At 48.4% G+C, this 41,453-nt stretch carries 39 protein-coding genes and 9 pseudogenes; 37 read left to right on the top strand and 11 right to left on the bottom strand.

From position 1 onward, the window contains the following. Positions 1-299 (top strand): IS3 family transposase (locus tag XI25_RS26870; protein ID WP_046681027.1); only part of this gene is annotated, 299 nt, incomplete at its 5' end. 141 nt (positions 300-440) lie between these two features. Here XI25_RS26870 and XI25_RS26865 read toward each other — a convergent pair. Next, a complete protein-coding gene (locus XI25_RS26865) occupies positions 441-1,208 on the bottom strand; it encodes an HAD family hydrolase (RefSeq protein ID WP_046681022.1) in 768 nt (255 codons plus the stop codon). 52 nt (positions 1,209-1,260) lie between these two features. Then, positions 1,261-2,182: pseudogene (locus tag XI25_RS26860) on the bottom strand (ArsR/SmtB family transcription factor). 358 nt (positions 2,183-2,540) lie between these two features. Here XI25_RS26860 and XI25_RS26855 point away from each other — a divergent pair. From XI25_RS26855 to XI25_RS26830, 7 genes are all read left to right on the top strand, one after another. Further along, positions 2,541-3,713, top strand: coding sequence for an MFS transporter (locus XI25_RS26855; protein ID WP_046681021.1), 1,173 nt, complete (start codon positions 2,541-2,543; stop codon positions 3,711-3,713). A gap of 90 nt (positions 3,714-3,803) precedes the next feature. Next, a complete protein-coding gene (locus tag XI25_RS26850) occupies positions 3,804-4,523 on the top strand; it encodes a phosphonate ABC transporter ATP-binding protein (RefSeq protein ID WP_046681020.1) in 720 nt (239 codons plus the stop codon). A gap of 125 nt (positions 4,524-4,648) precedes the next feature. After that, complete coding sequence (locus XI25_RS36585; RefSeq protein ID WP_327204866.1) at positions 4,649-4,930, top strand: hypothetical protein; 282 nt, start codon at positions 4,649-4,651, stop codon at positions 4,928-4,930. Between the two features lie 52 nt (positions 4,931-4,982). After that, entirely contained in the window at positions 4,983-5,969 is a 987-nt protein-coding gene (locus tag XI25_RS26845; RefSeq protein ID WP_327204865.1) for a hypothetical protein, read from the top strand. 3 nt (positions 5,970-5,972) lie between these two features. Continuing rightward, positions 5,973-6,671, top strand: a complete 699-nt coding sequence (locus tag XI25_RS26840; protein WP_046681019.1) for a response regulator transcription factor — start codon at positions 5,973-5,975, stop codon at positions 6,669-6,671. After that, the gene (locus tag XI25_RS26835) at positions 6,668-8,125 is read left to right on the top strand and encodes a sensor histidine kinase (RefSeq protein WP_046681018.1); all 1,458 of its coding nucleotides are present in this window, start codon (positions 6,668-6,670) and stop codon (positions 8,123-8,125) included. The genes XI25_RS26840 and XI25_RS26835 overlap by 4 nt, the downstream gene beginning before the upstream one ends. A gap of 35 nt (positions 8,126-8,160) precedes the next feature. After that, positions 8,161-8,703, top strand: a complete 543-nt coding sequence (locus XI25_RS26830) for a GNAT family N-acetyltransferase (protein WP_046681017.1) — start codon at positions 8,161-8,163, stop codon at positions 8,701-8,703. 103 nt (positions 8,704-8,806) lie between these two features. Here the strand turns inward: XI25_RS26830 and XI25_RS26825 are convergent, their stop codons facing one another. Next, positions 8,807-10,021, bottom strand: a complete 1,215-nt coding sequence (locus tag XI25_RS26825) for a glucose-1-phosphate adenylyltransferase (RefSeq protein WP_046681016.1) — start codon at positions 10,019-10,021, stop codon at positions 8,807-8,809. Positions 10,022-10,208: 187 nt separating this feature from the next. Here XI25_RS26825 and glgB point away from each other — a divergent pair. Together glgB and glgA are read left to right on the top strand one after the other, a co-directional pair. Next, a pseudogene (gene glgB / locus XI25_RS26820) lies at positions 10,209-12,153 on the top strand (1,4-alpha-glucan branching protein GlgB). 39 nt (positions 12,154-12,192) lie between these two features. Next, positions 12,193-13,649, top strand: a pseudogene (gene glgA / locus XI25_RS26815) (glycogen synthase GlgA). A 164-nt stretch (positions 13,650-13,813) separates the two neighbouring features. On the opposite strand, the gene XI25_RS26810 reads toward glgA, so the two are convergent. Both XI25_RS26810 and XI25_RS26805 read right to left on the bottom strand, forming a co-directional pair. Further along, entirely contained in the window at positions 13,814-14,236 is a 423-nt protein-coding gene (locus XI25_RS26810) for a VOC family protein (RefSeq protein WP_046681015.1), read from the bottom strand. A 150-nt stretch (positions 14,237-14,386) separates the two neighbouring features. Next, positions 14,387-16,132 (bottom strand): alpha-glycosidase, encoded by a 1,746-nt coding sequence (locus XI25_RS26805; RefSeq protein WP_046681014.1) that lies wholly within the window; start codon positions 16,130-16,132, stop codon positions 14,387-14,389. A gap of 295 nt (positions 16,133-16,427) precedes the next feature. Here XI25_RS26805 and XI25_RS36580 point away from each other — a divergent pair. The 5 genes and pseudogenes from XI25_RS36580 to XI25_RS26780 all read left to right on the top strand — a co-directional run bounded on the left by XI25_RS36580 (position 16,428) and on the right by XI25_RS26780 (position 20,413). Continuing rightward, a pseudogene (locus XI25_RS36580) lies at positions 16,428-17,877 on the top strand (ABC transporter substrate-binding protein/permease). Continuing rightward, positions 17,864-18,605 (top strand): annotated as a pseudogene (locus XI25_RS26790) (amino acid ABC transporter ATP-binding protein). Before XI25_RS36580 ends, XI25_RS26790 begins: the two co-directional pseudogenes overlap by 14 nt. Positions 18,606-18,754: 149 nt before the next feature. After that, positions 18,755-19,378 carry a TetR/AcrR family transcriptional regulator gene (locus tag XI25_RS26785; RefSeq protein WP_046681013.1) on the top strand — a complete coding sequence of 208 codons (624 nt, stop codon included), beginning with the start codon at positions 18,755-18,757 and terminating at the stop codon, positions 19,376-19,378. A 25-nt stretch (positions 19,379-19,403) separates the two neighbouring features. Then, the gene (locus XI25_RS32585; RefSeq protein WP_082112514.1) at positions 19,404-19,562 is read left to right on the top strand and encodes a DUF2197 domain-containing protein; all 159 of its coding nucleotides are present in this window, start codon (positions 19,404-19,406) and stop codon (positions 19,560-19,562) included. A gap of 154 nt (positions 19,563-19,716) precedes the next feature. Continuing rightward, a pseudogene (locus tag XI25_RS26780) lies at positions 19,717-20,413 on the top strand (3D domain-containing protein). Positions 20,414-20,483: 70 nt separating this feature from the next. Here the strand turns inward: XI25_RS26780 and XI25_RS26775 are convergent. Continuing rightward, positions 20,484-21,332 carry a polysaccharide deacetylase family protein gene (locus XI25_RS26775; RefSeq protein ID WP_235440448.1) on the bottom strand — a complete coding sequence of 283 codons (849 nt, stop codon included), beginning with the start codon at positions 21,330-21,332 and terminating at the stop codon, positions 20,484-20,486. 225 nt (positions 21,333-21,557) lie between these two features. On the opposite strand from XI25_RS26775, the gene XI25_RS26770 reads away from it, so the two are divergent. The 9 genes and pseudogenes from XI25_RS26770 (at position 21,558) to XI25_RS26735 (ending at position 27,378) form a co-directional block, all read left to right on the top strand. Then, the gene (locus tag XI25_RS26770) at positions 21,558-22,592 is read left to right on the top strand and encodes an NADH:flavin oxidoreductase/NADH oxidase (RefSeq protein WP_046681012.1); all 1,035 of its coding nucleotides are present in this window, start codon (positions 21,558-21,560) and stop codon (positions 22,590-22,592) included. Between the two features lie 178 nt (positions 22,593-22,770). Beyond that, complete coding sequence (locus XI25_RS35450; protein WP_235440447.1) at positions 22,771-22,920, top strand: hypothetical protein; 150 nt, start codon at positions 22,771-22,773, stop codon at positions 22,918-22,920. Beyond that, positions 22,865-23,470: an iron-sulfur cluster-binding protein gene (locus tag XI25_RS26765; RefSeq protein ID WP_235440446.1), complete on the top strand. Its 606-nt coding sequence runs from the start codon at positions 22,865-22,867 to the stop codon at positions 23,468-23,470. The genes XI25_RS35450 and XI25_RS26765 overlap by 56 nt, the downstream gene beginning before the upstream one ends. Beyond that, a complete protein-coding gene (locus XI25_RS26760) occupies positions 23,463-24,395 on the top strand; it encodes a dihydroorotate dehydrogenase (RefSeq protein WP_046681011.1) in 933 nt (310 codons plus the stop codon). Before XI25_RS26765 ends, XI25_RS26760 begins: the two co-directional genes overlap by 8 nt. A 33-nt stretch (positions 24,396-24,428) precedes the next feature. Beyond that, on the top strand, positions 24,429-24,794 hold the full coding sequence (locus XI25_RS26755; protein ID WP_046681010.1) for a prenylated flavin chaperone LpdD: 366 nt from the start codon (positions 24,429-24,431) through the stop codon (positions 24,792-24,794). 90 nt (positions 24,795-24,884) lie between these two features. Then, positions 24,885-25,559 (top strand): PspA/IM30 family protein, encoded by a 675-nt coding sequence (locus XI25_RS26750; RefSeq protein WP_046681009.1) that lies wholly within the window; start codon positions 24,885-24,887, stop codon positions 25,557-25,559. A 113-nt stretch (positions 25,560-25,672) separates the two neighbouring features. Next, a complete protein-coding gene (locus tag XI25_RS26745; RefSeq protein WP_046681008.1) occupies positions 25,673-26,077 on the top strand; it encodes a DUF350 domain-containing protein in 405 nt (134 codons plus the stop codon). Between the two features lie 33 nt (positions 26,078-26,110). Next, the gene (locus XI25_RS26740; RefSeq protein WP_046681007.1) at positions 26,111-26,617 is read left to right on the top strand and encodes a DUF4178 domain-containing protein; all 507 of its coding nucleotides are present in this window, start codon (positions 26,111-26,113) and stop codon (positions 26,615-26,617) included. Positions 26,618-26,627: 10 nt separating this feature from the next. Then, a pseudogene (locus XI25_RS26735) lies at positions 26,628-27,378 on the top strand (DUF4247 domain-containing protein). A 255-nt stretch (positions 27,379-27,633) separates the two neighbouring features. Here XI25_RS26735 and xerS read toward each other — a convergent pair. Next, positions 27,634-28,721: pseudogene (gene xerS, locus XI25_RS26730) on the bottom strand (tyrosine recombinase XerS). Positions 28,722-28,913: 192 nt separating this feature from the next. Here xerS and XI25_RS26725 point away from each other — a divergent pair. The 6 genes from XI25_RS26725 (at position 28,914) to XI25_RS26705 (ending at position 33,466) form a co-directional block, all read left to right on the top strand. Continuing rightward, positions 28,914-29,432: a GNAT family N-acetyltransferase gene (locus tag XI25_RS26725; RefSeq protein WP_046681006.1), complete on the top strand. Its 519-nt coding sequence runs from the start codon at positions 28,914-28,916 to the stop codon at positions 29,430-29,432. Between the two features lie 100 nt (positions 29,433-29,532). Beyond that, positions 29,533-29,865: a hypothetical protein gene (locus XI25_RS26720; protein ID WP_052759777.1), complete on the top strand. Its 333-nt coding sequence runs from the start codon at positions 29,533-29,535 to the stop codon at positions 29,863-29,865. Between the two features lie 393 nt (positions 29,866-30,258). Beyond that, a complete protein-coding gene (locus tag XI25_RS35445) occupies positions 30,259-30,864 on the top strand; it encodes an ABC transporter substrate-binding protein (protein ID WP_235440445.1) in 606 nt (201 codons plus the stop codon). Positions 30,865-30,922: 58 nt separating this feature from the next. Then, the gene (locus XI25_RS35440; protein WP_235440444.1) at positions 30,923-31,594 is read left to right on the top strand and encodes a hypothetical protein; all 672 of its coding nucleotides are present in this window, start codon (positions 30,923-30,925) and stop codon (positions 31,592-31,594) included. Positions 31,595-32,109: 515 nt separating this feature from the next. After that, positions 32,110-32,571, top strand: a complete 462-nt coding sequence (locus XI25_RS35435) for a carbohydrate ABC transporter permease (RefSeq protein ID WP_235440443.1) — start codon at positions 32,110-32,112, stop codon at positions 32,569-32,571. 109 nt (positions 32,572-32,680) lie between these two features. Next, positions 32,681-33,466 (top strand): carbohydrate ABC transporter permease, encoded by a 786-nt coding sequence (locus XI25_RS26705; RefSeq protein ID WP_235440442.1) that lies wholly within the window; start codon positions 32,681-32,683, stop codon positions 33,464-33,466. Between the two features lie 543 nt (positions 33,467-34,009). Here XI25_RS26705 and XI25_RS26700 read toward each other — a convergent pair. Beyond that, entirely contained in the window at positions 34,010-34,462 is a 453-nt protein-coding gene (locus XI25_RS26700; RefSeq protein ID WP_235440441.1) for an Hsp20/alpha crystallin family protein, read from the bottom strand. Positions 34,463-34,569: 107 nt separating this feature from the next. Between XI25_RS26700 and XI25_RS26695 the strand changes: the two genes are divergently transcribed. From XI25_RS26695 to XI25_RS26675, 5 genes are all read left to right on the top strand, one after another. Continuing rightward, positions 34,570-34,800, top strand: a complete 231-nt coding sequence (locus XI25_RS26695; RefSeq protein WP_046681004.1) for a spore germination protein — start codon at positions 34,570-34,572, stop codon at positions 34,798-34,800. A 14-nt stretch (positions 34,801-34,814) separates the two neighbouring features. Then, the gene (locus XI25_RS37075) at positions 34,815-35,075 is read left to right on the top strand and encodes a spore germination protein GerPB (RefSeq protein WP_046681003.1); all 261 of its coding nucleotides are present in this window, start codon (positions 34,815-34,817) and stop codon (positions 35,073-35,075) included. A gap of 11 nt (positions 35,076-35,086) precedes the next feature. Beyond that, the gene (gene gerPC / locus XI25_RS26685; RefSeq protein WP_046681002.1) at positions 35,087-35,701 is read left to right on the top strand and encodes a spore germination protein GerPC; all 615 of its coding nucleotides are present in this window, start codon (positions 35,087-35,089) and stop codon (positions 35,699-35,701) included. A gap of 191 nt (positions 35,702-35,892) precedes the next feature. Further along, positions 35,893-36,249: a spore germination protein GerPE gene (locus tag XI25_RS33140; RefSeq protein WP_152669231.1), complete on the top strand. Its 357-nt coding sequence runs from the start codon at positions 35,893-35,895 to the stop codon at positions 36,247-36,249. Between the two features lie 127 nt (positions 36,250-36,376). Beyond that, on the top strand, positions 36,377-37,294 hold the full coding sequence (locus XI25_RS26675; protein WP_046681000.1) for a tyrosine-type recombinase/integrase: 918 nt from the start codon (positions 36,377-36,379) through the stop codon (positions 37,292-37,294). A 235-nt stretch (positions 37,295-37,529) separates the two neighbouring features. On the opposite strand, the pseudogene XI25_RS26670 reads toward XI25_RS26675, so the two are convergent. Both XI25_RS26670 and tlp read right to left on the bottom strand, forming a co-directional pair. After that, positions 37,530-38,460, bottom strand: a pseudogene (locus tag XI25_RS26670) (L-lactate dehydrogenase). A gap of 388 nt (positions 38,461-38,848) precedes the next feature. Next, entirely contained in the window at positions 38,849-39,076 is a 228-nt protein-coding gene (tlp, locus tag XI25_RS26665; RefSeq protein ID WP_046680999.1) for a small acid-soluble spore protein Tlp, read from the bottom strand. Between the two features lie 364 nt (positions 39,077-39,440). On the opposite strand from tlp, the gene XI25_RS26660 reads away from it, so the two are divergent. Both XI25_RS26660 and XI25_RS26655 read left to right on the top strand, forming a co-directional pair. Continuing rightward, the gene (locus XI25_RS26660) at positions 39,441-40,586 is read left to right on the top strand and encodes a WD40/YVTN/BNR-like repeat-containing protein (RefSeq protein ID WP_152669230.1); all 1,146 of its coding nucleotides are present in this window, start codon (positions 39,441-39,443) and stop codon (positions 40,584-40,586) included. 191 nt (positions 40,587-40,777) lie between these two features. Further along, the gene (locus tag XI25_RS26655) at positions 40,778-40,966 is read left to right on the top strand and encodes a hypothetical protein (protein ID WP_442950440.1); all 189 of its coding nucleotides are present in this window, start codon (positions 40,778-40,780) and stop codon (positions 40,964-40,966) included. 207 nt (positions 40,967-41,173) lie between these two features. Here XI25_RS26655 and XI25_RS26650 read toward each other — a convergent pair. Then, positions 41,174-41,453 (bottom strand): IS3 family transposase (locus XI25_RS26650; RefSeq protein ID WP_046680998.1); only part of this gene is annotated, 280 nt, incomplete at its 5' end.

Raw genomic sequence — 41,453 nt, 5'->3', positions numbered from 1 at the left:
TTCTTCTTCATTCAGATCAAGGATGGCATTACCAAATGAAGCCGTATCGCCATGCGCTTAAGTCGAGAGGCATTCTCCAAAGCATGTCACGAAAAGGGAATTGTTACGACAACGCCGTCATAGAGAGTTTCTTTGGCATTCTCAAGTCGGAGTTTCTTTACTACAACGAGTTTGAAAATGTGGAACACTTCAAAGAAGAATTGAAAAAGTATATTGAATACTACAATACCAAACGGTTGAAAACAAAATTAAAAATGAGTCCGGTACAGTACCGAACTCATTTTGAGAAAGCTGCCTGATGAAATTACCGTGTCTAACTTTTGGGGGTCACTTCAGGTCGGGAGATTGCCTTTTATCGTACAAGGGATCAGTTACGGATAAGCTGCGGTAGCTTCCATATTCTGACTTTAAAAGTACCGGTCTTCCGCAAAAGCGTTCCGTTATCTTTGAGGTACGACGATATCCGATGCTGCGGCCGTGTTTTCAGCGATGATTTCCGGCACTTCCGTTAGTGCGGAGACGGTGTACAGCACGTTATGCGGCTCCTGCTTCAATTCAACCAAGTTGTAATGCCATTCCCTCCGCTGCTTGATGTAGATGCTGTTGATGCCGGCTGTGAGAGCAGGGATGACGTCGGTCCGAAGCGAGTTACCGACCATCCAGGTGAGCTGCCGACTGAAGTTTCCAGCCGACAGGATTTCTTCCAGGGCTTTTACGTTTTTATGCTGCCGAATGTAGATCCGATCCTCAAAAAAATCGGCAAGTTTCATCTGTTCGATTTTCCGTTTTTGGATTTTCGTTTCACCGCCCGTATACAGGTAGAGCCGGTGTCCTTCGTTTTGCAGCGTATCAAGCGTTTCCACCATGCCCGGATAGGGTTCAACTTCTTGATCGTACACGCTGAGTCCCAGTTTAAAGAGCTGCTCTTCCTCGCTTAGCTTGATCTCCCTGGAATGAAGATCGCAAAAATAACGGTAAGTATCAATCAGCGATTGGGGAAAGTTAGCACTTGCAAATCCGAGCTTGTCCACACCGGCAACATCGATTTCCATTTGCTTAGAGCGGATTTGTTCGACGGTTACTCCATGATCCTGAAACCAGCCTTCAAGAAGATCGAAAAACTCGTCAAGAATCAAATCAAAATATTTGTTGCAGTGAATGAGCGTATCGTCCATGTCAAAAATGATATGCTGTCTCTCGATCGTCATCTTTCACACTCCTTTGAAAACTCTCTCTATATATGATTCGGGTATTGTCCGCTTAAGATAACCGGATGTAGGATTCCAGAAACATTTGCAGCTCCGAGGCGCCGTCCGGCCGCAGGCTGAAACGCTCGTTATGATCTCCGGCATTCACGTGGGAGCGCAGCAATCCGGCTGCCCTTAATATAACCAGGTGATGCATGAGCTTATCATAAGACTGGTTCAAGTCGGCCGCCATTTCATTAACTGTCTTGGGCTCATCCGCCACGTAACGGAGCAGTCGCAGCCGTTCGGGATCGGCCAGGGCCTCGGTCATGCGGAGAAGCACGACAGGCGGTTCGTCCTCGTTCTCCTCCGGCACGTCGACGGGGTACTGGATCAGCAGAACATTCTCGTAGAAGCAGTAGGTGTTAATCGGGCGGAAATGCACGCCGGGAAATAAAATAATGGCGTCTACGGGAATATCGTCCAGCACAACGCCGCCGGTTGCGTATTCGATCAGTCCTTCGGGCTCCATTTTATGAAGCAAAACGTTTTTTTTCCTGGGCGTCCTCGGTTATCAGCGTGCACAATTCCGGCTCGACCGCTGAGAAATAATGTTCGTTCCACAGCCGAAGCAGCGGGGGATAGTCGGTAACGATGCGTTTTAGATCGTTCAAGGTCAGCGCAGGAACAAAGTCCTGCAGTTTCTTATGCAGATCTTCCGGGTTCGATTCCTCGATCCAGTCGATAAAGGACGGGACATCGGCATATTTCTTTCGAAGAATGACGAGCGCGTACAGTATATCATAATCCAAAAAAGGCCAGGCATACGCCTTGCCGAACTCCGTTCGGACAGAATGGGGGAGACGCGCATCCATATCCGAAATAAACCTGGAGCCGATATCCAGATTATCGGTCCATTTTCTCGTTACATAGATCATAAAGCTGCCGAGCAGCTCGTAAACCACCGAAACGTCGACGCTCACTTTGTACTTCATGAAACGAGTACCCTCCCGATCAATGACATTGTTATGAAGATTACAGCATTTATAAGTTTTCAGCGAAGCTGAATAAATGTTAGACGGTAAGAAAAACAAGATTTAAAAGCGGTCTGTCTTCTTTGAATTACGACGACGGATAGATGTTTTTCTTTAGATTAAAGAATGCCTAAGTTTTCAGCGAAGCCTGAATAATTCTTTAATCGCAAGAAAAACAACATATAAAAGCGGTCTGTCTTCCTTGAATTACAACGATAGATGTTTTTCTTATTATGGCTTGTATGGAACAGGCTTGTCTACTATAATGTTCATTTGGCGTTTTATTTGTTGCTCAATTGTTGGAGGAGGAAGTTTTATCGTGTCAGGTTCAGCTAAGGCCCGGGATGGGCGAATTCATTATCTCATACTTATTTCTGTCGTGGTCGCGGCGGGGCTCAGTCAAGGACTGCTGCTGCCCGTGCTTGCCATTTTCCTGGAGCGGATGGGCGTTTCATCGTCCATGAACGGAATGAACGCGGCTGCTCTATATGTTGGTTCGTTTGCTATGACGTTGATCGCGGAAAGGGTGCTCGGTCTCGTCGGTTTTAAAAAGCTCATTGTCGCGGGACTTGTGCTTGTCATGGTCTCATTGGTTGCTTTTCCGCTGTTTCCAAGCATCGCGTTATGGTTTGTGCTGCGGATTCTGGTTGGCATTGGAGACAGCGCGCTGCATTATGCGGCACAGTTATGGGTGCTTATGATGTCGACCCCCCAAAACCGGGGGCGTAGCATCTCTTTTTACGGGATGTCGTACGGGCTTGGGTTCAGTATCGGTCCGCTTGGAATGGTGCTGCTGAAGTACGGAGAAGCCGTACCCTTTATGGTTTTGGCAGGCCTGTTCCTGATCATGCTGCTGATCGTCCTCATCAAACTTCCGGATTTGAAGCCGGAGCGGCAGTCGTTTGGCGAGACCGCCCCGAAAGGCCGTTTCCGTCGGAGCTATGCTTTAGCCTGGTACGCGCTGCTCCCGGCCTTTTTGTATGGTTATATGGAAGCGGGAATCAACAGCAACTTCCCGGTATACGGGCTGCGTAGCGGTTTTACGATTGAGCAGATCTCGTCGCTGCTTCCGTTTGTAGGCATCGGCGGTCTTATTCTGCAGCTGCCGCTCGGCATTCTGAGCGACCGGTTCGGTCGTAAACGAGTGCTTACGTTTGCGGGGATTTTGGGAGGACTGTGTTTTGTTCTGATTCCTTTTGCCGGGACAAACTATTGGAGCGTGCTCGTGCTCTTGACGGTTGCGGGCGGAATGGTCGGTTCTTTCTTTTCGCTCGGTCTGGCTTACGCAGCGGATATTCTGCCGAAGCTTTTGCTTCCTGCTGCGAACGTTGTGGCTTCCTTTCACTTTAATGCAGGCAGCATCATCGGTCCGAATATCGGCGGAAGCCTGATGGAAACCGGCTGGACGGCAGGCATGTTTGTTATGTTAGGTTCCCTGTATGTTGCATTTGCATGTTCGGGGCTGTTGTTTAAGCATAAGCAAACTCAATAAACGAGAACGTTTGTTCTCATGGCATTTGCTTTCGCTTTCTTCTAAACTAGAGTGTAGAGGAAAAGACACTCGACGGGAGAGAGACGAAATATGATTAAAGTGGATCGCCTGAAGAAGAAAGTAATCACCGAGAAAAATCCGGTGTTGAATGACATAAGCTTTCAAATGGAAAAAGGGGAAATGATCGGTCTAATCGGCGGCAGCGGGAGCGGAAAAAGTTTGCTGCTCAGCTGCCTGGCTCTTCGCGAAAAATGGGACGGCGGACGGTTTTTGATCGACGGGGAGGATATGCTGAAGCCGGGCGGGAAAAAGAAGATCCGTCGTGAATGGGCCTATCTCGAACAAAATCCCGTACTGAACGTGAACCGGACCGCTTTGAAAAACGTACTGATCGGACAGGCCAGCCAAACGCCCTGGTGGCGGATGCTTACCGGTATGGTACGCTCCGATGATTACATGGGCGCCATGGACACCATCGAGCATCTGGGTCTGCTTGATAAGGCCCACCGTAAAGCAAGCGAGCTTAGCGGCGGCGAACGGCAGAGAATCGCGATTGCCAGAGCGTTGGTTCATGGCGCGAATGTCATTTTGGCGGACGAGCCGACCATGGGACTTGATCCCAAATCCGCCGAGCATGTTCTTCAAACCTTGAAAAATTTGTGCGCGGAAGAACGACTTACGGTAATTGCGGTTATTCCGCTGGAGCTGGCCGAACGGTACTGCACGCGGATTATCGGATTATCCGGCGGACAAATTGCGGTCGATGTGACCGGCAGACGATTGACGCACGGCGAAAAGAGCAGACTATAATTTAGGTAGTAAGTTTCATCCCACCTTCCCTGTGCCGAAATCGACATGTTGAACCCGTACCATAAATTACAAACCGGCATACCTGAAGGTGCGTCGGCGATTGGAATAGAAAAGAGATGATGCTGTTGAAATCAAGAATCATGAAAGCGGCCGCCTCCGGGCTCCTGGTGCTGCTTCTTGGCGGCTGCAGCTTTATTAGCGATCCGGTCTCGTTGATGACGACTCCGGATCTGCCGGCGGATAAAGCCACGCTGATGGGGGCGGTCATGTCGGCCATCAATGCTAGCGGTGCCGAGAAGGGAGAAATTATCCGTCCGCGCAGCGATTCCGATCCCAGCTCCATCCGTATCGAAGACCTTAATAATGATGGTACGATGGAAGCCGTCGTTTTTTTACAGAACTCCTAATGAAGAAGTTCAGATTCACGGTATGATCCTGCAGCAGCAGGGGAACACGTGGGTGAAAAAGATCGATTTTGACGGGGAAGGCACGGTGCTTGAATCGTTCGATCTCATTGATATCACGAATGACGGGAAGCTTGATATCGTGGCCGGATTTTCACGAGGCGAGAAGGAACTTCAGAACGGCCTAGCGGTGTATACGTTCACGGGGGATTCTTTGCGGAAGCTGCTCCCGCTGCCGTATACGCATTTCGAAGTGACGGATTTGAACGGGGACCGGGTGAACGAATTGACCGTTGTCTCGCTGCAGAGTTACGAACTATCGTTCATAGCGACATACCAGTATGATCACGACATTGAAGCGTTTAAAGAGCTCGCCAAGCTGGACTTGGGACAAAATATCGAGAGTTATTACAATATTGTCTCAGGAAATGTCGCGAAAGATAAAGAAGGTATTATCTTGGACGCTTCGATCGTCTCCACCTCTTCTACCTCGAGGATGATTGTAATGGAAGACGGGAAGCTGGTCGATGTCCTGAAGGAAGACGCTGCTTATAAGGAACTTCCGATTGAAAGCCAGGATATCGACGGAGACGGGATCCTTGAAATCGGTTTGCTGGAGGAACCTTTGGGGTGGGAGAACAAGACCTTCGAAGAAATTCCGTATTTTAGCTCCTATTACCAATGGGACGGAAAGACGCCTCTTGCCAATTCGAAGGAAGGCCTGAAGTTTGTCATGCAGCGATATGAGGACATGGACAACCGCTTCTTCTTGAACTTCCCCGAGGAGTGGCATAACAAAGTGACCATTCATCCGAGCTCGAATAAATCGAGATATTTGAATTTCATCATGATCGACAGCGGGAAAACGGTAGCCGAAGTGAAATTTTTCTCTCTTTCGGAATGGGAAAAGGCCAAACAACAGTGGAAGGTGCTGGTTCGCAATAAGGACCAGGTCATCGGATATAAAGGTGATCTTAAGCTAAGCAAGAATGAGAAGAAGAGCAACAACGACGTGGCTCCAATCGAAAGAAAGGGGAAGTAGACATTGAGTAAAGTACTCATATTGGAAGATGAAGAATCCATAAGAAGTTTTATCGTAATCAATCTTAAACGCAATGGTTTTGAAGTGCTGGAAGCGGGTGACGGCAACGAAGCGCTCCATTTGCTCCAGACGGTTCCGGATATCGATATCGCCCTGCTTGACGTGATGGTTCCCGGGATTGACGGTTTTGAAGTGTGCCGCCGGATCCGCGAAACGAACGAGCGAATCGGGATTATCTTTCTAACGGCTAAGGTGCAGGAGCAGGACAAGGTTTATGCGCTGTCCGTCGGTGCCGACGACCATGTCAGCAAGCCGTTCAGCCCGACCGAGCTGATCGCAAGGCTCCAATCCCTGCTGCGCCGGGTTAATGTTCAGCGCGCCGGGGCGGCTAAGGTAACGTTTCAATCGGGGCCGTTTACGCTGGATTTGATATCCAAGCTGTTTAAAAAGAACGGGAAACCGGTGGAACTTACCCCGACGGAATTTTCTCTCGTCCAGTTCTTTCTGGAGAAGGAGAATACGCCGCTCAGCCGCGATGTGCTCCTTGATCATGTATGGGGCAAGGAGTACATGGGCGATCCGAAAATCGTGGACGTAAACATTCGCAGACTTCGCCAGAAAATCGAGAACAATCCTTCCGAGCCGGAATTTCTGCAAACGGTGTGGGGTCACGGCTATAAGTGGAAGGGTCAGGGCCAATGATCAAAAAAGGTATCCGGCGGGAGATCGTCCTTCACTACTTTCTGGTGGTGTTTATGGCGCTCCTGCTGGTTGAGGTTATTTTTCTTCTAGCGGTGCGAACGTATTATTATGACAGTGTGTACACTTACATCGCTAAACACATCAGCTTTGCCGACGATTATTATCAAAAATACCGGTTGAACGATGATACGGCAAAGCTGACGGAGATTATCTCCTACTTCGAGCTGACAGGGACGGAACTCCAACTGTTGAACCCTTCCGGACAGGTTCTCATCAGCTCCAATAACTTTCAGACCGATATGACGATCAGGACGAGCGATGTCACGCAAGCATTGGCAGGGGATACCAGCCGATGGGTGGGCAAGCAGCAGGGAACGGGGCAGATCATAATGGCCGTATCCCACGTGTTGAACAATGGGCCGGACAATCAGTACGTGCTCCGTTACGTCACATCCCTTGAAAAGATCAACGATAAACTGCTCAATCTGACGCTGATCGCGATCATGATCGGTGCGGCGGTCCTTGCTACCGTGCTTGCTTTCAGCATCGGACTTGCGAACTCGATCGTGAAGCCGATCAACAACATCCGGGCGGTATCGGCCCAGATGGCCAAAGGCCGCTTCGATGTGCGGATCAAAGGAAATTACAAATACGAGCTTGGCGAGCTGGCCTCGACGCTCAATTACATGGCTCAGGAAATCGTTCGGAGCAATCAGATCAAGGATGATTTCATCTCCTCCATATCGCATGAGCTGAGGACCCCGCTGACAAGCATTAAGGGCTGGAGCGAAACGCTGAATTCGGGCGGTTACGATCCGGACGAAACCAAGATCGGCATGCAGATCATTACCAAGGAGACCGACCGCTTGATCGGACTTGTGGAAGAGATTCTCGACTTCTCGAAGCTTCAGCAGAATGAAATGAAACTCGTGATGGGAATCGTCAGTCTTCGCGAGCTGCTTCAGGAAATCATGCTGAACCTATGGGCGAAAGCCGAGAAGAAAAGGGTTCAAATCAAGCTTGAAACCGAAGTGAAGCCCATGATTTACGGCGATGCCAACCGATTGAAGCAGGTATTCCTCAATCTTGTCGACAATGCCGTCAAATTCTCGCATGAGAACGGGACGATACTTCTTTCCTTTGAGATGGAGGAAAAGTTCGTAACCGTGGTCGTCCGCGATTTCGGGATCGGCATCAGTGAAGAGCATATCAAACGGGTAAAGGACCGTTTCTTTCAGGTCAATCCGCTGAACGGAGGGACCGGTCTCGGACTTGCCATTACGCAGCAGCTGGTTGAGCTGCATCACGGTACGATGGAAATGGAGAGCGAGCTGGGACAAGGCACCACCGTTAAGGTTAAACTACCGCTACCGGAAGGCAAAATTCCGGTTGCCGACGGTGTTGCCGCAGGGGGCGAAGGACCGGACGAACCGTTGGCCTTAGATCCGGCGTGACGTGCATGAACTTGAAGGGAAGGAAGGTAAGCGGTATGGGATTCGAGGCTATCGATCAATTTGAAACCTCCAAAGGGATGTTTGACATCGGTCTTGCCCGGATTGAGCATAGGGAGGAGATGCTGAATATTCTTCAGACGACGGCCGAACAGATGGTGCGAGAGGGACGAAATCAATGGACCCCTTCGATTTTTTCGCCGGCCCTGATGGACGAATATTTACGGGAAAGAGAAGTATTCCTCCTTCGGAATCGTGGTCAGTCCGTTGGCATGTTCACACTGCAGGGGAGCGACCCTTCTTACTGGGCCGAGCGTAATGACACCCGGTTTGCTTATCTGCATAGGCTGGCCATCCTTCCGCCTTACCGTGGGCTTGGGCTCGGAACCAAAATGATTGCCTTTGCCGAGCTTCGGGCCGCCGACCAAGGAAAGATCGGCTTGCGTCTGGATTGCGTGTCTCATTTGGAAGGGCTGAACGCCTATTACCGTGGGCTGGGATACCGCTTTATCGCAAAACAAGGCATGGGAAGCCGATACGTTCATTTGTATGAGAAGCTTTTGACGGTCATTCCAACATAAACGCATAAAAAAAGCGGTCCGAGATGTTCGGGCCGCTTTTTTTAGGAATTACTCCTTCGTCCATTCCCGGGCGAAGGAGTTTCTGTCCGGCGGGTGGAATAACTTAAGAAGAAGAGACGTTGGCACGCAGGCGTCCCTTTTCGTAAACGTCCTGCAGGAGGCGGGAAGGTTGGGTCCGAACCGTCGGTTTCGGCATAACGGTTTCGTATGGTCCAACCACAACCACGTTGCCGGTCGAGCCTTTCACGATCGCGCCGTCTTTAATGACGGCACCTTCGCCGATGATGGCATGCTCAACATGAGCGCCTTTGCCGATTTTGGCATTCGGCATCACCACGCTGTCCTTCACGGTAGACAGCTTGCCGATTTCGGCGCCGCAAAAGACAACGGAGCGTTTGGCTCTTCCTTCAAAAGTACAGGTGTCGTGGATCAGGCTTTCGCTGAATTCGACGGAGCGGTTTTTGCGTGCGGTCAGTTTGGTACGCCAAGGCCGCGTAAACATTGGCCACTCCTGCTTCTCAAGAACGAGGTCGGTTTGATTCAGCACATCCATATGGGCTTCCCACAGGCTTTCTACCGTACCGACATCGCGCCAGTAGCCCTGGAATCTGTAGGCGAACAGGTCTTCGTTGCCGGACAGCATTTTGGGTATGACGTCCTTTCCGAAGTCGTGGCTTGAATTCGAGTCGGCGGCATCCTCCATCAGATGCTGTTTCAGGTAGTCCCATTGGAACAGGTAAATACCCATGGAAGCGAGGTTGCTTTCCGGTTTCGCGGGCTTTTCCGCAAACTCCGTGATTTTGAGGTCATTGTCTACGCTCATTACCCCAAAACGGCTTGCTTCTTCCCATGGGACCTCCATGACGGAAATGGTGGCGGAAGCTCCCTGGTTGATGTGAGCATCAAGCATTTCTCGGTAATTCATATGGTAAATGTGGTCGCCGGATAAGACGAGTACATGCTCCGGGTTATGGCGGTCAATGTAATCGATGTTTTTGAAAATCGCGTCAGCCGTGCCCAAATATTCGCTCTGATCGGTATTATACGAAGGAAGAAGGGCGATTCCGCTTTCTCCGGATCGGGTTAAGCCCCAAGGCTCGCCTTCTCCGATATGCTCATGCAGCGATTCCGCCTCATATTGCGTAAGAACCCCAACGGTATCGATTCCGGAATTCACACAATTGCTGAGAGGAAAATCGATAATACGGTAATGGCCGCCGAACGGAACGGCTGGTTTGGCCAGCTTCGACGTTAAAGGAGCCAATCTTTTACCTTCTCCTCCAGCCAACAGCATAGCGATGCACTCTTTTCTTTTCATCACGTTTCCCTCCCAATAAATTTTCTGGCGTAGTACATACTTAAACGGTGTTTTCGGGGTTTGAAACGATTATATTGAAATATTATTTTGAAAATTACATATTTATTTTTCAGTCTCATTTTTTATTTTCAAGTTGGTTACAATGGGGTAATAACCTTATTATTGTAAATTTAAAGCAGGTGATGATTTGACTATTCAATCGTTATGGGAAGGAAACATCAGTCGGGAAGCTGTTTACCTTTTTCATGAAGGAACGTTGTTTCACAGCTACCGCTGGATGGGAGCGCATCCCGTCAAGGAGAACGGCGAGGAAGGCGTTCGGTTCACCGTGTGGGCTCCTCATGCGAATCATGTGGGCTTGGCGGCTGACTGGAACGGGTGGGACGGCTCAAAGGACTCATTATTTAAGATACCCGATTCCGGCATTTGGAGTCGTTTTTTCCCGGGGATTGGAGCAGGAACTTTTTACAAATACCACATTACCGGGCCTCACGAAGAGACGTTTCTGAAAGCCGATCCGTATGGATTCGCCTCGGAAGTAAGACCGTCCACCGCTTCGGTCGTAACCGACTTAACCGGCTACCGTTGGAATGACGGAAGCTGGAGAAGAAGGGTCAAATCTCCGTATGAAAAACCGATGAATATTTATGAAATGCACTTCGGCACCTGGCGGCAGAAGGAAGACGGCAGTTATTATACCTATCGCGAGATGGCCGACCTTCTGATTCCGTATCTGTTGGACATGAGCTATACGCATGTCGAATTCATGCCGCTTGCCGAACATCCGTACGACTTGTCCTGGGGGTACCAGGGAACCGGCTTCTTTGCATTGACGAGCCGTTACGGTTCTCCTCATGATTTCATGTATCTGGTGGATCGTCTTCATCAATCCGGCATCGGGGTCATCTTGGATTGGGTGCCGGCTCATTTTGCCAAAGACGCACATGGGCTTCGTCAGTTTGACGGAGCGCCGCTGTTCGAATACGAAGACCCGCAGAAAGCCGAGAGGCCGGGCTGGGGGACGCTTTCTTTCGATTATTCCAAACCGGAAGTCCGTTCATTCCTCATCTCGAACGCCATCTTCTGGATGGATATGTATCATATTGACGGTCTTCGGGTCGATGCGGTGACCAGCATGATCCGTCTGGATTTTGAGAAATCGGAGAACCAGTATTCCCGAAACGAGCATGGCGGACTGGAGAATTTGGAAGCGATCGCGTTCTTGCAGCAGCTGAACAAAACCGTATTCGAATACTATCCGCATGCTCTGATGATGGCTGAGGAGTCGAGCGCCTGGCACGGAGTGACCGCGCCTGTGCATCATGGCGGGCTAGGCTTCAATTACAAATGGAATATGGGATGGATGAATGATACGCTTTCTTACATAGAGCAGGATTTCGGGAGTCGTCCCGCCAAGCATCATTTGCTGACATTCCCGATTTGTTATGCCTATTCGGAAAATTTCACGCTGCCCTTATCGCATGATGAAGTGGTGCATGGAAAAAAAATCGCTATTGAATAAAAATGCCCGGTACCTACGAACAAAAAATTTGCAGGGCTCCGGGTTCTGCTCGGTTATCTCATGACCCAGCCGGGAAAGAAACTGATGTTTATGGGCGGAGAGTTCGGTCAATTCATCGAATGGAAGGATCAGGAGCAGCTTGACTGGCTTTTGCTGGATTATGAAACGCACCGTCAGACACAGATGTATACGGCCGCATTAAACCAACTGTATGTCGAACAAAAAGCGCTTTGGGAACTCGATCATATGATGGACGGTTTTCAGTGGATCTGCGCACATGATGCACGGCAAAGCGTCGTATCGTATATGCGGAAAGGAAAAAAAGCCGGGGGATACCCTGATTATTGTGATCAACTTCCAGCCTCAGCATCATGAGCGTTACCGGATCGGCATGCCGAAGGGCGGTTGTTACGAGGAAATTTTCAGCTCAGACCGACTGGAGTTCGGGGGAGTGGACAGATTGAACGGGGGCGAGCTGAGAACGGAGAAAGTGCCATGGCATGATCAGTTGTCGAGCCTTGAAATTAAACTGCCTCCGCTCAGTATGGTCATTTTGAAAAAGAAACCGCCCCGGCCCAGAAAAAAGCGCGGCAAACCGGAAGGGCGATGAGGTTAAGCTTGAAAAAAGGGAGAAGAGGGGGAGCATGCAATGAAACTTCTATTTGCGGCCGCTGAAGGCGTACCGTTTATTAAAACCGGCGGTTTGGCCGATGTGATTGGAGCTTTGCCTGTAGCGCTGCGGAAAGCGGGGGCGGATATCCGCGTGGTGCTTCCTAAATACGGGGGCATTCCGGAGGAATATCGAAACCGGATGGAGCATATGGGCGAAACCCGGGTCCAGGTGGGTTGGCGTCAGCAGTTTTGCGGTGTAGAACGGTTGGTTCATGAGGGGATCACGGTGTATTTTATAGATAATGAATACTATTTCCGTCGAGAAGGGATTTACGGATACATGGATGACGGAGAGCGTTATTCTTTCTTTAACCGGGCAGTACTCGATATGCTGAAGGTCATTGATTTCCAACCCGATGTGGTTCATTGCCATGACTGGCATACCGGGATGATTCCGCTATTGTTGGAGGACATTTACCGGCATGATCCGTTTTACGCGGGAATCCGTACCGTTTTTACGATCCATAATCTCCTGTACCAGGGGATATTTCCATACGAGGTCCTTGTGGACGTTTTTAGGCATCCACAGCCGTTACTTTCATTCGGAAGGCGTCGAGTATTACGGCAACGTAAACTTTTTGAAAGCCGGCGTAGTGTACGCGGATCATGTGACAACGGTAAGCCCGACGTATGCCCGGGAAATTCAAACCGCCTATTACGGATACGGGCTGGATGGACTCCTGGCTTCACAAGGGGATCGGCTCAGCGGGATCGTAAACGGAATCGACACGAAGAGCTACAATCCATCCAGCGATCCCCATATTGCCGTGAAATACCGCAGCAATGCGGCCAAAAAAACCAAAAACAAGCTAGAGCTCCAGAAAGAGCTGGGCCTTCCGGTCAACCCTGATGTACCGATGATGGCCATGGTTACCCGTCTTGTGGATTCCAAGGGCCTGGATCTGGTCATACGAATGTTGGATGAACTTTTGTATTATGATGAAATTCAGTTTGTCCTGCTGGGAACGGGCGACCCTTCCTATGAGCACTGGTTCCGGGAGGCGGCCAACCGTAATCCGCACAAAATGTCGGCCCAGATCCGCTTTAATGAACCGCTGTCGCGCCTTTTTTTATGCCGGAAGCGATCTGTTTCTGATGCCGTCCAAATTCGAGCCGTGCGGCATCAGCCAGCTGATTGCGCTTCGATACGGCAGCATCCCGATCGTCAGGGAGACCGGCGGCCTGAACGACACGGTTCACGCTTACAACGAATTCACGCGGGAAGGCAACGGGTTCACGTTTGCGAACTATAATGCGCATGATATGATGAACACCATTCGCAGAGCGACAGCGTTTTACCGTGAGCCTGAACACTGGCGGCATATCGTGAAAAACGCCATGTCGGGGGACTACAGCTGGCAGATGTCGGCAAAACAGTATATGGATATTTACAAAAGCTTCTCAAAGCACGACGGCGAGACCATGGAAACTTAAAGAGACAGATAAAAAGAGTTCCCCCTGCATCTATTTGCTTGATGCATAAGGGAACTCTTTATAAGATATAAGAATGTATAAGCTGCCTCCTTATATCGCAAGAAAAACTTCTTCCAAACGCGGTCTGTCTTCTAAGAAAGTACGTCGATAGACGTTTTTTCTTATTAAGCCTCACCCGGATGGCAGTCGGCCGTTACAATCGTAAAACGGATTCCGAATCGGTCGGTCAGGGTACCGAAGGATGGGCTAAACGAAGTGGCTTCCAGAGGCATGACGACATTACCGCCTTGCTGGAGGCTGTTGAAAATCCGTTTTGACTCCTCAATGTCATCCGTTGATATGCAGATCGATACCTGGTCTCCTTCGCGAAGGGGCTCAAACGGGGAATCGGAGAACATGATGTCCGATTGTCCAACCTTGATCACGGCATGGGCTACCATTTCCTTATATTCCGCAGGTAAGTCCATGGGCATCTCGCCATACGTCAGAAAGGCGATGACTTCCGCATCCAGCGTCTTTTGATAGAACTGGATCGCCTCCCTTGTGTTTCCGTTCAGTTGGAGCAACGGCGTAACTTTTAATGTCATGATAAACACATCCTCGCTTTAAAATTTGACCTTGCCCATAAGATAACAAATCAGACGCGCAGCGGTTTCTTATCGATTGCGCTATTTTGACGTTTCAAATAAAAAAAAGCGGGATCAACGTCCCGCTTGCTTGTTCCGCCTCAATTTTTATCAAGTTAGGTTTCTGCACAAGATCCGGTAACCGTAAGGATCAAGGCTGATATTCATCATGCCATGATCCGGTTTGACCTTCTCCTGCGACAACGCATCGTACCAGTCGGTTGCAACGATCGGGTGCGAAAGCGTCCGGGGTTGATCCGTATTGTTCATCCAAACGATAAAATGGACCTTGTCGTCGAACCGCTCGTATACAATGCACGGATCATTTTTGACTGCTTTCAGAAAGCGGAAACGCCCTTCCCTGAGGGCCCTGTGTTTACGCCTGAGACCGATCATCAGTTTGTAGAAGTCATACAGTTCCCTCTGCTGCTTGCGCGGGTCCCATTCCATGCATTTGCGGCAGTCCGGATCGCCGTCCCCCGTAAGCCCGACTTCATCCCCGTAAAAGATGCAGGGTGTGCCCATAAACGTGAACAGAAACACAACTGGCAGCTTCATGCGCCGTAGATCTCCTCCTACCCGGGTCAACAGTCTGGGAGTATCGTGGCTGCATAACATGTTAAACACGACCTCGTTGGTCTGCTGCGGATATCGCATGAGCAGGGAACCGATATTATTGGCAAAGGTCAGGCCGTCCATCCCCCCAATGAAGAACTCCAGCACCTTATCGGCGAAGGGATAATTCATCACCGAATCAAATTCGTCGCCCATGAGCCAGGTCAAGGAATCGGACCACACTTCCCCGACGATATAGGCTTCGGGATTGGCGCTTTTTACGACTTTGCGAAAATCCCTCCAGAAATCATGATCGATTTCATTGGCGACGTCGAGCCGCCATCCGTCCAGTTTGATCTCCTTGATCCAATACTCGGCGACATCGAGAAGATACGCCTTAACCTCCGGATGGGCCGTATTGAATTTAGGCATGTTCGCAAAAAATCCAAAGGTGTCATAGGTCGGAATGCCGTCTTTTACCGTGCAGGGGAACTCGTTGATATGAAACCATGCCGCATATTTGGATTGTTCGCCGTGCTTCAGCACATCCTGAAAAGGGGGAAACTGATCGCTGCAGTGATTGAATACGGCATCCAGCATAACCCGGATTCCCTTGGAGTGGCAAGCTTCCACAACTTTTTTCAGGAGCTCGTTATCGCCGAAGTGCGGATCTACCTGCTTGTAATCCACGATGTCGTATTTGTGGTTGGAAGGAGAGGTGAACAGGGGCGTAAAATAAATCGCGTTGATGCCAAGGTCAACCAGGTCACCCAGGTGATCCATCACGCCTTGCAGATCGCCGCCGAAAAAATTGTCTATTGTCGGCTTCCCGCCCCAGGGCTCGGTTCTTTCCGGGTCGTTGGAAGGATCCCCGTTGGCGAACCGTTCGGGCATGATTTGATAAAAAACGGCTTCCTTTGCCCAGGCCGGCACTTTAAATACATCAATCTCATGTATGTAAGGAAACTCGAAGTATCCGCCAGGGGGAAAAGGATAATCGCGGCAGAGCCCGGTATCGGTCATATATACGGTTTTTTCCCCCGAATGAATGCGAAATCCATAGGAGAGGCGCTTGTATTTAGGACGGACGGCACATTCCCAGTAATCGAACATATCGTCGGAAGCCGCTTTTTCCATCGTAATTTCAAAATAGGTGCGGTCCCAGTCGTATTTGTCGCCCGTAAGGGCAACAACCGTATCGACATCATCTCTTTTGGTGCGGACACGCAGATGAATGGTGAAGGGGTCGTAAGCATATGCCCATTTATCCCTCGGAACATGATAGAGAGCTTCTAAAAGCATGGCTACACCTCCTGAATTGTCTAGCCATTAAATAACCAGACAAGCGTGATAATGAATCAAGAAGCCATTCTTGGACGCTTTCCGTATAAAATGGATTCAAAAACCGGCGGTATAGTATCGGTTCAATGATCCTTCATATTGACCAGTGGATTATTACAGGACTGGCCTTAAACCGTCGTCATGGGGCATATTTATGATAATAAATGGAAGGGCATTGCATAATCATGCATCCTGTTTTATAATGACTCAATCGCTAACTTTTGTTGAATCATTAATAAGGAGAGATTGAAGGGTCATGAAACGAAAAATAACGACTTGGATGCTTCTCTGCATGGTGTTCCTGCTATCCTTCGGGAGCATTGCCGGTGCGGAAGGCGAAAAGAAAACGGTCATCCTCGGGACGAGCGCCGACTATATGCCGTATGAATTCCACAAGACCATTGACGGCGTGGATACGATCGTCGGCTTCGATATCGAAATCGCTAAAGAAATCGCCAAAGACATGGGAGCCGAGCTCATCATCAAGGATACTTCCTTTGACGCGCTCTTGCCTGAGCTTTCCAGCGGACGCGTGGATTTTGTCATCTCCGGCATGAACCCGACCGAAGAGCGGAGAAAAAGCATCGACTTCTCCATTCCTTACTATCGAGCCGAGCAGTCGATCGTGGTACGGAAGGAAGATAAAGAGAAATACAATACGGTCGAAAGCCTGGAAGGTGCCCGCATCGGTGTCCAAAAGTCTTCGATCCAAGAGCAAATAGCCAAGAAAATCCCGAATGCAAACGTCGTCTCCCTGGATAAAATTCCGGATCTGCTGCTGCAGCTGGATACGGAGCGGGTGGATGTCGTCATCGCCGAATATCCCATCGCGAAAGCGAACATGGATGAGGAGACGATGGTCATTACCGACGCCAAGCCGGCGACGGAGAATGACGAATACGCCGTTGGCGTAAAAAAAAGGTAACGAAGAACTTCTGAAGAGCATAAACAGTACGCTGGAACGTCTAAAAAAGGACGGTCTTGTTGAGAAATTCGTGGATGAGGCCGGGGACTTGGCCGCAGGACGCATGAAGGAAAAGCAAAACCTGAACACTTTCGAGTACTTCTGGAAATATCGTGATTATTACCTGAAAGGAATTCAATTTACGCTGCTTATTTCGGCACTGGGCGTATTTTTCGGATTTATTTTAGGCTTGATCATAGCCCTGATGCGGATGTCCCGTATGTCCGTATTGAAATTTATTGCAACGTCGTATATCGAAATCATGCGCGGTACGCCGATGCTAGTGCAATTGTTCATTATTCATTACAGCCTTGCGGCATTCGATATCAAATTTACGCCGATTCAATCCGGCATACTGACCCTGTCGTTAAACAGCGCGGCTTATTTGGCTGAAATTTTCCGGGCCGGTATCCAGGGCGTTGACCGCGGTCAGTTGGAGGCAGCGCGTTCGCTCGGCATGACGCATAAGAAAGCCATGCGCCATATTATTTTGCCTCAAGCGTTTAAGGGCGTTCTGCCGGCGATCGGCAACGAATTTATCGTCATTATCAAGGAATCGTCCATCGTTTCGTTTATCGGGGTCATGGACATTATGTACCAGGCGCAAATTCTGCGCGGCAGTACGTATGCGGCATTGAATCCGCTGCTGGTGGCGGCCGTGATCTACTTTATTATGACATTCGTACTTTCGAAACTGCTGGGTGTCTTGGAAAGGAAGTTGAGCGCAAGTGATCACCGTTAAGAATCTCCATAAATCGTTCGGCAAGGTTGAAATTCTCAAAGGAATCGACGTCGAAATCCAAAAAGGCGAGGTTGTGGTCGTTATCGGTCCGAGCGGATCGGGCAAAAGCACGTTTTTGCGCTGCCTGAATTTGTTGGAGCAGCCGACCAGCGGCGATATTTCGTTCGAGGGAGAAAAAATCACCGATAAGAAACACGATATCAACGCCACCCGCGAAAAAAATGGGCATGGTGTTCCAGCAGTTCAACCTGTTCCCGCATAAAAGCGTGCTTGACAATATTACGCTTGCTCCTATACAGGTAAGAGGACAGTCTTCGAAAGAGGCTGAAAGAGTTGCCGAAGAGCTGCTGAAAACCGTCGGTTTGCTTGATAAGAAAACAGCTTACCCCGCCCAATTATCCGGCGGACAGAAGCAGCGGATCGCCATAGCCCGCGCGCTGGCGATGCAGCCGCACGTGATGCTGTTTGACGAGCCGACTTCGGCTCTCGATCCGGAAATGGTCGGCGAAGTGCTTGAGGTTATGAAGAAGCTGGCCGAGGGCGGCATGACCATGGTCATCGTTACGCACGAAATGGGATTTGCCCGTGAGGTTGGAGACCGCATTCTGTTCATGGACGGCGGAAAAATAGTGGAAGAGGGAACCCCGGAGGAATTGTTCGTCCATCCGCAGCATCCCCGGACCCGGGAGTTTTTTAAGCAAGGTTTTGTAGCCTTCGGCAAGGAATGATTCATCGAATGTACTGGCGGTTCTGTTTCCGTTAAACGGTAGCAGGACCGCTTTTTTATGATTGAATAAGGGTTCGGCAAATCAAACCATTTCGATGCATGAAATGGTTTTTTCTTGAAATAATTGACCGGCCGTACTAAAATATAACCATGAGTACTAATACAAACAACAAAAAAGAGATGTCATTTATCGAAAAAGCCCGCAGGGCTCAAATTTTGGAATGTGCGATTGAGACAATTGCCGAGGTGGGTTATGGGCAGGCCTCTTTAGGACAAATCGCTAAACGAGCAAACATAAGCAAGGGTGTTATTTCTTATCACTTTTCGAACAAAGAGGAACTTCTGCAGCAAGTTGTAATGGATTATTACACAGCTTGCCAGTCCTTTATTTGTCCGCAAATGGAGGCTCAAACGTGCCCAAATGGAATGCTTCAAACGTATATTGAATCCAATCTGAAATTCGTAGATGAAAATCGAAAACACGTATTCGCTGTTATAGAAATCGTTTCGAACGAAAGAACAGATGAGGGAAAACTTCGATTTGCGGCAGATCATGATGAAACTATTTTTCTTCCCATTGAAAATATTCTTCGTTCGGGTATGCAAAAAGAAATATTTCGAGAATTCTCCCCGCTGTCCGCAAGAGTGATGGCGCTAACGATCAGGCATGCGATTGACGGTTTTAGCCTGGAGTTGATGAGAAATCCCGATCTGAAGGTAGAGGATTACGCGAAGGAACTTATCACGATATTTGAAAGGGCAACTCGAAAGTAACGGATCGCCTGGGAGGGGATTTATCATGATATTCTATGAGGTTATATGTTTTTGCTGCAAAAAAGTATTTAGAATATATGAAGGAACCGAAAAATACAAGCGATACAAGAAAAACAGAAAGGGATTATACAGTTGCGATGATTGCAGTCGCAGAATCCAAATGGAAGCCATGACAAGATTTTGAAAAAGTATCGCCGGCTCGCCAAGTGTGCTTAGGTTCCGATAACGACTTATACGCGTGATCCGCCATACATAAACGTCCTATCCAGTATTTTCATGCGGAAAAGGTTACAAAATTGTGATATATTCGTAATCGTTAACGCAAGGGAGGCATCCAGATGATACAGAATATGAAATGGTGGAACAGGAAAAACGGCAGGAATGCAACCGATAAAAGCGGAAAGACGGTAAAACTGATTACGGCCGCGGCTTTGGCCCTAGGGATTTCGGTAGGGGCTTCCGGCATGACGGCAGAGGCAAGTTCCGTACATACTGCAAAACAAGGGGATACTTTTTTATTTTTTGGCCAAGCGGTACGGCGTCAATCTCGACAAGTTGATGAAGGCTAACCCAAGCATCAAGCCAACGAATATTTATCCGGGCCTGAAAATTAAAATTCCGTCGACCGGAACCCCGGCCAAAGGCGGATTTATTCCGAGCCTTAACGTTTACCCGGACAATAAAGTCGTAGAGGCGTGGGGCAAAACCTTCAACTACAACAAAACCGTGAACGTGAAAGCGACGGCTTACTCCTCGGCAGCCAGCGAGAACGGAGGCTGGGGGCCGGTGGATTACTTCGGCAATCCTCTGAAGCTGGGGACGATCGCTGTGGATCCTAAGGTGATACCGCTGGGCACAAAGGTGCTTGTAACCGGACATTCCCATCCGGGGCTGCCGAAAAAAGCGTTCATGGCTGTGGCCAGAGACATCGGCGGAGCCATCAAAGGCAATCGGATGGATATTTTCATCCCGGGTTCCCCAAGTTTCGTGAGCACGTTCGGTTTCCAGCATGTGAAATTATACATCATTAAATAGTCCTAAAAAGACGGCTCTCTCGGCAAAAGAATGAATACCGGTGAGCCGCCTTTGCTTTATGGTCCGGATTTTACAAGCTTTCCTTCACGCCCAGCATCTCGGGGAGGGTGACGAAGCGATAGCCTTTTCTGCGAAGCTCGGAGATCACCTCGGGCAAAGCTTTGATCGTTCCTGTCAGGTCGGAGCCGACACCGCCGCCGGCATGCTGGAGGACAATCGCGCCTGGACCTGCGGCAGACAGGATGTTTTGCTTCACTTCGTCTTTGCACAAGCCTTTCCAATCCAAGGAATCCACGTTCCAGTTCACGACCTTGTAGTTGTTTTTCCGGGCCCATCGAAGCTGCTCTTCGTTAATTTCTCCATATGGCGGGCGGATCAATCGGGGAAAGATGCCGGTGATGGATTTAATGATTCTGTTTGTCCGCTCGATTTGGTCGCGGAACTGTTCCAGACTTAATTTGCTGAACAGGGCATGATTATAGGAGTGATTACCGATCGCATGGCCATCTCGTTTGATTCTGGCTACCAAATCAGGGTGTTTTCTGGCTCTGTCCCCGACGGCAAAGAAAGTGGCTTTAACCCCTTCTTTTTTCAGTATATCAAGCACCTGTGGCGTAAAGCGGGGATCCGGGACATCGTCAAAGGTAAGCGCGATCTGTTTCATGCGCGGTCCCCGGGTGCGGAAGGTATCGGGATACTTTTTCATGAGTTGGCTCAGCGTGAGCGAGGAGGAAGCCCCACGCTCCTCTTTACGATCGGATTGTTCGTGAAGCTCTGCACCTGACGTGACGGAGGCATGATCCGGATCCTGCCGAAAAAAGGAGTCTGCCGTCCGGACAAGCGCTTCTGCGGGAGCGGTATCTTTAAGCGGGAGCAAAAGCATGATCCAAAACAATCCCCAAAGACGGGCATGGCTCAACAAACCTATCGACTCCTTTCGTCTAATGGCTTTGGTATTCCCAAAATCCTCCTGAATTATCCTGATCGGCTTAGTCTGTCCTGCGTCCCGATCTTTATTTAAAACCTCTCCGGGGAGAAACCGGAAGCCTGTCCACAGGAATGGGGAGTTTTTTGGTTTGCATTCGGGAAAAGTGTATAATAGCCTTGGGTAAGATTATTTGAGTACGGAAGGAATGAGTATCGTTTGGCTGACTTATTTACACCCTATAACTTTAAAAACCTGACCTTAAGAAACCGAATCGTGATGCCTCCGATGTGTCAGTATTCCGTTCAGGCAGAGGATGGTACCCCGAACGATTGGCATTATGTTCACTACGTGAGCCGCGCTGTTGGCGGGGCGGGCTTGATTATTATAGAAATGACGGGCGTTCATCCGGACGGACGGATTTCCAATCAGGACACGGGCATATGGAGTGACGAGCATATACCGGCATATCGAAGAATCGTGGACGGCGTCCATTCCCATGGGGCGAAAATCGGTATCCAGCTTGGCCATGCGGGCCGTAAAGCCCAGGATGCCGAGCCTTCGGTTGCCCCCTCCGCGATTGCTTTCAGTTCCCGTTACAAAATGCCCCGTGCGCTGACCGGAAGCGAAATTGAAGAGCTGATTCAAGCTTATAAAGAAGGGGCGCGCCGCGCCGTGGAGGCGGGTTTTGATACGGTTGAAATACACGGTGCCCACGGCTACCTGATCCACCAGTTTCATTCGCCTCTGACAAACCGGCGCGATGATGAGTATGGAGTGGACCCTGCCCTCTTCGGCGAACGGGTCGTTCAGGCTGTCAAAGAGGTGCTGCCGGAAGGCATGCCGCTCTTAATGCGGGTATCCGCCAAGGAATATGTCGACGGCGGATATGATGTGGAATATTGCGCCAGCATCAGTCAGCGGTACAAGGACGCGGGCGTGGATATATTCCATATCACGTCCGGAGGTGAGGGTCCGATCGGATCCGATGGCGGACCGAAAGCCGTTCCCGGTTATCAGGTGGAGATGGCGGCGGATTTTAAAAGATTGGTACAGACTCCGGTGATCGCTGTCGGTTTGCTTGACGACTACGAAGCTGCGCAGAATGTCGTCCTATCCGGAAAGGCCGATCTCGTGGCCGTCGGGAGAGGAATGCTCCGCGATCCGTATTGGGCCCTTCACGCGGCATACGAGCTTGGCGGGGAGCAAAAGGTCCCCAAGGCATATGAAAGAGGTTTCCCGAAAAAAAATTAAATTCCGACTGCTGGGTGTTGTGATGAACACGGAGTTCAGCGGTTGCCCCAAAGGCTTCGGAGCTTTTCTCCGAAGCCTTTTTTTAAAGTTCTGATTGCACTCTGTGAAATGAATCACTGACATAGGGGCTTTTTCCGTGCAAAGTAATTGGGATTAAATACACGCGGGGGGTCTGGATATGGCAGCTGTGATATCGAACGAGATGATAAAGGACGGCATCGGTCTGATGGAAGTGGAGAGCGGTTCGGGGGGGGATTCCCGGCCAGTTTTACATGATGAAAGCCTGGAAGGCAGATCCGCTTCTCTCGCGGCCGATCAGCATTTTTGACGCGGATAGCGGCAGACTCCGCTTTTTGTATCAGGTTGTCGGTGAGGGAACGAGACGTTTTGCTTCTTTGCGCCCCGGCGATGAATTGAATTTGGAAGGCCCGTTTGGCAATGGATTCCCGAAGGCAACGGGCTCATTGGCTCTGGTCGGGGGAGGCATTGGCATCGCTCCGCTTTACTATATGGCGAAAACGGCCGGCGTTCGTCCGGATGTGTTTCTTGGATTCAGCAAGGAACCTTATTTGACGGAGGAATTCAAAAAGGTGTCCGGTAAAATCAAGGTGGACGTCGGCGGGACCGTTTTGGATTCGATATCGTTCGAGGATTATGATACGGTGGTCGTCTGCGGACCGCACGGCATGCTGAAAGCCGCGCAGAAGAAGCAGGGGGGAAACGGCCGGAGGCGGCATGTTTATGTATCCTTGGAAAACCGGATGGCTTGCGGAATCGGAGCTTGCCTTGTCTGCAGCGTAAGGTGCAAGGACGGAATGAAGAAGGCATGCACCGACGGTCCTGTTTTTCCCGTGGAGGAGGTTGTTTTTCATGATTGATCTCACATGTTGCATTGCAGGAATAACGTTTAAAAATCCGGTCATTATGGCTTCCGGCACCTTCGGCTTTGGACGGGAATATGAACGGTTCTATCCGCCGGGAATACTGGGGGGAATTTGCGGCAAGGGAGTAACCCTGCAGCCGAAAGAAGGAAATCCCGGGATCAGAATGGCGGAGACGGCTGCCGGGATGATGAACAGCGTGGGGCTCGAGAATCCGGGGGTATCCCGATTCCTCAAGGAGGAATGCCTCTTCTGGGAAACGCTCGATACGGTTCGGATTTGCAATTTGGGCGGGGGATCCATTGAAGAATATACCGAAGGGGCCCGGTTGATTCAGGCTGATGAAGATTCGCGCCGCCGCCGGGGACGTTCTGCGGTTGACATGTTGGAGCTGAATATATCTTGTCCCAATGTAAAAGAAGGAGGAATGGCCTTCGGCTTGCAGACCGATAAAGCCCGTCAGGTGATACGTGCCGTAAGGAGTATTGTCGACATGCCTTTGATCATTAAGCTATCTCCCGGAGCGGAAAACTTGAGCGAGATGGCGGCCATGTGCGAGGCAGAAGGGGCGGATGCCTTATCCTTAATCAATACGATATCCGCGATGAAAATCGATGTGCGGCAGCGGAAAAACGTATTTCAGCATGGCTACGCCGGATTATCCGGCCCTGCCATCAAGCCGATTGCGCTCCGGATGGTTCATCAGGTATGCAATGCGGTGAATATTCCTGTGATTGGAATCGGCGGGATTGCCACGGCGGAAGATGTGGTCGAGTTCATCATGGCCGGAGCGGAAGCCGTTCAGATCGGGACGGCCAATTTTGCGGATCTCCGCTCCGGCGAGAGGATCATGGAAGAATTGATCCGTTTCATGAAGGAGGAGAACATAACCTCTTTCAAAGAGATCCGGGGAATCGTATAGAGTCCTATGGACGAGAGAGGGGGAAATCGGCATATGGTGCGTTCTTTTGGGAATGCTTTATCGTTAGAGGAAATAGAGGTGGGGAGAGATCTTCTGCTTGTGATCACAGGCGGAACTGCTCATATCGGTGCCGTATCCACCGCCTATCTAAAAGAATCCTCTCCCGCAGGCATTGAAGTGGAGACTTCCTCCGTCCCGGGCCATAAGGAACATGTCCTAACGGAAACATTTGCCTTGACGTGCGCTTTGCAGCTTCGGCGGACCGTCACCGTTGTCATGGGTATTCATTTCGATCAACTTCAGCAACAGGAGCTCGACGAGCTTATAAATGAGGTCAAGCATGAACTTGATGTTTTCTTAGAAGGAAAGAAGCGCTCTTTGTCGAATTCAAGAGAATAATCTAAAATAAATTTTATGAAACGTTCTTGCAGGTTGTCACGTAGATAATGAGCATAAGAAAACATTCAAGTTATTGGGAGGCACGAAACCATGTCCATTTTCAAAAGATTGCGCGACTTGACCATGTCCAATATCAACGCCATCATCGACAAAGCCGAAGATCCAATCAAAATGACGGACCAATACATCCGGGATATGACCGAGGATCTTGAGGACGCTGAAAAAGCGGTAGCGGCTCAAATCGCCATTGAGAAACGTTTTAAAGCCCTTTATGAAGAGCAGGCTGCTCTGGTTGAGAAACGTACCCAACAGGCACATACGGCTGCCCAGGCTCAAAATGTGGATCTTGCCCGCCGCGCCCTTGAAGAGAAGAAGGCAGCGGAAGCCAAGAGAGACGAATACAAGACAAGCTACGACCAGAACAAACTGGCTGCCGACAACCTCCGCAGCAAACTTGAGGAAATGCGGAAACAGCTCACCGCGATGAAGAACAAGCGTGAAACGCTTGTAGCCCGCTACAATGCAGCGAAAGCCCAAACGGAAATCAACAAGGCGATGAACGGGTTCAGCACCGATTCCGCTTCGGCCGGTCTCAAGCGCATGGAAGAAAAGATGCTTCAAATGGAAGCGCGCGCGGAAGCCGGCAACGAATTAAACGCCAAGGAAAAATCCCTGGACGAGGAATTCGAAAGCCTTGGCAAAGACAAGGCGGTTGAAGACGAGCTTGCGGCTCTGATGAAGCAGTACGAGAACAAAGAACAATAATAACGCCGGTCTATTAGGCAGTAAAGCTATACATGGCGAAGGAGAAATCACGCAGCTTGCGAAATTCTCCTTCGTTTTTAAATGGAATGCATGTTGAATGTGGAGGCTTGATTATGAATTTTGACATGATCTTGGGGATTACCGTCTGGACCGGGGTCGGCGCGCTTCTTTTGTTTGTGCTGATGTTCGTCGATTCTTTGTTCACGAAGTACAAGGATTTGGAGGAAGTCAAGAAAGGCAACATGGCGGTAACGACCCGCCTTGTGTTGAAGCTGCTTGCCCAAGGATATATTTTATCCGTCTCCATCGGCACATCCCCGCATCTTTTGGAAGCGATCGTTGTATCGGTCGTATCCTTCATCATTCTGTTGATTTTGGAAAAATTGGCCGAATGGATGCTGAAGCTTCTTGGCAGCATCGATCTGGATCTGGGAACCCAACAGGGCAAGACAGGGTACGGGCTGTTTGCCGGGACGCTTCATCTGGTAGGCGCTTTAATCATTACGGCTTGCCTGTAACTTCTGCATAACTTGCGATAGGAGAATGGAAAGATGAGTGTTTGGAAGAGAATAGGAAACCTTTTTGCAAAGCCGGAACCGCCGAAAAAGGAAAAAAGCATGCTGGAGCTCGCACCCGGGGACATCTGTGAAGTATCGCTTGTCACCTATGAGGTTACGGGTCGCGTACATAACCGCGGCCGAAACGCCGTGGTTTTGACGCTGCAGGATGGAAGCAACATCGCTTATCTCCATATCGAAGAGCGGGAAACGGTACAGTACGCTTTGTATACGCCGATTGACGGAAGACTGGATGCACCGGATGAAGTGCCCACGATTATAGAGCTGGATGAAGGGGTATACCATCTTGAGGAGGAATACGGCGGACATGTTTCCGTAGCCGGGCGAACTCCTTTTACCCAGGGTGGGGAACAACATGTATGGCAGTATCAGTCTGACGATTACCGGCTTGTGCGTATCGAATGGCAGAATGGGCGGTTTATGCTTTATGAAGGCGAGAAAGTGATTCCGGGGGATGTAAAAGTCATCCGGGCTACTTAGGAGTGGTTACATGAAACAACGCTCTTTATTATCCATTAAAATCATTCTGGTGCTCAGCTTCCTCGTATCTCTGCTGAGCGGCTGCGGTGCGCCTCCGGACGTGAAGCAGTCTTATCCGCTCGAATCCGTGAACCGGGACGGAAACGCTACTTCCTATGTGTACAGGGCGGCGAACAAAAGCGTACCGGTTGTCGCCAAGGAACTATCCGAAGAGAACACGCCTGACGATATGTCCAAAGAGAGCGAAGAGCGGATGTTCCTGGTATACGGAAATGATATTTATCATCTTCAGCAGGATCCCGCCAAGCCGGAAGACACCCTGATTGAAATCGATTCCAAGGAATATGTAAGCCGTAATTACGATTCCAGCTTCCTCCAGGGATACTTGACGGCCGTCATCATCAGTGACTTGTTCGATTCGCTCGGCGGAAGATACGGCGGCGGTTACAGGGGATATACGAGCAAGGATGTGTATAAACCGAAGGAAGGAACATATCGTAAGCCTACAACCGATGACAAAAAAAATGGCTCCGCCGCTTACGGTTGACCGAAGCGGGAAAATTTCCCGAAGAGGTAAGGGTACGGTCGGTTCCGGTGGGAATATCTTTAAACGCGAACCTTCCACGGAACAAAGCAGGGGTTCAATCAAGCGGGGCGAGAGCGGAGATAGCGGCGGCATTTTCGGCTCACCCAAACGATCTTACACCAAACCGAAGACCCGTTTCGGATCCGGCAAAATCGGTCGAAGGGGACGAAGGTAACAAGAGGCGCGCGGCATCTATGGCCGCGCGCTTTTTCAGGATATAAGAAAGTATAAGCTTCGAAAGACACGGCTTCCTTATATCGCAAGAATAACATCCGCTAGATGCGGTCTGTCTTCTGAGAAAGTACGTCGATAGACGTTTTTCTTCTGCAGCCGGCACTGGGCCAAGGCTTCGTGATCTGTTTCATTAGAAAATGTAGAGGCAAAAGTTAACCGATGACCGAAAGGGAAGAACCCCTGAGGATAACTTAGTCTAGGTCGTTTCAGTCCGTCTTTCGATCGCTTCGGACATGGTTTTGTCCGTCAGATGGGCATAAACTTCGGTTGTCTCGGTTGAGGCATGACCAAGCTGCTCCTTGGTTTTGTAAATATCGTTCTGGAGATAATAATCCGTGGCGAACGAATGCCGAAGCTTGTGAACGGTCAGGGAAGGTTTCCCGAAGCGCTTCGCGTACTTGATGATCATGGCCTGGATGGCTCTCTTGGTCATCCGCTGGCCTTCGGTCTGCCCGTTTCGGAGGGCAACGAATAATGCTTTTTCCCTTTTGGGTACCTTGTATCGGGTTTGCCGAAGGGTGAGGTAGTGTTCGAGATCGTCTTTGGCCTGAGCCCTGAAGTAAACCGGCGTTTTGAACGTTTCGTCATTATTGCCCTTACGGAAAACATGGAGCATTTTTATTGCCGAGATCCAGATCATCGATATTGAGATTCACGACCTCCGACACCCGGAGTCCGGAATTCAGGATCAGGCTTGCAATGCAGGCATCGCGCTCCTTGTTCAGCTCATGGGCGAAGAGGGCCTGTTTGTTGTCGGCTACGTCTGCGGCATAGCCTTCGTGGATGTAAACGATGAAATCCAGCAGCTCCTCGTCTTCTAAGATTTTGCCCTTCAGTTTGGCCGCAGTGTCTTTTGGTTTATGGATGCGTTTATTCTCGACTTTGGCCATAATGTTTCGTTTTAGGAGGGGATAAAAGTTCTCGTCTTCCGCGATCTGGCTCAGGTAATGGAACAGGGAACGCAGAGACGAGAGCTTTCGGGATACGGTAATCCGGGAATTGGCTCCTTCCCGCCGTGTCGTTAAATACAGCCGATAACCTGTGACATCCTCCATTCTTAGCGTTTCGAGTTCTTCCAGTTTGATCTGGGCGTTATTCTCCGCTTGGGATAACCCTTCCGCCCGTAGCCAGTTAAAAAAAGGTCTCGTAGTCTCTTACATATTCCAACAGCGTTGACGGGGAAAGGTCAGGCAGTTTGTAGTCGATGAATTGCTGTACATACCAAGGCATCAGGGGAGCCTTTTCATCCAGCTTGATGCGGTCGATGCCCTTTTGAATGTTCATGTCGTATGCACCTCATTTTACGTTAATAATGTTAGGCTTGATTTAAAAGAAAGGGTCGGTCCCAAGGATTGCGTTACACCTATATTATCATAACGCATGAGGCTCCGTCCCCTGCCGCTGGCTTGAAATGGAAATCGGTTTGGGGACTTAGGGATACAAATACCCAATATCACAGGAAGCGAGGGAAGATGAATGACTCATCCCGTAAATACGTCGTTCATGGGAATCGGACTTGTGCCTGCCAGGCAAAAACATGTCATTCAGAATATGATGCAATTTTATTTATACGATTTCACGCAGTTTCTGGATTTCGATTTAAATGATCAGGGGCTGTTTGCTCCGTATCCCGATTTGGACCAGTTTTGGACGAACCGGGAAACCCACTATCCGTTTCTAATTACATATCAGAACAAACCGGCAGGTTTCGCCCTGGTGGAGAGAATGGATGATCCAGCCGAGGCAGATTATTATTTGACCGAGTTTTTCGTCATGAAAAAATACCGCCGGACGGGTCTGGGCACATGGGCATCTTATCAGTTGTTCGACCGGTTGCAGGGCCGCTGGAAGGTAACGGAGGTAAGCACCAATCTTCCTGCCCAGGCTTTTTGGAGGAAAGTGATCAAGGCATATACGAAGGACCGCTTTGAGGAGCGAGTGGATCCCGCAAGAGGTAATCCGTCACAGTATTTTTTAAGCCCCTCAGCAAATTAATGACATAAATGATTCATAATATTAATTAAAGTAAGTGATGCGGTCGAAAGGGGGATGGGGATCATCGCCAAACGGCCGGTGGCAAATGTAGCATGGAAGCATGAAACCATATGCGATACGGATTATGCTTATCCTTACTGGAAGCGTTTGGGAAAGCTTAATTGCGATTTTTTTGGCGGATGTTCAGGAAGGAGTCAAACATGCGCTGAAATTTACGCTTAGTACGCCTGGAGTCGCTACCGCGATTATCGGCAAGGCCAAACCGGATCGTTGGGAGGAGAATGCTACCATGCTGGCGACGGAACTACGTTATCCGAGGAGCAGTACCATGCGATTCGCGAACGCTGGAAAGAGGTTGCCGGGCAAGATTGGGTTGGAGAAATTTAATGATATTAATTTACATTATGTATATTATGTAAACTGTCAGATTTAAGTAAAATTAAATCGGGGCTTCACCAACGATGGTTTTTGTGCCGAACCGCCGGACTTGCTTCATGTTTCGAAAGGACGCCTGAATAGGCGTTTTTTTTTTCTGTTTATTTTCAGTATAAACTATAAAAAAATCATTATGTGAAAAATTCATAATAGAAATTCAAAATGTTTTTAGTACATCCCCTGATAGGCAGCGTGTTAACTGTGCTTAGTTCATTTTTTTAGAAAAAAAGAAACATATTACAACCCTTTCAACAAAAAAATCAAGCTTATATTTTTGTCCCCCATTTAGAGGAATCTCCCCCTTTGAATGCCAGTTTGGTTGACATAAACTTTGTTTAGGCAGCGAAGAGAAATATTTGCCAATTATAACGATTAAGGGGGATTAGGAAAAATGAAAAGGTCTTCATTACTTCTTCTGAGCGTCATGCTGCTGCTCACCATGTTTATGGCGGCTTGCGGCAACGGGTCCAAAACGGCCTCGCCTCCGGCAGACGGAGAGTCGAAGACGCCGACGACCGAGGCGCCAAAAACCGAGGATAAAGAAGTCAAGCTGCGCGTCTTCTCCACGTTCGGGGGAACGGATGCCGCTCGGGATGCTTTCCAAGGCGTGCTGGATGAGTTTACAGCAAAACATCCGAACGTCAAAATCGAAAATGACGTCATGTCCGCAAATGACGACGGTTTCAGAACCAAAGTGAATACGGATATGAACAGCGGAAATGAGCCGGACCTGCTTTTCTATTTTATCGGAGCTGACGCAGAAGGGTTTGTCAATGCCGGTAAGGTCGTTCCGATGAATGAAATCCTGGACGCCAACCCGGACTGGAAAAAGGGCTTTATTCCGGATGCGCTGGAGTTGGCCAAGCAGAAGGACGGTAACATTTACGCCGTACCTTTGACGGGTTTTTATGAAGGACTGTTTGTGAATAAAAAGATTTTTGAAGAAAACGGACTGGAGCTCCCAACGGATTGGGATAAGCTGAAAAAAAGCGGCTAAGACCCTTTCCGAAAAAGGAATCATTCCGATCTCGGCTCCATTCGACCAGTCCCATTACGTGGTTGAGCATGCCATTCTGGCTGCTGCGGGTCCGGAAGGGCAGAAAAAAGGCTTGATCGACGGGATTGATCCGAACTGGGAGAAAGGCTATGCTGCCTTGAAAGAGCTTCACGAACTTGGAGCCTTCCCTAAAGACGCGGCTACCATCGATCTTGGCATGGCGGGCAATTACTACAGCGAAGGACTTGCAGCCATGATTCTTGAAGGTTCCTGGGCAATCGGAGGCTGGAGCGACGATGTGAAGAATAATTCGACAGTCATCCCATTCCCGGCCATTCCTGGCGGAGCGGGCAGCGGCAACGATATCGTAGGCGGTTTCGGAACAGGCTTCTACCTTTCCAAAGCAACCTATGATAATGCCGACAAAAAAGACATTACGATTGAACTTCTTAAACATTTAACGTCTCCGGCAAGCATTCAAAAAATCGCTACAGCCAATGGCGGAACGCCTGCGGCAGAGGTAGAAGTAACCGGCCTTCCTCAGGTTGCGCTTGACGGTTTTGCGATGGCAGCCAAGGCTGCTTCGATCAACTCGCCGGTGGACAGCAAAGTATCGCAAGAAACGTTCTCCAATCTTCGTGCCAGTGTGCAGCCTGTCGTAACGGGATCCAAGACACCGGCTCAAGCGCTTGAAGAAGCCAAGAAGGTTGAAGATGCCAACAAGAAATAGGTTTCGGTAAGCTACGGTTACCTATAGGGAATATCGCGCCGCCCCTTTGACTATAAAGGGCGGCGCAATCATTTGCTCGGATCCATTCGAGAAAAATAAACATCAAAGGTGATGAAAATGAAGGGTGATCGCAAGTATATCTTGATGTTTTTGTTTCCGGCGGCAGCGTTGATGGCCATCTTTCTGTATTATCCGTTTTTTAAAAGCTTATATCTCAGCTTCTATCGGACAACGGGCTTTTTTTGACAAGAAATTTGTCGGATTTGATAATTATGAACGATTGTTTACGGATAACCTTTTAGGCTCGGCAACTCTGCATACGTTGGAAATCATGGTTTACGTCATTGTGTTACAGGTCGGCATCGCTTTGGTTTTGGCGGTACTGGTCGATAACATCAGCAAGCTAAAAGGGTTTTATCGCACGGTGTTCTTTTTCCCTGTCGTTATTTCGGGGACGGCAATTTCACTGTTGTTTGTTCTTTTTTTACAACTATAATTTCGGTCTTCTAAATAACTTGTTGGCCAATTTCGGCATTGATAAAATTTTGTGGCTTGATGAGAAAAACGCACTCAAGGCGGTTTCCATACCTACGGTTTGGCATTATGTGGGATTTTACTTTGTTTTATTCCTGACCGCCATGTCCAAAATTCCTTCGGACTTTTATGAAGCGGCCAAACTTGAAGGCATCACGGGCTTTAAGAAAACGACAAAATTGACCATTCCCTTGATCATGAGCGATATCAAGGTTGTTATTACACTGGCAATTACAGGTACCTTGAAGGTGTTTGAGTTTATTTGGGTAATCACATCCGGTCAAAATGGTACAGAAGTGTTGGGAACCTATATGTACAAAAAAGCGATGGTCGACCAAAACTTTGGTTACGGCTCAACCGTGGCGATCTATATGGTCGTGTTCGGCGTGGTGCTGGCCATGCTAGCCAACCGTCTGTTAAAGAGAGACGAAATTACATACTAAGCAGTATAGGGGTGTAGTATCATGCAGTTAACCATTAACGAGGAACATAGCGTTCGGCCCAATAAAAAAAAGCCGTTTCCGTTTAAGCACCGCCTTGATGTATGTTATTTTGACAGCTTGGTCCCTGACAACGATCTATCCGCTGTTCTGGATTGTAAACAACTCTTTTAAAGCGTCCAGGGATGTAATGAACAATTCCTTTAAAATAGCATTTGATCCGATCTGGGCCAATTACCAGAATGCATTTGACCGGATCAACATCGGCAAGAGTTACATTAACAGCTTAATCATGTCCGGAAGCGCCGTGCTGCTCGTCCTGCTGCTCGGCGGATTGGCGGCGTATATACTGGCCAGATTCAACTTCAAAGGGAAGAGGCTTGTTTATTCCGTTTTATATGCGACTTTGTTGATACCGGCTTTTGCGACGGTGGTGCCGGTCTATGAGATTTTGATCAAGACCAGTCTTGTCAATACGTATCTGGGGTTGATTTTGCCGCAGACCGCCGGAAACCTGACGTTTGCCATTCTTGTCATTGCCGGCTATATGGCAACGATTCCGAAAGATTTGGAAGACGCGGCGTTCATTGACGGCTGCAGCCGGTGGCAAATGTTCTTGAAGGTATTTGTTCCGATTTCACGTCCGGTCTTTGCATCGGTCAGCATCTTCGTATTTTTATGGTCGTATAACGATTTGTTCTCGGCGCTGATTTTTGTCAATAAAGAAAACGTTCGTCCGATTGTGGCTTTGCTGAACGAAATCAGCTCCCAATACGGAACGGATTTCGGTTTGATGGCAACCGCTGTGTCGCTAACGGTGATTCCCGTACTGGTCGTTTATTTGTTCATTTCCAAATTTATCGAAAAAGGATTGACGGAAGGGGCAGTAAAAGGCTGATCCATTAACATGTTTGGCCTTAGGCAAGTCAAAAGGGACCGAAAACCGACCCTTGAGGCTTGCCTTTCCTTTTCATGAGAAGAACAAACAATTTTCTATAAATGAAAAAAAACAATACATGAAAAATTCATAATAATAAACAAAAAAATATATCTCTCACCTTTGCCACATATACTTTCAACACAACGGATACATCTCCCTATAAATGAACTCATGGTAACAAGGTCCTGTAAAACGAAAGTTAACCGAACTGGGGAGGGGGGCCTCAGCTACGCAGCACCCAGGATCATGCGCTGAAAGCAGCGAGTGGAGGTGAAGATGAATAGGAAGTCTGAAAAGTACATAAATAATATTATGTTAACTAAAAACAATCTGCTAATTCGCTAATCTGTAGATAAGGAAAGCCCTCAATAAAAAGAGAAAAAGCTTATGATAAAAACAGCGTATAACATAAATTATACGCTGTTTCATTTTAGAAGCATTTTTTATTCATTCATAATGAGGGGGAGGGACATCATGATTGGCAAGTGACTGCCTATATTCCTATAAATATCGAATAAATACGTCTTTAAAACGACCGGATGACAGTTTGGGCATTCTAAGCTGCAATGAGCCTTGTTTGTAAGTAGCCTTGGTCCGGTCCGGATTCACCGGAACCGGCAGTTTAATCAGTTCGCTCTCCTTATCTTTCAATCCGTTCACTTTGATTTGGGTTCTGCTAAGCTGGACCCAAATGCTCTCAGGGTGAATCCGCTTAGGAATTCGTATCATGGTCACCAATGTATCATGCATATCGAAATGTTCGTATCGAAGGCTCGAAACGCCGTCCATAAAGCCGGAAGTGGTTGCTTGGTTAATGATGTTTTGTACATAACTGTCCACTTGATTTGGATCAAGTCTCCATTGGTCCTCCAGCGTTTTAAAGGGAAAATGTTTTTTGAAAAAAGGGTCTTGATTCAGCCAGTCCAGGGGATTTGTAGGTTCCGAACTCATCATGAGGAGCCTCCCTCGTTTTTCTCCATTATATGGGCGAATGCTTTTATCAGTGACACCTAGGCAAACAACTACATAGAATGACATATGACTCTGAAGGGGGAGTGTTTGTGGTTTCGATTGTCGGCAATATAAAAATCAACAACGTTGGCCCCAGCTCAACGGTCTTAATAGGAAATACGGCCGCCGTTGTATTAAACAGCAATTCAAAACTTCACGCGGGTGCGAACTCCTTTTCTATAGGTGACACCATCGGAACCGGGTCGAGCATTACAAATAACCAGGCCAGCACCACAAATACGCTGGATACGGATGCGGTTGACCAAGTATCCCCTGTCTAGAGGATGTGGATGATATGAATTATTCGGTTTATCAATGCATTACGGTAAATCATTTGAAAATCGGAACGGTCTCCAATTCCTCGATACTTCAAATTGGCACGTCTGGCAGAATAAACGCTCGATCTCACAATTTAGGGGCTTTACCGATTGATCAGAATGATGCTTTTTCCGAAAGCAATTCCAACGACAGGATGTCACGGGTTCCTCTGCCTTCGCCTGCACTTCTTTATCCGCGCAGAATGACTGTATCGGATACGGCATACAATGAACCATAGGAGGGGAATGCATGCATCCGTATTACGTTCAGCAGCTTTTTTGTGAACTTAGAGCACAGTCCATGAGGCTTGAACAAATAGAAAATCACTTGAAGGAATTGCGAAGAGAAGTCGAACGTCTTATGAACCAAAACCAAACAAACATTGAACATATCGACTACCATTTTGAACTGTTGAAAATCGAAAAGCTGGAAGGCACCTTAAATATAGGATTGACGCCGAATGAAGGGAAAAATCTTGAGGAAATAACGGTAAACGGTCAGATGATTGGGCCGTTGCCGGCACAGTACAGCCACTTATATAACGATATTCAGCAACCGGTAATTCACTATTTGCAGAATGAAGTTCCCAATCAGTTCTACAGGGCTGCAAAAGAAAGAAATATCAATCTGAATAAACATCAAGTTCAATTGGCAATCCAGGATCTGCAAAAACAAACAGATCACCGTATTTATGCCTATCTCGAACAATCGACTGCCATTTCCGAAGAACAAAGAAATAACGAAGAAATTTCGAGGTCGATCATCAGTCAAGTCATACAGGATATCAATGCCGCCGTCAAACAATATATCGAACTGCATTCTGCGGAAAAGGGGGATACGAATGAAGATGAACGTCATCAATAAGGAATTACAGGTAGGTTCCATTAAGGTTTTATCCATTTCCGGATCTTCAGTTTTTCTAATAGGAGATACGCATAATATGAATTGCTCGTCAGTTTTTGAAAGTTCGGGGGAAAATCAGGAGCTTGAACCTGAAGATACGGTGCCTTCACCGGCCATCTCCATAAACCATCCGTCCTCAGCAAGGTAGATCTATGCGATCTTCCAAGGTTCAAAGTGTAGATATTCGCAGCATTTCCAACAGTTCCGCATTCGTCTGCGGCTCAACGGGCCGAATTATTTCCAAATCTTCAGGGTTATATGACTCGTCACCGATAGAACGGGAAAATATTGATTTTGCGGATTATCCGGTTTTTACGGCCCCCCTGCCTGTTTGGAGTGAAGAAGAACAAGCCCAAGGGGACGATATCAGGATACAGTCAGATGTCTCAGGCTCGGTAATCCGACTTGGTCATGTGAAAGTACTAGCTATTTCTTTGTCGACGACCTTCCAAATTGGATCGAATTTTTCAATGGATCTGGAAAGCCGGGTTAGAAAATCAGGCAGTTGAAACAGTCTGTTACCTATTCGTAAGGGGCAGGCTGTTTCACTGTTTAAGGTAATAAAAACGCAGAGCTGATTCACCGGCAGCGCTCCTCTTATGATAAAATATAATTCATCACAAGGAGGAGAAGCTCATGTTCGAGGTCAGTGACATCTATGAAGAGCCGCTGGATGCTTTTATGATTTGGATGAAGGACGCGGGCTATACGATGTATACGATAAAGTCTTATATGAGCGATGTTCGCGAGTTTTTAGTTTCGATTAAGGGGAAACCGCTGGAACAGGTGAAAAAGCTTCATGTTATGTCGTATTTGTCTTCCGTGCGTGAACGGGGGGTTAGCGACGCGACCAGGAACCGAAAGCATGCTGCGGTGAATTGTCTGTTTAAAGCATTGACCGAGCTTGAAATGCTGGAAAGAAACCCTGCAGCAGGCGTGAAAAAATCGAAAACCGAGAAGAACAAAACCCCAACTTATCTAAATGAACAGGAGCTTTTGCGTTTCTTCGAGGCTGTACGGGGAAAGTATCGTACAAGAAATATCGCCATTTTTCTGCTAATGGCATACATGGGTTTGCGCATTGGCGAGGTTCATGCCTTAAACCTGTCGGATTTTAATGCCGAGCATCGAACCCTAAACGTGTTCGGAAAAGGCCGGAAATGGCGGTCGCTGCCGATCCCTGAGCCGGTTGCGCGCATGCTCGAACTGGCGGTCTCAGAAAGGCTGCAGCCCCGGCGCGCTAAAGAGGAGGCTCTGTTTACATCTCAAAAGGGCCGTCGGTTATCCATACGGAATATTCAGCTAATCGCATCGGAAACATTTGAACGGTTTCAGGCGGATGTGCCGGAATTGCAGCGAATATCGTATTCCAGCCATAAGCTCAGACACTCTTTTGCTACCATGTTGCTTCGAAAAGGTGCGGACCTTCGGACCGTGCAAGAACTGTTAGGGCATTCATCAATTCAAACAACGACGATTTATACGCATGTAACCAACCGGGAAAAAGAAGAGGCCATTGCCAGATTGGAGATACAGCTGCCGATTGGGGTATAGTTTCTTTCTGGAAAACGCAAAAATTTCAACGTTCTCTCATTTTCCCTAATTTCATTTATTATTCGACATGTTAAAAGTTAATGACATTAATGAAATAACGCCCACACATGGATTCCGGAGATTGTGAATGAGCATATAATGGATTTTGTTCACACATCATTTTATCGAGCGAATCCATGRAAAAAAAACGTCCGCAGCTGCTTCGTAAAAGCACTGCGGACGTTTTTTGTCGCGGTTAAGACTTCAAATTGGCAATTTCGGCTTTCAGTTTTTCGGCTGATTTATGGAAGAGGACTTTCTCCTCATCGCTCAAAGGCAGGTCCAGAACTTCCCTGACGCCCGTGCGGTCCACGATGCATGGTACGCCGAGATAGACATCGGATACGCCATTGTAATCCTGAAGAAGCGTGGACACGTTGAGTACGGCGCTTTGATTTTGTAAAATCGCCGTCACGATGCGGTCCAGCGCAAGGGCGATAGCATAGAAGGTAGCGCCTTTGGCATTGATGATCTCATAGGCCGCGTTTTTTGGTGCTGTCGTAAATTTGCTGCTTGTCCTCTTCCTCGATATCGAGTTGGATGCCGGCAACGTTAGCAAGGCTCCATACCGCCACCTCAGAGTCCCCGTGTTCGCCGATGATGTGGGCGTGAATGCTTCTCGGATCAATATGCTTGTGTTTGCCGAGAAGGTAACGGAAACGGGCGCTGTCCAGCAGCGTGCCCGATCCGATGACGCGGTTGGCAGGGAAGCCGCTGACTTTCAAAGTGACGTAAGACAATATATCCACCGGATTGGTGGCGATCAACAAAATGCCCTCCGTATTATACTTGGTAATGTTCTGTACGATTTCGTTAAAAATGGCCGCGTTTTTCTTCAAGAGATCGATACGCGTTTCTCCCGGTTTTTGGGAAGCGCCGGCAGTAACGATGATAATGTCGGCTCCTTCGCAGTCCGGGTAATCACCGGCCCATATTTTAACACCGCCGACGAACGGCAGTCCGTGATTCATATCGAGCGCTTCACCGACGGCCTTATCATGGTTCACGTCAATTAACACGATTTCCGATACTCGTTTGCGAAGCAGCAGGGTATATGCGGTCGTCGTGCCTACCGCCCCCGTTCCGATGATTACGGCTCGGCTCGGCTTAAAGATAGACGTATTCATTTCAAATCATCTCCTTCTCTTGATCCTCTTCTGGTTATAGTGGGAATATATGCTATGGTATCCATTTACCCATTATAGGGGGAAATCCTCGAATTGGGTATTCTTGACTTGTCTTTTATCCGCGTGTTATTTTAAAAGACAACCAATTTGGTCACAGTATGACGGAAATTTCGTTTCAATATGCTTACAATCGCATCGCTTCGTTTGCCTATAGAATCGGTTTAGACGGATACCTGCTGTTGTGCAGGAAGGAATACAGCTCGTTGACTTAGGTTTCATATTTCTTGTATAGCACCTTGCTATTGATTAAATTCCGATCAGTTCAATATCATTGTATTTTAAAAACAGGAAGCTGTATTGAGCTTCCTGTTTTATTATTAATGAACGTTTACTCTCCCTGCTGGTGCTTGGCTTCGTCTTTAATCTCTTCACGGAATCCTGAAATGCTATGTTTTCGGCGATCATTCTTTTCCAGGATTTGCTCCTTTTCGGCAACCGAAATTTCATCGCCATGTTCGTAAAGATAGTCTTTGGCTTCGCGGAAGTTCTCAATCGTGTTATGAACGGCTTCCTGCAAATGTTCAACGTTATCGCTGCGGTCGTCCGGCTTCGGCATGGGTTACACCTCCTTAAACCAAGCTTTATGCTCTTAAGGCACATAGTGAAGTTTTCCATGACAAGGCGTTCCTTATGCATGAAATGTCGATGGACGGTAAAGAAGCTACAATATTGTTAACAGTCTGAAAGGGTTCCGTTCTGAAAACCTATCATGATTTATGATATAATGACCGAAAAAGCGACAAGAAAACGCAGGGGCGATACGAAGGAGGAAACTGCTTGAGATTACGCAATCATTCGTACTGTCAAGGCATGGGCTTACTTTTCATATTTATATTTTTACTAACCGCGTGCACGTCTCCCCCCCGAAACGAAGCCGCAACCCTCTCCGGTGGTTAAGCCGGAAACGGAGTCGGTCGAAGATGGGCAAACGATTACGGTCGTTACGCCGGAGACGGAAAAAAAACGCACCGGACGTAAAAAGTAAATATCAAATTCAAACGCGATTAACCGATTTTCATATGCTGAATGAGTCAACCGGCATTGCCTGGGGACTTACGAATACGTCGCTACGTCTATACTTGACCGAAGATTATGGCGAAACTTGGGTGAATATTTCACCGGCATCCAACGTTAAATTTGCTGAAAAGCTCGTATATGGCCGAGACCTCGTGTTTACCGACCGAAAGAACGGATGGATCGTAAGAAGCGGACGGGGGAGCACGGAACCCATGCTTCTGAACACGACGGACGGGGGACGGGAGTGGAAGCTTTCCTCACTGCCGAATGCGGGTGAAATTACCGCGATTTCATTTACCTCGTCACGAAACGGTTGGATAATGACGGCAGGGGAAACAGCTCCCGGTTCTCAGGAAAAGCTGCTGTACCGTACCCAAGACAATGGCGAGACATGGAAGACCGTGATGCAAAATTCCGAATATCCGGCCTCAAGGGTTCCAGGCACGGTTATCCCCCGAACAGGATTGATCACGGGTATGACGTTTGCCGACTCCAATACAGGGTTTGCTACCGTGAAAGAAATGCGGGGCTTCAAGCTGTATGCTACGAAGGATGGAGGAAGCAAGTGGAAATCCTTGGACCAGGTCTTTCAGGACGATCAGATGAACAAATTCCAATCCTATTCACCCGATGATCCCGGGTTTCTGGGAAGCACAGCCGGAGTATGGGTACCGGTGACTTGTTACGCTGGGAACAAAATCAAATATAAGGGATATTTTTCGAAGAATGGGGGGAAATCTTGGGAATTGGTATCATTCCCGCTGAGTCCGAAAACCCTCGACGGCAATATCGCTCCCGTATTCCGCCGTTTTAATGAAGGCTGGAGTGTAGTGGATGGTATTGTCTATTCATCGAACGACATGGGAAAGACATGGACTGCTTATGAACGCGATCCCGGTCTTGCCAAAAACCTTGAACGTTATCCGATTATTTCGAAAATGCAGTTTGCTTCTCCCGACGTAGGGTGGATGCTTGTCGAAACTGCCGATGAATCCCGTTCAAGACTGCTGCTCAGCATGGATGGAGGAGCAACCTGGAGAGTCCGATAAACCTAAGGCTTTGTCACGCTATTTTTCAAGCTTGCGCGGGGACAAAGTCTTTTTGGTTCTCAGGAACATTCATCAAGATTAAGCACAAGCTTTAGGATGTTCACAATATTGTGAAAATAATCACAATCTTTAGGTTCCAGGCATGTTATTATAAGAGTGTAAGGAAGAGACAAAACATAGGAGTGATTAAGATGAGAATGGAAACCGATATGATGACTGTAAACCTGCTTCGCTTGTGCTACCACTGTGATGACGCTCATCTTTGCGAAACGGAAGAGCAGTGCAGAAAATGCTGGGCCGAACAAGGGCTGCTGCCTCTGGAAAATGAGGACGAAGGACAACGGGAAACCAAACAATTCCTTCAAATGATGCATGCTTAGTTCTAACGAGTCCACAATAGCAAAGTCGTACATCCAGATCTGCTCTGGAACATAAAGCTGGTGTTTTGTATCTTATACAAACATCAGCTTTTTTGGTTGCGGGAAAATTCACATATTTAAGAAAAATCATTGGCAAAACGATGTCTGTCTTCCAGGGAATGAACTGTGACCCGGTTTGTGGACAGTTTGAAAAAAACCGCCTAGAGCTTAGCTAGCAAGCAGATGACCTCTGAATTCATCAGGGGTCATCTTTTTTAATGTCCACTGGTACCGTTCTGAGTTGTAGTAGCTTATGTACTCCTTGACTCGCACTCTCACTTCATCAATAGTTTGGCAATCGCTAAAATCAACGTCGTCTTTCAAGTGACCGAAGAATGATTCCATCGGGGCGTTGTCCCAGCAATTGCCTTTGCGCGACATCGACTGCTTAAATCCTGCCTCAGCAATGAGAAGACGGGTTTTAGGATGCGTGTAGTGCATCCCTTGG

The organism is Paenibacillus sp. DMB20, assembly GCF_000987955.1.
In the GTDB taxonomy this organism is placed as follows: Bacteria; Bacillota; Bacilli; order Paenibacillales; family Paenibacillaceae; genus Paenibacillus_AQ.
This window is presented reverse-complemented; position numbering and strand designations above follow the sequence as displayed.

Excerpts from the sequence above, each read along its gene's own strand:
- XI25_RS35450 (WP_235440447.1), top strand. The coding sequence starts at position 22,771 with ATGGCAGCTGTGATATCGAACGAGATGATAAAGGACGGCATCGGTCTG.
- XI25_RS26655 (WP_442950440.1), top strand. The coding sequence starts at position 40,778 with ATGAGAATGGAAACCGATATGATGACTGTAAACCTGCTTCGCTTGTGC.
- XI25_RS26700 (WP_235440441.1), bottom strand. The coding sequence starts at position 34,462 with ATGATGAGTTCGGAACCTACAAATCCCCTGGACTGGCTGAATCAAGAC.
- XI25_RS26755 (WP_046681010.1), top strand. The coding sequence starts at position 24,429 with ATGGTGCGTTCTTTTGGGAATGCTTTATCGTTAGAGGAAATAGAGGTG.
- XI25_RS26750 (WP_046681009.1), top strand. The coding sequence starts at position 24,885 with ATGTCCATTTTCAAAAGATTGCGCGACTTGACCATGTCCAATATCAAC.
- XI25_RS26785 (WP_046681013.1), top strand. The coding sequence starts at position 18,755 with ATGAGTACTAATACAAACAACAAAAAAGAGATGTCATTTATCGAAAAA.
- XI25_RS35445 (WP_235440445.1), top strand. The coding sequence starts at position 30,259 with ATGAAAAGGTCTTCATTACTTCTTCTGAGCGTCATGCTGCTGCTCACC.
- XI25_RS32585 (WP_082112514.1), top strand. The coding sequence starts at position 19,404 with ATGATATTCTATGAGGTTATATGTTTTTGCTGCAAAAAAGTATTTAGA.
- XI25_RS37075 (WP_046681003.1), top strand. The coding sequence starts at position 34,815 with ATGAATTATTCGGTTTATCAATGCATTACGGTAAATCATTTGAAAATC.
- XI25_RS26740 (WP_046681007.1), top strand. The coding sequence starts at position 26,111 with ATGAGTGTTTGGAAGAGAATAGGAAACCTTTTTGCAAAGCCGGAACCG.
- XI25_RS33140 (WP_152669231.1), top strand. The coding sequence starts at position 35,893 with ATGCGATCTTCCAAGGTTCAAAGTGTAGATATTCGCAGCATTTCCAAC.
- XI25_RS26660 (WP_152669230.1), top strand. The coding sequence starts at position 39,441 with ATGGGCAAACGATTACGGTCGTTACGCCGGAGACGGAAAAAAAACGCA.
- XI25_RS26720 (WP_052759777.1), top strand. The coding sequence starts at position 29,533 with ATGAAACCATATGCGATACGGATTATGCTTATCCTTACTGGAAGCGTT.
- tlp (WP_046680999.1), bottom strand. The coding sequence starts at position 39,076 with ATGCCGAAGCCGGACGACCGCAGCGATAACGTTGAACATTTGCAGGAA.
- XI25_RS26830 (WP_046681017.1), top strand. The coding sequence starts at position 8,161 with ATGGGATTCGAGGCTATCGATCAATTTGAAACCTCCAAAGGGATGTTT.
- XI25_RS26725 (WP_046681006.1), top strand. The coding sequence starts at position 28,914 with ATGACTCATCCCGTAAATACGTCGTTCATGGGAATCGGACTTGTGCCT.
- XI25_RS26865 (WP_046681022.1), bottom strand. The coding sequence starts at position 1,208 with ATGACGATCGAGAGACAGCATATCATTTTTGACATGGACGATACGCTC.
- gerPC (WP_046681002.1), top strand. The coding sequence starts at position 35,087 with ATGCATCCGTATTACGTTCAGCAGCTTTTTTGTGAACTTAGAGCACAG.
- XI25_RS26835 (WP_046681018.1), top strand. The coding sequence starts at position 6,668 with ATGATCAAAAAAGGTATCCGGCGGGAGATCGTCCTTCACTACTTTCTG.
- XI25_RS26850 (WP_046681020.1), top strand. The coding sequence starts at position 3,804 with ATGATTAAAGTGGATCGCCTGAAGAAGAAAGTAATCACCGAGAAAAAT.
- XI25_RS26825 (WP_046681016.1), bottom strand. The coding sequence starts at position 10,021 with ATGAAAAGAAAAGAGTGCATCGCTATGCTGTTGGCTGGAGGAGAAGGT.
- XI25_RS26805 (WP_046681014.1), bottom strand. The coding sequence starts at position 16,132 with ATGCTTTTAGAAGCTCTCTATCATGTTCCGAGGGATAAATGGGCATAT.
- XI25_RS26675 (WP_046681000.1), top strand. The coding sequence starts at position 36,377 with ATGTTCGAGGTCAGTGACATCTATGAAGAGCCGCTGGATGCTTTTATG.
- XI25_RS26760 (WP_046681011.1), top strand. The coding sequence starts at position 23,463 with ATGATTGATCTCACATGTTGCATTGCAGGAATAACGTTTAAAAATCCG.
- XI25_RS26810 (WP_046681015.1), bottom strand. The coding sequence starts at position 14,236 with ATGACATTAAAAGTTACGCCGTTGCTCCAACTGAACGGAAACACAAGG.
- XI25_RS26765 (WP_235440446.1), top strand. The coding sequence starts at position 22,865 with ATGATGAAAGCCTGGAAGGCAGATCCGCTTCTCTCGCGGCCGATCAGC.
- XI25_RS26745 (WP_046681008.1), top strand. The coding sequence starts at position 25,673 with ATGAATTTTGACATGATCTTGGGGATTACCGTCTGGACCGGGGTCGGC.